Raw genomic sequence first — 44,937 nt, 5'->3', positions numbered from 1 at the left:
ACCATCCCGCGCTTATGTTGCACGGAAGGAGCAAATGGCACAGAAACGGGTATTGCAGTTTTCTGAGCATAAAACTATACTCCCTGCATAGAGCAACAGCTTCTATGCAGTTTATGAAGGCCCCGGTAATCTTCTCAGTCGCCAAACTTAGCGAAGATTATCGGGGTTTTGTCTTTTCCGGCTCCGGGTAGACACCTCATCAGAACCAGTTCCCTGCCACCTTACGGCGTGGCCAGCCATAAAATACCAAACGATCAGTAATCTAGCACCTACCGTCGAAACTCACAAGAACGTCAATCCTTAACAAGGCAACCATGCTGGTTAACTGCCTCTTTTATGAGCTTTTCAATCATCTCTGATTGGGTCACGCCTTTGGTTTCACACATCAGTCGAAATTCATCTTTAATTTCGCTTGTGACGTACACCCGCATTTCCTTATGCGTTTCTTTCTTTCTGGCAAGATGACTCTGCTGACGTTCTACAGCACTCCTCGGACTGCCTTTTCGGTAACTGCGTTTTGCTTTCGTTGAGGAAGTAACCGCGCTTACGACCTGTGACATCTCTGCCTCCTCAAAGATCTAAAAAAGGATCGTTTGCAGAGAATACTACAGATATCAGAATTCAGCGACTTACTTTATGGACGTAACCCGCGTTGGCGCACGGTTTACGTCCGGGGATCGTTTATGGCGATGTCAGTATGTCTGTTTCCAGTCCGTTCCCTGTGACCAGCGAGACGACCAGTGCTGCAGGTAGCGCCGGGCAACAGCCGAGTCATCCCATACAACCAGCACATTCTCTGAATTCGAACGGTCAGCGGCACGGCTGAAATTGAACGAGCCGGCCTCTGTATTGCGCCTGTCCGCGACGATCACTTTGTCGTGCAAAATCTTGTAGGCGCTGACCGTACGAACCGGAATGCCCGCGCTGGCCAGCAGGTTCAGGGCGGCTACGCTGGCTTTTCCGCTATTCGCCTTCTGGTCCAGCACCACGCGGACATCCACCCCACGTTGTTTCGCCGCGATGAGTGAGCGAACCACCTCCGGGGAGGTGAAGGAATACCCCATCAGCCGGATTTCCTGCTGCGCGGAATCGAGGGTCTTCAGGACCAACTGCAGGGCTGTGCCTTCCGGAGAAAAACCTGTCTCGATGGTCGCGGCGTCGACTGCCGGCGCCAGCGCTAACAGGCTCAGGCTGAGGACTCCGGCCACAAATCCTGTGCGGACACGGGTTCTGTTTATTACTGCTATTTTCCTTTTCATCCTTTGTATTCTCCCCTGACCACCGTCAATGGTGTGGTGATAGTTTCAGTTTCCCGACGTATTAAAAATTCCCTGATCTGTCTGACCAGCTTTTCAGCATCCCGGTCTCTCAGCAGCGGAATGCCCGCCTGCCTGAGTACTTCTTCCAGCAGGATATCCCGGCGAACCCGGTGTTTTTTCAGATGCGACGCATCATCCAGCTCGATGGCGGCCACAATGGCAAAGGTCCTGATATCCACCACCACCACATCGCAGTGCCACTGTGACACCATCCGGAACAGCTGCCACCAGGTCCGGGAGCGGGGCCTGATATGGGGTGCCAGGCTGGCGATATCCGCCACTCGCACCTGCGGGCACAGCAGCCAGTGTTTCCGGTCGGTATGTTTCAGCAATGCCCGGAAAAAATGTTGTTCCCGGGGCGTCATCAGCGTGTCATTACCCATCCAGACCCGCTGGCGACACAGTCTCTGTTCAGCCTCTCCGGTACGAATACCCGCCGCTTTCAGCGCTTGTAGGACCGGGGATGTCTTCCCTGTTGCACGTTCCTTCAGAAACAGCACCAGGAACCCCAGCAGACTCAGCACAACAACGGCACTGCCTGTCATCATTAATATCTTTGCCATGTTGCTTCTTCCTTTGTGGACATATTTTTTCCGATGTGTTTACTGCGCAGTCTCCTCATCGTTCTGTCCCTCTGGGGATACGCCAGGCCTCTGCCGGCAACCGATCCAGCAACGCGCGCCGGAAGGCATTTGGCAGACCCTGACCGGCCACAATGTCTGCTATCAGGACCGATATGGCAGAAATCATCAGCACATAGCGAATGATGAAGCCGGTCTGATGCATAAGCTCTCCGGGGGACATATTCCGAAGGGCGGTCACCAGCCGGACACCGGCCTGCGGAACCCCCCAGACAAGCACGCCAGCGCCCGCCAGTATCACTGCCGGCGCATACAGAAATCCCCGACTGATAACCCGTTGCATCAGGTTTAAAAGAGCGTGCATCTGACGGCGGTACACCTCATCATCCTGCAGAATCTTCCATTCAAGCCGCGCTTTCTCATGCCGCGGAAGCATGGCCACCACCTGGATGCCGTCACGGATACTGACGAGCGGCGAGACATCAGGCTTCCTCATCTGGTCGATGTGCCGCGTATACAGGGCCAGCCCGGCCCAGAATAGTGCAACGGGCAGTGATACCAGGATAAATCCATTTCCCGGAAAAGAGGGAGAAAATAAGAGTTGCAGAGACAGTGCCAGCGCGCCCCCGTATAAATAACAAAATAACTGCTGCTCAGTGCGCAGCATGAAATAGCTGAACATACTCATTCCTTTTTAGACAAGAATACTTTTTAGACAAGAAAGATAATCACAACCTGCTTATTTATTTCATTAGCGCCAGACCACCGTTTTTTCATAAACGGCAATCACGCCTCGCCTGATTAATTCGTCCCTGACCTGATTTAAAATCGCTGTATTTCTGATGTTACCGGAATGACATTTAATATAATTCATCAGTGACGAGGTGCTTACAGGTCGGTTTACCGCAGACTTTTTACTCAATGACTGTATTTTATCGGTCAGGCGTAGCACCTCATCGTTGCTGATGAGCGCAGACACCGTTTTCGCCTTCTCTGCTGAACGTGGTGAGGGTATACGACAACATCGTCGCCCTGTCCTGCAGAGCAATGCAATCACGCTGTCATACCCTTTATCATTCGATATAACATGAAACATCGTATCTTCCGGAGCGGTGACGCTGAGTCGTCCCAGCTCAAGTACCAGGTGGAAATCGACATTATTTTTCGACACGCAGGGCGCCTGAAACACACTGACCGATATATTACCGGCATGTGTTACGGACGGAAAACGAATAAACTCCTGCTGAGACCCGGTAAACAAAATAAGACGTTCATAACGCGACAACATTACATTTTCAAGCGTTCCGATATTTTCATAATCAACCAGCGCAATGATATTCTCAGACATAACTCTCCAGACTCCACCGGGACCGACTGCCAGAATACCAGTCCGTTAGTACGACGAACAACATACAGCAGTGTGCCTTTTTGTTTTAAGAGACATCCTCTTCCATTCAGAAGAGACAACAGTAACTTGTTATTGTCGGGATTTATTTATAGCCGCCTGAACATTCTGTGCTTCAGTCATTCCGGAAAAGACCGTGACGTTTTCTTCCGTCGCGCCCTTCACCGGCATCACAATAATACCTGGCGTTCCGGTTAATCCCGTCGCCGTGGCGATATCATTAATATTTTTCAGTGTGGTATTTATCTCATCAATCGTATTCTGCTTAAATTTAATATGACCAGAAACCTTTTCGATAATCTCCTGCGTCAGTTTCCCTTCATTCAGTCCTGTACCATAAACCGCATTGTGATAGCTCCTGTAAGCCTCCGAGCCCTTTTCTTTCCAGACCTGCAGGCCGGTTTTCGCCGCCAGCAATGATGCAGGCCACCGGCTACCAAACACCGGCCACTCCATAAAGAAGTAACGCACGTCCGTGTTGCTCCCGATGACCTTCTCCAGTTCGGGTGCGAACCGGCTGCACCAGATGCACTGGTAGTCAAAGAATTCAACCACCATCACCTTTCCGTCCCCGGGACCCCAGGAGGGGATATTTTTATTACCCAGAATGTTAGCCTGCTGTTCCAGTGCAGTGGATTTAAGACCGCGGGTCTGTTTCGCCTCCTGCTCCTGCTGAAGTTTCTCACTCATCTGAATCAGTATTTCAGGATGAGCACGCAGATAATCCGCTGCGATTTCCCCGATTCTTTTTTCCTGGGCGGCGGAAAACGTTTTATCTGGTTCATTATTCTGAGCAAAACTGGTATTAAAAGCGACAGCCGAAATAAACGGGAGCAGAAAATACAATCCGAATTTGAATTTCATTTTTATTCCTTTAACAGGTTAAGCATGGATATAATAAGGGTTTTCATATTATTGACTCTCTTATTTGTGACGAATACCATTCAGCTAATGGATGTGATACCCATTAGCTGTGGACGTACTGATATTTAATCTGAGCGAACTGAAAAGAATTAAACGGTCTGACTCATCTTTCGTTCAGCGCGTAACAGCTCTTTCATCATGCGCTCACTGGCGTAGTGCGCTTCATCAGCAGTGACCGTAGCCACCACATTCCCCTGCAGGTCATAGCGGGAGGCACCTTCCCGCATCCGGGACAGATAACCTGCCGACCGGGTCAGGCTTTTCAGGCACTTAATCACCTGTTTATGCGACAGCGGCAGGTCGCGCCCCGCGATATCGGCAAACAGCTGTTCACGCATCCCCGTCGCCAGCAGACGGGGTGAGTCACCGTCGAACAACTGTGGCCAGAATGCCTTCAGAGTCATGATGGCCTGTTCCGGAGGCAGTAAGCGGAGATACCGGACCGGAGGCGGTACCTTTAAGGCTTTGGCCATGACCGGCACAGTTTTTCGCGCTGCGGCTTCAGCGGCCTTTTTCTCAAGCTTCTCTTTTTTGACCTTCCAGGCGGGCGGGGTCGACACCACCACCACTTTTTTGCGGCGCACCACAACATCAGGGGTGCCCGTGTTGTTGTTCGCTCCTGCATTATCTGTGGCTGGTTTGCGTTTCAGGCTCAGTACCGGACGTTTTTCTTCACTCATAAGGGGCCATATCAATTAAAGCTTCAGGTCTGGGGTATACGATACGCTAACGGCATCATCGTTTCATCTCAGGCTGCACTGGTCACAGCGATGATGTTCCCTTTGTCACACTTACGGATACTGTTCCCGCTCCCCGGACCTCTGTCCGGTTTTTTTTTACATCGTCGCCACTATCCCCAGCACCGCCAGATGCACGGCATAAAACATCACAAAAAAGTGCCGCGGCCAGAAGCGCGGAACAGAACGACCGAGGTCAGAACAGACCGCCAGGGCCAGCAAAGCGACCATCAGGCTGGCAATGGCCTGGGTAATATCATGGGCATTCATCAGTAGTACCATGACAGCCCACAGCACGGCATACCCGATCCGTTCTACAGGCTCTTTCGCCCGACAAAGCCGCCAGCTGTTGATCAGCATGAAGACCCCGGCCAGACCGTAGCTGTCGGCAGATAAGGGGAGCCAGGCCACTACAATGGCGATCGCCAGCAGAATATCATTGCGGGTCTGCAGACTGAACCAGCGCAGCGCCTGGCCGGTGACCGCAAAGCTAAACAGGATATTCCCCATGTACCACGGGTACCCGATGAGAATAAAGGAGCCCTGGGCGATCAGCGCCCAGCACCACAGGCTGTTCAGCTGTGTCTGGCGGATGGCCCCGTGGCGCGCCAGGTTCATTCCCCAGACCAGACCAAACAGGGGAAAGCAGCCTCTCCCCAGAAGACGCATGAGTTCATTATTCCCGGCCAGCAGCAAACCGGTGTGATCGACAATCATCAGCACCAGCGCCACCGTTTTGATGATATCCGTCTGTCCAGGCGTCCAGGTCAGCAGCCCCTGCAGCCAGCGATCGACGGCATTGAGGCGGGTTTCGTACATTGTCATATTCCTTTCCTTTTATCAGCGCCCCGGCAGGGTACCCGATTTTAATCGGGGAGAATGCCGGGGCAGACAAGCCGCCGGCGCGTCAGTCGCCCCCGAGCGTTTTCTCACGATTGAGATCACGAACCATATCCCGCTCCATCTGCTGCAGACGGTCCCGCTGCAGGCTCTCTGATACCACCTGCTGAACGGCCGCTTCCTGACGCCGGGTCTGCGGATCGTCCGGCAGCACCGTTTTCTCCTCTCCTGGCCGGTCACGTTCGAGACCCCGAATGACGTCCCCGATAACCTCTTTTATCCGCTCGCCCGGCTCGCCCGCTTTCTTCTCCTCTCCGGACACTTCCCGGGTCGCCTGCTCCGTCTGTCTTTCCATCTCCCGGCGCTGTGCCTCTTCTGCGGCCCGCTGTGCCAGAACCTCTGGCGGGAGCGGGATGTCAGTACCGGTATCATTGATCGGAGGATTCGGCAGGGGATCAGCCCAGATGCGACCGCCGGTGATGGCCTCCGGGTTCCAGGGGCGGTCATCTCCGGCAAGCCGGACCACCACCCCGCTGTCGGGGTTATCGCGTGCGATCCTGACGCCTTCGCCCATATTCCCGGCCAGCAGACTTTCGCCGTTGCGACTGTTCTGCAGCGCCACAAAGCGGGCATCTTCATTGCCCATGATGCGCCCCTCACCGCCGATCACCTGCAGACGTCCGTCGTTATCCGTCAGCGGGCTGAGCCAGATGCCGGCGTCTTTCCCGTTTTTGTCGAACGCCGGCAGCGCCACGTGCGGCTGCGGGTACTTTTTGCCCGGTGAAATGAATTTTCCCGGGGACTGCCCGCGCGCCAGACCGGACTGCTGCAGGGCGGCCCGGCCTGCAGCCGCCTCATCCAGCGCTCGTGCCCGGCTGAACAGCTGGCCGGCCGTTTTCACGGCCCGGTCGTTACGCGGCTCCAGAATATCGTGGGCTGTCGCTTTCTCTGGTGAATTATTTATGGCCTTTATCCAGCCCTCACGGTTGTCGGTATACACCTGGACATGTTGTTTCATACGTGATAACCCGACATAGGCGGATTCAAAGCTGGCCATCCGTTCCCGGCCACCGGCCACGCCCTCCAGTGCGATGGCAAACGGTTCACTGGCCCCCTGCGCACCATGCGCGGTGATGGCGTAGGCAAGGTCGATATGTTGCTGCGCTTGATCAGCCTTCGGGTTCAGCGTGCGGGTGCTTTTGCCGTCAGACAGCGTGACACTGTCACCTGAAACGGATTTCACCTCCCACACACTGTTGGCCACATAGCCGCGTTCCGTGTCACTCTTGCTGAAGCGCATTTTGTCCCCCTGAGACACTGTAATCTCTTGCTCACGGTAGAGCGTGACACCTTCAGCCAACGCCTCCCGGGGTGAAATAAGCCGTTCTTTCCCTTCACCATCCATCAGCGTGATAAGCTGGTTCTCCTTATCCACGCTCCCGATACGGTGGTAGACATTATCGACCAGGGCAACGGCTCCCTTATGAGCCGTCCAGGTCGACAGTCTGCGCAGCTCTCCGTCACGGATGTTGCTCGTCACCAGTACCGGCAGAGTGACTTCCTCTCTGCCCACTTCACCATTGTCCCGCCTCGCGTCATGAATCAGACTGTTCAGCACCCGCCGGTCATCATTCAGATGGGTGATAATCAGCGTCTGTGACTGCGCCTCCGGGGTACGGTCGGCATAGTCCTTCACCAGTGCCTCATACAGCGTGGTGGGCTGACCTGCCGGCACACTTTCACCCTTGTTCAGCGCTTTCTGTATCGCCTCCTCCTGTGCGGGGGTGAATTCCACCACGGAGTTTTCGGGCACCCAGGCCCCGTCTTTTCGCGGCACCTGTTCCGGTGTAACCTGCTCAATCGTCGCCAGCGCGCGGTTCACGTCCCGGTCAATCAGGCTGTAGACCGCCGGTCGCAACTCAGGTACCTGGCGCACAATCTCTTTCATAATGGCGACGTCGGCGGCGCTGCGCTGCTGCATCAGCCGGAACGGCTGGCCCGGTGCAATGGACTGCAGCTGGTCGGTATCGCCGCTGAGCACCGCCCGTCCTCCCCCGGCCGCAATCAGGGAGAGCGCCTTCGCGGTATCGGCCAGCCCCACCATTGAGCTCTCGTCGAGCAGGAACAACGTGTTGCTGAAATCCGGTGTCTGGCCATTACGCTGCAGGAGCTGCGTGTCATGCAGGAACGAGGCGGTAGTCTGCGCATCCACGCCGGCGCTCTGCATTTCCCCGACCGCACGGTGTGTCGGACCGAGACCGATGACCCGAGGCCGGGTCGCTTCCGGCAGCAGACTGATGGCCCCCGTCACGGCCCGGAACTGGGTGGTTTTCCCCACCCCGGCATAGCCCTGAACCACCGTGAACCGGTCCGTGGTCTCCAGTATCATCCGGGTGGAAGCACGCTGCCCTGACGTCAGGTCCGTCATCAGGCTTCCCGGTACATTGTCCATCAGGGGTGCAACGGCCTCTTTTCCTTCCAGCACCTTTGTCAGAATGCTTTTCTCGGCATCCCAGGTCTGGCGGGAAATCAGCAGGTCATTGCCGTGGCCTGGGGCCACCGGCACATTCAGCAGACTGCCGGCCTGAATCTGCGACTGAATGGTCGCGTCTATCTCCGTCATCGGAACCTTACCTCCGCCGGTTTCCAGCGCGGTGGCCAACAGTTGCGGGCGCGTGAAGGTCAGCTCCTCACTTTCCAGTAAAGGAATGGAAAGGTGAATGACCTGCTCTGCGGGGGTGTGCAGCCCGGCTTTCTGTGATGCGATGGCTGCATCCAGGTCTGTCTCGCCTGAACGGGCCTTCAGCTGCTCAGACACCACACTGAAGGCGGTATGCCGGGCCAGCTTCTCTGTCGTGCGGGCAGTACCCTGCGCCGAGTACAGCCGGATGTGGCTCCCGCTCTGCGCCAGCTGGTTCAGCGTGGCGTTATCCAGCTCACGTTGCGTCACCGAGGCAAAGACCGTCGCCGTTTCGCTGACCGAGCGGCCAGGACTTTCCACCCATCCGTGCCCGACCTTGATACCGTCGAACGGGCTGCTGCCTACAGAAAGCGACTGGGTGGTTTTCTGTCCGGGACGCTGCACCGTCAGCTGCCCTTCCTCCGCCTTCAGCACCGTGACGCTCTCGCCGCCTTTCAGGCGCGTGTCGGGTATCTTCCCCAGCACGGCCAGACGTTCACCTTCAGCCACCGTCAGTTTGTCGGCCCGGAATAACGTCCACTGGCTGTCGACGGCAGAAACCTTCATGTCCAGACGTTCCCCCTCTTTGTCCCTGAGGGTCAGCATATTGCTGCTGGCGGTCACCCGATCGATCACAAAGCGGTCATGCTGTCGGGTTTCCGGGTCCCAGCGCTCCATCACCATCCCTTCCCGGTAGTAGTCCCGGACACCGCGACTTTTGCTGTCCAGCCAGACCGGCGTCAGCGCGGTGACCGTCATATCCTTCTCACCCAGTACGCCCTCACTTTTGAGCGTTTCCCGGATGAGCCCGTTCAGTATGCCCTGTTCACGGCTCCCGCTGATTTGCGCCACGCTTTCCTGCCCTTCGCGTACGCTGGCGGCAAACTCCTGCGCCAGGCGGCTGTAACGCGCGCCCTTTTCCGGCTCACTGATGATGTCCGCAGTCGCCTGCTTTCCGCCCTGCCAGCGATAAGTATTTACCCCGCTCTCTTTCAGTACTGTCAGCGCGCTGCCGGTACCGCTGCGCTTCCCACTGTCGGAGAGCAGGACCTGAACGTTATGACGCATGGCGCCATCCAGCATGGACAACGTTTCCTTCAGGCTCATCTTCTCCGCCTGGTCAACGATAAGTGTCCCGCCCGGGATGAAGGCGGTTCCGTCCTGCAGGGCAGATTTCCCGGTCACCGTTTCCCCTGCCAGCCGCGCATCCGCAGACAGAAACTCCCGCGATCGGTTGTCAGCCGCAATGATGTGCACATCTCGCCCTTGCTCCCGGGCCATCAGGGTTAACTCAGCCACCCGCTCACGCTGGCCAGCCGCGCCGCCCTGGCCGGAGACAATCCCCATTGTTGGCCGGTCCTGGGCCAGCACACTGACGGCATCGCTGAACGGTGACTGGCGCACAACAGCGGTATCTGGCGTAACGGAAACATGATTCTGGCGCTGGATCTCCTGGCTCAGCGCTTTAACGGATAATTCGTCCAGGACATGGATGTTTGAGGTAAAGAGGCCTTTCTCGCGGTCGAGCGGGATCAACTGCTCGCGTTCGATCGCCGCATCGATACCGGTCCTCGCCTGCTCGAACACACCGGGTTTGGCTTCCAGCTGGCTGACCGTGCGGGCCAGCAGGTCGGCATACGTGAACTGCACCTTGCGGTCGCTGAGACCGGCAATCGCCTTCGTCACCACATCGCTGATATCGGGGACGTCCGTTTTCACCGGCGCAGCAGGCGCGCTGGCCAGTTCCTTTGCCCGAGTATCGGCGGCTTCACGATAGCCCCGGATGTCGAACCCGGTCTCCTTCAGCGTGTTCATCCACTCCACCATCTTCTCTGCCGGGTCGATAGCTTCCTTCGACTTGCGGGTATCGAGCGCGGCCACATCCCGGGACTTCAGGGAGGCATCAGGTCCGGCTGCCTCCCTGAGCTCCTGACTGCGCGTGGAAAAAGACTCAACCGGCACGCCCTCCATCTCCCACATGCCATGCTTACCCGCATCCACTGTCTTGTAACCCATCGACTCAACATCGGCCCGGAGAGTGCTCTGGTATATCTTTCCGAAAGCGATGCGGTTGGCCAGTATGTTTTCGGAAAACCCGGTTTTACCGACGGTATCGCTGCCCAGCGTCTGCCATTTATCTCCGTTCTGCGTCGCATTGATAACCACGCTGTGCGTGTGTATCTGTGGCTCCTGCGCGCGCGACGTATCGTGGTTAAACCGGGCGATAATCAGATTGTTGGTCAGGACTGTTTCCGACACGCCGTCTTTCTGTACCCGTGTTGATGCCAGGGATTCAACCTGATTCAGTGCCACGGTGACTGCCCGGTTATGGGCGTCGATAAGACGCTTATCTCCACCCAGCATGGCCAGCATCGATACACTCTTCGGTGCCGAGAACGTCAGGTCGTAACCGGGTCGGTGCTTATTGACGCCATCCTGCATCCGGGTCAGGTCGCTGCCGTCAGGGAGTTTTCCCTGCAGCAGCTCTGTAAAGACCTGCTTATCTACCTTCCCCTCCAGCCCCAGAGCTTCCGCGCCTTTTCCCTGCCAGCGCTCCTCCATGCTGCCGATGACGTAGTAATTGTCTTTCTCTGTGTAGTAGTTACCGGCACTGCCCGCCGATTTAACCTGGCTGAAACTCAGCATCAGAAGTTCCCTCCAATCTCGATATCATCCTGCTCATCGCGGCGGTGGCTGTGATTGATATTGACCTCTTCACGTCGCTGCATGTCACGCTGTGTCTGCTCTCCCGACTGCCACTCGTCCCAGGCGTGCATATCATCGATTTCGCCGTATTCGTTCACACCAGGAGGCAGCATGTCCTGTCCCTGCTCTGCAGGCTGCGTCTCGAGCGCCTGCTCTGTCCCTCCTGCAGGTGTAGCACGAACATCGGTAGCGGATGCCACTGCAGCCGTGCCCGTCGCTGCAGCAGGCCTGGGGCGGGTTAACGGAACAGTCACCACTTTCGTGAGCAGTGCAGCAGGATTAGAAACTTCAGGTGATTGACCGGATTCATCGGCTTCCGGCGTTTTCGCCGTTGACGGTACTTTTACCGTCGCAGGCGTTCCGCTGCTTTCCGCAGGCTGACTCTGCTCAGGCGGATTCCCGACTTTTTCGTCTTTCTCCGCCAGCTCAGGCGCCGGTGCATCTGGCGTAAACAGCGTCCGGGCATGACTGCTTTCCGCTTCGCGGGCTTCCAGCAGGGTATCCAGTCTGGCGTCCGTCCGCGTATCGAGGTTACGGAGAATAAATCCCTCGGCAATTTTCGGCCGGGATTTGTATTTCAGAGCCAGCTTCACCGCCGGATACGGGCCCGGCAAGGTGACATAGCAGGACAGGTCAGGCAGCGTCTGGATGTCGGAGTAACTGACCAGCGTTTCCCGCTCTTTTTCCTTGCCGGTCGACACGCCGTCACGCACCGGGTCTGCACCGTAAGAGTACTGCTCGCTGGCCTTGAGGATTTCTTTCTCACCGATTTCGCCGGCGGCAAACTCAGCAATCTCTTTACTCGGGGAGCGGAAAAAGGCACGGGTGTTCATCACGTCGAACAGCGTCGCCGCGGGCTTCACGCCGTAAATATCTTCCAGCTGGGCATAAGACTGGATACCAAACACATAACAGCCGCCGAACTTACGCGCTTCCGGCAGGATCTCGACCAGGTCCGGCAGCTTGTGCAACGTGGGGAGCTCATCCGCAAAAATCCACACGCGCCGGTTACGGTTCTCACCCATCCCCAGCAGGCCGCGGATGGCGATAGACAACCACATCGAGATAACCGGCTTCAGTGACGCATGCGTGTCAGCGTTGGAGGAGATAAACAACCAGCCGTTGGGCTGGTCCTCACGTACGCCCCGCATCCAGTCGCGGATAGTGAACGGCTCACCGTTTTTCTCGATCCCCTGCAGATAGCGAATGGCTTTAACGTAGTTGGTCAGTACGGCACGAATGGAGATGGCCGTTTTCTCAATTTTCTCCTCAACCAGGTTGGCGGCCGGCGTGTTTTTCAGGTACGCGCGCAGCTTGTCGATTTTGATGGACAGCATGGTATCAACCAGCTTTTCGTAGCTACGGTCTTTATCCTCGCGCATCAGGTACGCACCTTCGGAAAATATGGTGCGGCCGGAGCCCTGCCAGAACGGGTCCTCTTTAGTGCCCATCGGAATCAGCGTATTAGAGACGTTATCAAAATCCGGTAGTGTCAGGCATTCGCGCCATATATCCCAGGCTGCACAGCGGGAATCCAGTGGGTTAAGGATTTTATCCAGTGACGGGTCGTAATAGCTTTTGACGAACTCACAGGAGCGGTCGTAAATAATGGCCATATCACCGCGTGCACGCACGTAATTCAGCAGCCGGCGGATGACTTCGGATTTACCTGAGCCAACCGTACCGTGAAGACAGAAGTTCTGGATTTCAGAGTGTTTAAGAATAGGCAGATCGCCAATTTTAATATCGGAGGCCACCCCATCGCGTTTCATCTGGCGGGCCACTTCTTTTGGTTTATCGGATAGCTGGCGGCCCCCGGTATTCTCATCTTCGCTTTGCTGTTTCCCCTGGCGCCCCAGCACCCAACTGGCGACAAAGAACGTCACAATACAGACGGTCAACGACACTATGGCGGCAAAAACGAAGCTGGTCCAGAGCTGCTCACCGCACCAGATGGTATATTTATCGGCAAGGATTTGCTCCGAATTATATTCCAGCGATTTCCCATAATAGTTAATCGTATAGACCGGCTGGGAGCGAATAATATCGCGCATGGGCGCCAGTGTCGTACACCACCAGTAGACGCAGCCGTTAACGAAAGTTTGCCAGCTGAGCCGGTACATCAGTATCAACCCGCACAACACCCAGAAAATAATAAAAAGCACATAGAATATAATATTGGCAATCTGGCCAAACATGCGAAAGCGCATATTGGCAATCTGACCGCCTTGCGTCATATCTTTGGCATTAAAACTCATGGCAATAATCCGTCATTAAATTAATACAGCCGGGGGGGAACAGATGAATCAAAGGAAATACATCACTACAGAAAATGTCATCACAGCATTGTTGCGGGTCCTCATCCGCTGCAATCATTCAGAAGCTACGTATGCAGAAGGTATAGCCCTCAGAGCCGTGACAATGTCCGCCTTTGAGGTACGATTTCGCTACCTGCCGTCCGGCCTCATCAACAAGGGAATGGAGTGCGGATGGCGATGTTTCAGCCGTATATTGCAGGCAGACGCAGAGCCATTTCACGGGACGTTCAATGATATCCGGACGTTCAAACCAGCCTGTCCCCGGAGAAAGCCAGGAGCCGCACAGCTTGTCAGAAGGAAATTTAGTCTGCACAGACCAGGCAAACTCACCGTCAGAGCTGTCGCGGCGATTGACGCCGGGGATATACAGATTTTCAGCTTCGCGGACAACACGAGAGGCGAGAGAAGAAAAGACGGAATCATCAGCGTCTGCCGGCCCTTCCACACATAAGGAGAGCTGGAAATATTCTGGCTGGCTCCATCCTTCAGGCTTTTTATCGGGATTGACAGGCAAAGCATCACGCTTACTTTTCGTGTGTAAAGAAGTATTTTTTCGGGACAAGAATAATATTATCAAAACAAAGAACACAATAACAAATGCACCGCCGAAATACACAACATAGTCATCAACGAAAGTCGGGACACTCTGTTGCGATGAGGAATAAGCGCCACCCTCTGAGGGGTGCGGATAAAAATCACTCGGCATCAATTCATGCGTATCAACAGATCTGGCAGATTCAGATGTTGCCATATATAACCTCTAAATTAAAAAAGATGAAATAACTCCGCCGATGGCGGCAACGCCTCACAGATGCACAAATAAATTGTGCAACTGCTCACCGTTCTGAGGAGGAATAAGCTGATTAAATGTCGAATTAACCTGACAGGCCAGGGAGGCGATGTCAGTCTGGCCCGGTATACCCGGGCCGTGAGGTGGCAAACTTACAGAATATTCGCGATAGATTTAGCCAGCTGGTCTTCCAGAACAGGCTGTGCTTCCGGGAACTTGAGATTAACTTTGTTCGCACTGGAGACAACGCGCGTCTGGTATTTATGCTGATTACCGGTTTCGGTGCTGGTTTGCACTTTCGCACCGGAGGTACCCTGGCGTAATACCGCGACATTATCCGTCTGTACCTGGGTTTTGGCCCGTTCGGAGATCTGAACATCGGTGATCATCGTGTAGTTCACGTCTTCCACCATCGCATCAGCCGCCATGCCTACCAGTCCAGCTGCCAGACCGACACCGAGGGTCGCGCCGGCTGAACTGGAATTATAGGCGGTGATCCCTGCACCCAGCGCAGCCGCTGTTGCCGCACCTTCATAACCCCGGCTTAGCCAGCCCTGGGTTTCACGCAGGTCCATTTTATCGGCCTTCAGGACATTTGCCTGAATCCAGTAACCCGCGGTATCGGGATTAGTGACGACCTGGTAGCCTTTTGCTGTGACGGTACTGGTGATTTTCGACTGGAGCCCGCTCATATCTTTATCAGAGGTATTTTTGATTTGCAGATAAACGGTCTTATTATTTGACGGCTCCAGCCAGATTGTTTCGCTCATCTGTGTTTTTACATCCAGATTACGCTTTTTAATTGCTGTACCCATTGCGCTACAACCGGAAAGCACCAGTGCTGAACTGATGACCATTACAGCCATGATTTTATTTAGTTTCATCCTGAATCCTTGAGACATAATCAATATAAGTGAATACACATTCTCTTATTTCTTCGGAATGCGCATTCACTATAAAGGAATTTTAAGGGAAAGGTATAAATTTATTACGGTTTGAACAATCAATAATAACCCAAAGAAACTCTTAGCCTATTAATAAACTACCATAATTAATAGGCCTGAGAGTTTTCATTTTACATCTAGGATAAGCATGCGAGTGCTGTGAACTAATGACAATTAATGCAACACCCACATAAAACACAAATACAAATACAAATACAAATACAAATACAAATACAAATGACAGCTTAATTTATAAGCAGCCGAGTAAACCACATTTACTTAAACTACAACTCAAAGCTTACTCATGTCTACTGTAACCATATGGATTCCCCGCAACATCAACACCACCATTCATTGGAAGACCTGTTGCTGGATTATGCTCATCTATTTTTATGCCATCAAAACTACTACTGGTTGATATTATACTTTCGCCAACACGTTTACATGGTGTTAAAATATATGCCAACTCATTTATTTTATATCGATTAAAATCTATATTCATGTACACAGAGAAACCAATCACTGAAGCAATGATTGCAGACAAAAAACATATCGTACTTAGATTAAATAAAGCACAAAAGACAACAAGCACAGCATACCAAAAAGAAAACACGGCAGCGTATCTTTTTATTTTCTTGGAGAGAAAAAAATACATTTTCGAGTTAATTCTAAAGCTGTACGGAGCAGACAAATATAAAGAACGAGCGCTACCAATAAAAATTAAAGATAACAATCCTAAAACAAAAGAAGTTCCTATAGACACGACGACTCCGAGTCGCTCCTCACTAATATTAAAAGGTGAATATAATAGACCACTAAAAAACATTAGCGGCCAAAAAACAAACCAACTGCAAAGCATAAGCCCTGGCCATACACTTTTCCAAAACGATACCGACTTCAAACCACTATAACTTAGCACTTTAACTAAAACGCCCAATTCTTTTTGAATAATTTTCTCAGTTATCATCTTCTATCCCCAAATCCTAAGGGAGCTTATCTTCAAGATCTTTTGATCTCTTTAAGGCATTCTCCCTGAGTTTTTCCGTTGTATCACTTATCAACGTGTCTCGTTGAGAACTTATCTCTTTATTATATTGCTCACTAAAATTATTTCCTTCTTTTTTGTGGTGGTTTTCCAGACCGGTCTGCTGTGTTTTCACATCATCCCCCTGCTGCTGAATTCCCTGACGGCTTTCCTCGTGTGCCTGTTTGTTTTGAGACACCATCGATCCCACTGTCTGACCCACATTACCCTTGATTCCAGCATTATGCGTCATTCCATCAATACTGCCACTGTGCTGGTTATAATCGGCTTCTACGGTACCAGCCCCTCCACCTCCTGACACAGTAGGCATTCCCTGACCGATTGTGCCTCTCGCATCCTGATAGGCGCCATCAACCTTAGGCTCTACCTGTGCCTTAACAAATTCACGGGCCAGCGATTCTCGTTGTGCTGCCACTTCCGGCGAACTGGTATTTGTCAGGATAGCTTCTGCATTCTGTGGAGACCGTTGTTGGACAAAGTTTGCAAACTGCTGCGTCAGATTCTCACTCATCTGGCCGCTCATACTCTCTGTTCGAGAAGCCATTTCGCTAAATTCATGGCTGCGAGTACGGCTGTTTGTATATTGGTCGTAGCTGTTTTTCGCACTGGAAAGTGACGCAGAGAACTGGTCCACGCGGGAGCTTGCATTATTATCTGTCGTGTTACCTGATGTACTGGTTTTATGGCTGGTGATGTAGTCAGCCCCCTCTTTAAAATCTTTCGCCGCCTGGCTACTGGTATCATGTCTGGTATCTACTGAGTGGCGGCCGGATTGCCCTACAGTATCAGTTGAACCCGTGCCCGCAGTACCACTTGCTGCAACTTTCAGACCTCCATCGATACTGGCTCCTGTAGCCAATTTACCCAGTTTACCGGCAAGCTGATCTCCCGAGCTCCATTTCACCCCACCGTAAGCTTCACCCGTGATTGAGCCCCTTGTCGATTCATCCATCAAGTTCTGGAACGACTGTTCGTTACTTATGTTGTTGGCTTTTGCATTTGAAACAACCGCGTTCCACATTTTGCTTTTCGCCATTGAATCCTGCGACGACTCGGTATTATCTGCCCCCGTGGTGGTTGACGCGCTGGTCCCCATATTTGTGCCAAATTGCTTCAGGCTGTTCCAGGCACTGGTCACGCTGCTGTTATAGCCCTGCAGAGAGCTCTCTGCCTGGACGTCAGATTCACGTGCCATCTGCTGCTGTGCACTGGCTATCTGACGGCCAACATTAATATCCACCGGCAGTTTTGACATCGCACCGCTGCTGTCCCAGACCATCGAACCATCCCGGGTCTGTGTACCCATGCCTCCGTTCCCCAGTTGCCGGGACATCTGTCCAAATGCCGTTGAACTGTTGGTGTTCCAGCTGTTTCCGCTGACATTGTCCGTTTGCATATTCGAAAACGAGTAATTCCCGTCCACGACGCTGGAAGAGGCCTGCGACGTCGAGCTGAGGCCCGACGAGGCAAAATGACTGTACGCGCTGGAAAACCCTGCCCCCATACTTTTAATCATGGCCCAGGTTAAGGGGGGGATCATCATCGAGATGTAGCCCGCAGTTGTCGCAATATCGGAGTTCTTGAGCTGAACCTGAGAGAGTTCAGACAGGACCACCGGTACTCCATTTTGCTTCGCATAATACGCCATCGCGCTGTTCAGAATGGCGTACAGCAGAGGCCAGGACTGCAGCCACATCAGCGCATAAAAGTAACCCTTGATGACCTGCATTGTCATCATGTTGAACATGGCGGCCATCACCATGATCGGAAACAGGCCAATCATGATCCCCATCACCACCGTCTGCATCAACGGCAGGGAGCGTAATGCCTGGTGGCCCATTGTCGCCTGTGCCAGGCGTTGTTTCTCCAGCGAAGAGGTGTTGGCGATGTTCACCAGGCTGGCCGTATCACCACTGCGGGCCGCGTAGCTCTGAATACCGCTGCGCAGTGCATTCATGGTGACATTCTGGCGGATTATCTGTCCCGCGCTCTGCCCCGAGCTGTAGAAGAAGTTATAGCTGTCACCGATCATCTGGCTGAACAGCAGGTCCGGGTTGGGTTTGCCGCCAAAGAGCTGGCGCACATAGTAGTTCCAGGTTTTCCCGCCCGTCTGGGTATCCAGAGCCAGCCGTTGCTTCAGCTCCGTTGCCGCCACCTGACAGCTGATAAACGTGGTGCCAATATAGTCTTTCTCCAGAAACTTATAGCTGTTATTAGGAACCTGACGAAGTGGACTCGGCTGAGAAAATATCAGCGAGTACGGGTCAGCAGATTCCATCAGCTCCTCAAAGGAATACTTATGGTTGAGAAAAATATCGCCCATGACGCAGTTCTGCACATAGTCAGAGAACAACGTGGTGATCTCCGGGTTCTGCGATAAAAAGTCGGTGCTTTTAGCGATTAAATTACTGCCAAACAGCATCCCTGTCTTGCTGTACGTCACGCTGTCGGGCAGGGAGAAAATCATCTCATAGCTCTGTACCAGCGCATTCCCGACGCGTGTTGTCAGTGAGGCAGGAATCGCCAGGCCTATCGGGACATTGTCGACCTGATAGACCTGAGAGACATTACTGTAGTCGATAATCTGCACCGGTTTGCGAATGACGACCAGCATCGAGACCAGCGTCAGGGCAAACACCCAGCCGACCAGATCCATGACGTTGTGCTTTTTCACCCAGCTGCTGGCGACAATCAGTACGGAAAAGGCGATACACATTTTCTCAATGGAGGACCAGGTACCGGTACTCATGAAAGCGGCAATGGCATTCAGGTTGCCCCGAAACCAGTCGCCGCCGGCTATCGTGTAGATTTCCAGCATCAGAGGCTCCCTCCGAAGTGATAGTTGTTCTGGTAGCGGGTCATCATGCGGGCGGATACCTGCTGACGCATGTAGCTCATCTGCCGGTCAACGACCAGCAGCGCGTCCTGCTGCACCTGTATCCGGGACTGAAAAGCGGCAATCTGCACACTCGCCTGGTTCAGGTTCTCGAGGATCATGTCCATCGTCGACTGCGGGTAGTTACCGGTCGAGACCATTGCACGGGCCTGCTGGATCAGCTCCTGGATGTACTGCAGCAGTATGTCGTAGCCGATATAGTCCGTCAGCTGGTACAGCAGCGAGTTAGAGACCCCGAGCATCTGCGGGTCAACCAGGTATTTAAAGACCGGGATGGTGGTGCTGGAGATAAACCCTTTCTCCTGCTCTGTCAGCGCGGTATCCGTTACTGCTTTGTTCTGGATACTGCTCAGCAGAGCGGAGATCTGGTTCTTCAGCGCCTTTTTGTCTGAAATCGTCACGCTGGCATCGGCCACCACCTTGAGACATTTTTCTGAATCATTGCAGTGGTAGATTTTAGCCGTCCCTCCCTCCATCATCGCCTTAATCAGGTCCTGATCCGTGGTCCGTGCCGGCAGCGGTGTGATTTCACTGTTCTCGCCAAAAATCAGGGTACCGGTCAGCGTCATCACAAACTCTTTCAGCTCTTTGTTATCGTCGAAGAGGCGGTTTTTGGACAGGGCATTCCACATGACATTGATGTTCTTCATGACCCGTTCCTTGTCCTTGTCGCTGGCTTTGTCCTGCACCTTGTCCATCTGCCCGCCCACCGAACAGCCCTGTCGGGACGCGGCCCAGTCCGAAAAGATATTGCTCTCGCCGGCGATATCCTGGCATACCTTCTGCTGAGCGACCTGGGTTCGAGGAAACAGCCCGCCGACAATTCCCTGCGCGGCCTGGCAGCTGCTGAGGTTCATGCTGTTGATGTCGCTGGCCATCTTCTGCAGGAAGTCCTTTGCGGTCTTGATTTCGGGTACAGTGGTCTGCAGTGCCAGGTCAAAGAAGTAGCCCGCGGCGTTGGACATGATTTGTTTGCCGAAGCGCTGCAGCTGTTCGCTGTTGATAAAAGAGAACGAACCCAGATATGCATCGATGCCGCCGCAACCGGCATTAATATCCGGCAGGGTCATGCTGACCAGCTGGATCGTTTTCACCTGCGTCCGGGCATACAGCGAACCACCGGAGGCGTAACCCGCCGCCTGCCCCTGCCAGACCTGAGGCTGGCTGGTATTGGACGCGAACCCCAGCTTGTTGAAAAAGTTGTTCATATCGCCGTTCACATCGGCGGCGGCCGGGAGAGAGATACCCAGCAAAAAACCTCCGGCCAGCGCGGCCCTTTTAATGTTGCTCATTCCCTGTCGCCCCCATCATCTGAAATACGGTATCCATTCTGGCCATAAACCCCTGCGCATCCGTGGCTCCCTGCAATATCGGGTATGCCGCCAGGGTGTTCACGTTGACCAGAAACGTGGTCGGCGTGGCCACCGGGATATTCGGGAAAAAGGTCTGCATCACGTCAGGCGGTGCCGGCAGCGCTTCGGGAAACGCTTCATCCCCCTGCCCGTCAATGGTGTAAGAGAACACGGAGAAACCATACTGGCCTGATAACTGCTTCAGGACCGGGTCAAACTTGTGGCAGTACGGGCAGTGCCCCTGCATAAACAACACCACTTTCCAGTCGCTGAGGTTGACCTGTCTGCCGTTGCTGAGCCGGTACAAGCGGACCTGAGAGACCGGCTTCTCAGACGCAGGTACGCCAGTGGATGCCGCCGGAGCGGCGCCAGTTATGCCCTGCGGATCCCAGAGGGATTTCACTTCATCGAGTGTACCGGCGTAAATCACGGGAGAAAGTGCCAGCAGCAGAGCGCCCGTACTAATTATCTTCAGATGGCTTTTCACGGGCTTTCTCCTGTTTTTCTGCCTCAGCAATCAGGGCGTTGATAATTTTGTACCCGCCGAAAATAACCATCCCTAACCCCAGAATTTCTCCGGCCTGAATGGCCATCTCAGGCTGCTTCCTTACCAGCCGGGCGATAAGATGGAAAAATACGCCCACGGCCAGCACCCACATCCCGGTAATGTCTAAATCGGGAAAACGAATCTTTCGCATGACACTCTCCTTAAAAATTGGGTTTAAAGTCGCTGGAGACATAGAGAAACTGTTTTGCCAGGTCGTCCTGACTGATAAAGCCGTAACTGAGGGGTTTCACCTGCCCGCTTTTCGGGTTGACCAGCATCATCGCCGGGAAGTACTTCACGCCGAGCTGCTGTGACTGGCCCTGGTCCATCCGGCTGTCAGGGAGCAGGGGATTCACCACGCCGTCCACAGAGACCGGTATCACGCTCAGGCCGTAAGTCTCGCGAAAGTTCTGAATCACCTGGACCAGCTGTCCATCGATGGCCTCACGCCCCCGGTAGAAGAACATCACACCGTAGTGCTGTGCGAGAGTGGCGATAGCCTTTCGCTGTTCGGCATAGTCGGCAGCCAGCTGGTTTTTCACAGTGCCGTTGTAGTGGCTGTACTGCAGGTTGTAATCGAGCTCCGGGTTTTCCAGCATGGCTTTCTTTGCGCTCATCGAGAACAGGCCAGCCTGCTGCGTCCAGTAGTTCTGGAGACGGAAGAACTTCACAAAAGCCGGCACTGAGGGGTACAAGATGGCTTCCGCTAATGCTTTTTTCGTTGCATGTTGCAGAGCTGCCTGTTTCTCCAGAATATCCATTTGCGGCGGTGAGGCCGCTGGTGCCGGCAGTTGCTCTTCTTCCCGGGACTTCAGTTTCTCGTTGTACCACTGCCAGCCCGCGTCTTTTGCGTAAGCCGGCATCAGGGTGCAGCAAAGGCACCCCGCCAGCATGGCGGCATGTATTGTTCGCATGGTAAATACCCTTTTATGAATTAACGCGGCTGGCGTGACAGATGCTGATAGACGCTGTACTTATCAAGAAGACGCCGTGTTTTTCCTGCGTCATTGCGGGCTTCAAAGCGATACCCGCTGCAGTACAGGGGAAGCGAATTCATTTCCAGGTTCACCCGCTCCCCTCCTTTAACCACCCACGCGGCCTGAGAAACCCGGTCACACTGAATACCCCAGGCCCGGTTGGTGGTCATAAACGCATTAATCTGCTTATCGCGCCACAGGCTGTACGACATGACACAGACCAGGAAGACGACAAACACGCCGACAAACAGCATCACCACCCCGTATGATTTTTTCTCTTCCATGCCCCCCTCCTGGTCACATCGTGAAAAATAGTGGCATAGGCTGAGTCATCTTTTTTTCTCCTTACGACTGGTTTTTATCAGTCCCGCCAGAGCAGAAAAAAACAGGTAACTCACCAGCCAGAAAAAACCGACCATGAGAATAAAAACCACACTCTCAATATAATCACTACCTGACGTCCCTTTGACGGCATCCCATGAGAAATACAGCACAGGGGAGATAATGATTATTGTCAGCAGTAATCTCACCAGAAAATCGACGGCAGGATATTTATGAAAGTTAATTTTCATGGTTGTGTTCCTTATTACTGTTATCCTCCTTCACCTTCAGCCCGGCTTTCCCCGCGGGAAAACTGTCAGCAAAGCGAGTGGTACATTCCTCTGCGCCTTTTGATGTAAAGAATCCGGGGTCATCCTCCCCGATAATATAATCGGGGTAGGTAGTAAATCGAATATCAGAGTGATCGTCATAGTTTAACCTGCTATTATCCCTGAAAAAATCAACCCCTCCCTTATTTTTAAAGCGTTTTGCATCCTCACCTGATACTTTCATAACCAGCGAGTCGGGGTCGACCTCCCACATATCACGAGTATCCAGCATTGTCCGGGTAGCTTTAAATTCAGCTTCAAATCGTAACGTTTTCAGACCGGTGGCGTACATGGCAACCCGCCCATCCATTTTTGTTTTATTTTCACTTTGCTCCGTAACCGTATACCGGGAAATCATTCTTATTTTTGTAAAAAACGTTTCATCTGTTCTCTTACACTGAATGACAGTGCCGGGCATCTGCATTGAATACAGCTTCTCGAGTTCCTCTCTGCTTGCGGCATTTGAAAATGGCATTATTAGAATAAAAAACAAAACCGTGGCGGACCTGACCAGTCTATTCATTTAAACCATCCTTATTATTTTCAATACGGGACAACGTGATGACATAAAAAACAAGCGACAGTGCCCCCATCCCCATACACTCAGCCCCGTCCCGACTGGAGAGCAGAGAAAACGCGACAGCAACTGTTGCCTGTGATGTCAGAGCACCGAAAAATATCAGGATCAGGCTGCGGCCTGACATGAACACAGCAAGGATGAATGGAATTAAAAACAAGGTCAGCAGCTGAAATATCATCATAAATGACGCTGTCATTTTATCACCTTTAAATTTAATTATTCAGAAATCATTTTGCTGAAGACTGCGTGAGAAGTTCTTTTATGCGTTGTTTTGTTTTATCAGTCAGCTCACTGTTATCCGGTATTTTCTGGTTATTTATCAGGTCCTCCATGAAGTTCGTGAAGTCCAGCTGATTAAAGTTAATGCCCTGCAGTTCTGCTACCGTGATCCCCCGGCAGTCCGGACTGCTGGCACCACCGAACCCAATATGCAGCTGTCCGTTACGGCCTTGCTCCTGGACTATCTGAGCCAGTTTTGAGTCAAACTGGCAGTAACTGCGTTTTTTCTCCAGACAGATCCCCAGTACCTTCTTCGAGCAGAACTCACCAATACTGACTGTCAGCTTGTTGGTTTTCGCTTTGGCCAGCGCCTTCTCTTCGCTGCTGCAGCGTGCCAGGCCCACATCCTGGCCCCATCCGCTGTCCTTGCAGCAGTTGCTGAAGCCTGCAGCGAACTTCTTACAGAATTTTGCCTTGCCGGTGAATGCCCTGACGTCCACCCCGTTCAGCGCCGCAACATCTTTACCCGCAGCGGCCAGCGCCGCGAGCTCTGAAACTGCCTGTCCAAAGCCGTTGTTCGTGCCGCTGACCGCTTTATCGCATTCACCATCAAGGCAGAATACATCCCCGCCGCAGATCATCTGCTTACCGCTGGTCCGGGTTTCGCAGGAGTACGTGGCATACTCATGCAGACAGGTCCCGTCTTCACCGGTGAAGGCACACTGACGTGAAGAGAGCGTGCAGGCTGTATTGTTCATCAGGCTCTCACAGGAGCCATGATCCGCAGGCTGTGTGAGCCAGGTGTCCTTGTATTTCCAGCATGCTTCTGTGAAGGAATACGCCTTCCCGCCCAGGTTGAGGTTTTTTGTCCCGCCCGGGCTGATACATTCTTCACCTGTTTTCGTGCCTTCGTCCTTGCTGAACGGACAGCTTTCAACCCAGACCACCTCTGGTGCAAATACGGTTTCCGTCTCCTCCATGACCAGTATGACCGTCACCTGAATGGATTTAACATTCACTGATGGCTGGGTTTTCGACGTTTTCGTTACCGGAAAGCTCTGCCCGGCGACAACGTTCCGGTCCATGCTGAAAGACTGATGAATTTTCCCGGTGCCATCGTAGTAATGACTTGTACAGTGTGTGTTCTGGCCCCCGGAGCACGTCGTCACCGTATTCGGCCAGGTCATCACATCGACAGGGAATGTTTTATCAAAGAGGCTGATGTTTTCACTGACTGCAAGCTTGCAACTGTCTCTGACCTTTCCTTCGTTGTCACATTCATAAATCCAGGGAACCGGCAGAGGTTCACCGTCAACAGACACGCTGAGCAGCCGCCCTGTCGACGGGATGGTCAGCGTCCCGCTCCATCGGGTGCTGTTTCGGGTGAAATTCATCGGGACAGCCTGCTGGTAGGTACGACTGACCTTTTGCGTCGTGGCGTTGTCTTTCAGCGTCGCCTCCCGCGTGCAGAAGTTCTCCACCTGCAAATCCCGCTCGCACGTATGGTTCGTGAACTCGCTACGATTAACCACCTGTGCCTTACAGGCCTGACCGGTATCGCCGACAATGCTGTCCGCCCGGGATTCGGTGTCCTGTGCCGCCTGAATAAAGGGGGCATCCGCTGAAATACTGTCAGGGGGCCGGTTGGTGAACGACTCCGTGATACTTTGTCCGGCCTCGTTCTGGCTGAACTCCGAGGCAGAGTCTCTTTTCAGGGAACTGTCACCGCTGGCTGTCACGCCACCGTAGTATTTCGTCTGGTCGGGTCGGGAGGTATAACCGGGTAAGGTCTGCTCACCATTAAAGTTTTTCAGGGCATCGAGCCCCCCTCCCTGAACCTGTTTTGCGAAATCCGAACCGGCTTTGTAATCCGTACTGCTGTCGGCACAGACCGGCGTCGTAAACCAGATAAATGTCCCGAGCACAGCAGCGTGCAGAGTAATAATGAGGGGAACCTCTTTCATGAGAACTCTCCTTGTTTTTTCACATAGCACGCAATGACATTGAAATCGCCTCGCAGAGAGCCCCGACGCCAGCGGCTTAAGTGGTTATGTGGCTTCGTCGGGCTTAGCCGAAAACAGAGGGAATACGTTGAATCAAAACTGCCGGTGATATCCCATCCCCAGTTCAGTACAGGATCTCCTGATTCAGCATCTTCACGCAGACACTGGCTGAGCCGTGAGGCCTTCGCAACAGACGAGGTGAAAGCGATATAAGGCATAATGGAATCAACCGGTAACCCGTACCCCTGACAGGATGCGTAGGTCCTGAACTCATGGGCGTTCATACAGGCCACCAGGTACCGGATATCCTTGTCGATATAATGGTACGGTTTTCCATTCATGGCTGGCTCCTGATGGCACCTGAGGACAGGTCGAGCATCTGTCGGGCCGTCTGCGCGCAGTCCCCTTTCTCTGCGACCTTCTCCAGCGCCTGCTTCAGCCTGATATTGCCATGCACCACGTCGAAGCCGGCCTGACAGCGCACCACCAGGGCCGGCACGCTACGGATGTTGTACTGCGTATACAGCGTCGGGTCGATTTGCACACCGTCAGTCACCCCGTCGTTCACCAGGTTCATCACCGCATCGGTCGTCGCTTTCATATCGTTGTTAACCAGCCCTCGCAACGTGGCAGGAATGCTGTACTGCTTTGTTTCGTGAAGCATTCGCTTCAGACCTTCTTCCGGTATCGAGAAGGAGACAAAGTACAGCGCCCCTTCAGTCGGTTTTTCCTGGTTAGCCTCCTTTTGTTGACTGGCCAGGTTGTCAATAAACTGACGATCGGACTGTGCCAGGGGATTGCGGTTAATCTGCGCTTCCAGTTCCTGCTGCAGCTGTTTGTCCGGATGCTGACGTAACTGTTCACTGAGGTTTTCCTGCTGTTTCAGCCACTCCCTGTCTGCCGTAGTCGGACTGCCTGGGCTACCGGCAGCGACGACTGGGCCTGACAATACAACCAGCGTCATTAATACATTCTTTAACTTCATCAGGGACTCCATTCAGAGGTAGACACAGTTACGTTTACGCCACATCAGGTAGCCGTAGTTTTTCCGCGTGTTGGGTGGATTTCTGCCCGCCTCCCAGCGCATCACACTGCGCCCGAGAGGGTGGCACTGACCGCTGTCCGGATACATATTCACCATCTGATAGCGCCACCGCTCTTTTGGGATGATCGGAGACGGGTATTCGTAGCAGACCGCCACATCTGCGCCGACGGTCTCCATGATTTGTCCCTGCCGGTGAAGCTTGTAGGCCATTCGCTCACTGAGTAACAGCGATGACTGCAGGGGACTGGACTCGTTGCTGGCCCAGCCAGAAAACGGGTACATCGAACCCTGAGAGCCGGCGCACCAGAACAAAATATCGAGTGGTTTGTTGAATGCACTGGCAATCGCATCTGCCGCACAGGCGCCCTGGGCGATCGGGTTAGCAAACAAAATCGCTTCCGGATTCAGAATGGTGGTCAGGCTGCTGTCCACCCAGGTCGGGTCGATTTCGGATAAATAGGCAATATCCATATCGCCTCCTTCCAGGCACCCGGCTGAGGTCATGATGTTCAGCCAGTAGGTCAGCGGATACTTGTACCAGTGGACGTGATAGAAGGCCCCGTTCACCTGCCTGTCATCCTTCTTAGCCGTACCCATCCCGGTCTTGCCGAGATTGATACTGAATCCCCCGAGGTTCACCATGCAGCCAGGTGAACGGCTGACATCCGTCATGGCCATCGGCTCCCAGTAGCCAATCGCCAGACCGATACGAACAAATATCGGGGGCGGTGCGGGACAGTACTGAACCGGACTGGCCGGATTCACGGTATCCGGGCCACCTCCGGCCGCAACCGACACACTCCCGATGGACATCGGAAAAATGCATTGCCAGCAGACATCGGTGATCGGGTTAACAAAACGTCCCTCGCAGGAGGGGTCCGCAGCCGCACTGAGGCTGTATCCCCACATCATCAGGGCACTCAGAAACAGGGTCAGGGATTTCACTGAAACGTCCTTATTTAACAGGAAAGGTTTCGATATTCAGCCGCTCACCGGAGGGCGCCGGCGTAATACGCGCCGGCACACTGGTCAGGCCGAACCGTTTTGAAAGCACACCGTTCTGGTCAAAATAAATCCGGCTGTCCAGCGCAGCCGAGGTGTCAGGGACGCTGCCCCGGACCAGGATAATCTTGCTCATCAGCGTTTCCGGCACCTGGCGTTTCATCCAGGCTATCTGGTCAGGATCGTCGCCGTTGATAAAGTACAGGGTCTGCATAAAGGGCACGGTTTTCAGGGGATTGATGAGCTCGCCCTGGTGAGCAAACACCCGCCCTTCGTTATCCTTCAGGTCTTCCGTCAGGCGAATGCTGGGGTCAAACCAGCGTTGCGCATATTTCTCCGCTCTGTGCAGCCCCTCCACCGGGGCCGGGCGCTGGCTGTTCTCGATCACCCGCTGCTTAAACTCGCCCATTGTCTTATCCCACTGGCCGGATTGTTGCAGTCCCTGCAGCCGCTGCGTGATAAGTTCCAGCATGTCCTGCTCACGGACGGGCCATAAATCCCCCCAGGTTCCGAGGTCGGCGGCATAGGTCAATGGCGACAACAGACAACTGGCTAGGAGGTAACGACGAAGACGTATCATTCGCGGCCTCCTTTCATCCGGCGGGCGATGTCCGTCTGGATTGTCCGGGTCACATCGGGAGCGCCCTGAACCACCGCCGGCGAGACCAGGATGAGGACATGATGTTGTAGCTGGTAATCCGCCAGGCTCTGCTCCAGCGCACTGTTAAACCGCTCCGACAGCGCTTTGGACTGCGCCTCTGACAGCTGTTTCTGACTGACACTGTCCATAAAACTGTCGAGCGTTTTCTTCATATCAAAGGCCACCACCCGCGGCGTGGTGTACTCCAGTACCACCCGCGTGAGGAAGACGTTGGTCGCCAGCGTGAAGAGCACCAGGGCAACGATGACGGAAACCCGGCGGAAGGTTGAGGACGTCGTGCTTGTCTGTTTTTCTGTACTGTTTTCCATCAGGCTGTATTCCTTACGTTATCGCGTGCGATGCGGGCTTCCAGCTCAGCCATTTCCGCCGGGAAGTTAAGGCAGGCCAGCTCATACACCGCGTCATGAATATCGACACCCTCCTTCCGACGCGCCTGGATAAATTCAAAGTCCGCGCCTTTGGAGGAATACATGGCCCGGCTGAGCGGGTCGACGAACAGACGATGCCAGGAGCAGTTCGCTTCCACCTGCAGCATGAAAGAACTGAACCACTGCTCTTTTGCAGAGCCGAAACTGTTAATCATGTCCTGCTCCATCTTTGAGAACTGATCCGGATACAGCTGGTTATATTTGGCGAACTCTTTGGCTGACTGTTTGAGGATCGACTTGTACGAGGAGTTACCCCAGGCCGCCCGGGCTGCGGTGGATGCGGTGGGAGAATCGAAGTCGACTATATTCTGGGTGATGGTGATGTAGGCACCGGTATGCCGGCGCGCGGTCCGGTACCCTTTCTCAATAAACTGCCCCACTTTTTCGTTTTTGAAATCGAGCAGTTTCCAGCCTTCGTCAATGACGTTGAGCTTTTTCAGGCTCCGGGGGGACTGGTACATCCGGTTCTCGATATAGATAATCAGCGAGAACATGACGGCAATCAGCAGAGACGGGCGCGATTCAAGTCCCCCCAGTTCCAGCACCACCATCCGGGCGTCATCGCGCAGGGTGGGTTTGTCCGAGTTAAAGTACTCCCCGTAAATCCCGTTCACCGTGTACTGATCGAGGAGAATAATCATCTCGTCCAGGCGGCTGCGGATGGTCGGAGAGTCGGCATATTCCTCACTGTCTTTGGCGCTCTGCAGGAACGCCACCACATCATCGATGCGGGCATGCGTCCCTTTGCTCAGCCAGGCCGCCTGCACAGCCTGCAACAGCAGGCCTTCGTGGACCTCATCCAGGTTACCGTTCGGACTGGCCATCACTGACATCTGGTCACGGATACGTTCCGCGGAGAGGTCAAAGTGGGCATCATCGAGAATATTGGCGAACGGGTTAAACTTCAGCGAATCACCATCGAGGTAGACCCCGCCCATGTTTTCGCACAGGGACTTATAGCCATCCCCCATATCGAACACCCAGGCAAAACCGCCGGAGTCCAGCACGCTGCGGATCAGCGGCTGTATCAGCCCCGTTTTACCTGCCCCGGAGGTGCCGCAGACCGCCATATTGAAGTTGGTGTTATCCATGCCTTCATAAAAAAGGTCGATATACGCCAGCTGGTTGCGGTAGGTCGGCGCCAGCAGACCGGCCGGGGCCAGCGGGCTGTCGGCCACCACGGGCAGAAGATTGGCGACCTGGAACGTTTCGGCCCGTTTGACCACCCCGGCCGCCTGCAGCTCTCTGAACAGTCCCTCACCGGATTTGAAGGGCAACATGGCCAGAAAGTTACGCAGGTGATGGTAGCGGGCAGGGATCAGCTGGAAACCGCCTTTACGAAAACTGTTCAGCACCTGCTGTTCGGTGGTGAGTGAGGCTTCAACATTGTCCTGGGTATAGGTGGTGATATTGAAAAAATATGACACAAGGCTGGTCTGGTTGGTCGCCAGACGCTGGCGGATATCACCCCATTCTTTGACTTCTTTCTCCACTGACGGGAAGTATTTGGCGTAAGAGGTTTTGCTTTTCTTCTCCAGGTCCATGAACTTCAGGTTGGCTTCATTCTGGGTCTTCACCTGGTCTTCCACCATCAGTGTCAGTGTGATCACAAACGGACAGGAGATGGAGAGCTCAGGGCTCAGTAAATTGGCGTAGTTATCCGCACTGGTCCAGAGGAAGGCAATTTCCGGGTCACGTTCAAGGTGATAGCTGGTCACCCTGGTGACTGTCTCTTTCCCGTTGTGACCAAGACGACCGATCTTCAGGTGCCCGGCCGTGACCTTCATGTCAAAACTGTCTTCCACACACTGATAGTTGAGGTCCTGATACGGGTCCAGTTTATAGGGTTTGTGATACATCTCCCCCGGATCAGGATTAATCACTTCACGCATCAGTTCGACCAGCGCGGCACCGTCCATAACACGCGTGGGAATATAGGCGCCACCCAGTGAGGCGCGGATAATTTTGACCTGGTTCTCAAGCTCGACTATCTGTGCTTTGCTTTTCTTTTTTCTCGGGATACAGCAGGAAATAAAGACCCGATAGTTCCGCAGGGTCAGGGGTAAATCCATGCTTTCCGGCAAAGGGAAGCGGGTTTCTGCCGCGCGGAGATAATAGGCACGGGTAATGGCGTTGAACTTCTCCGCCTCCTTACCGCTCCAGCTAAATTCACGCAGCCCGTACTCAATGTCGTTCCCGACGAGCTTACTGGACACCAGATTAATAGTGAACGGCACGCCACGAGGGATTTTTGTCCGCAACAAATGCTCCAGTGTGCCGACAATATCCTTGTTTGCCCCCGGCAGGGGTCGGGCTTCCAGCATAAAGCCGATCGTTTTCGTGTTAATAAAAAGCCCTGTTTCAGAATCATAATCCTGATAGGGTAAAATCCGGCTGAACTGGGGGAAATTCATGCTGCCCAGCGTGTCATTCGCTTTCGCAGATTCATCAGGTAACTGTAGTGCCGACACAAGCGAGTTCACGGCCTGAGCGACGGTATCCATCAGGTTATTACGCATGTGAGCGTTCCTTAATGAGCGTTTAAATAATAAAAAAAGAGATGAAGCAGCAAACAACAGACATGTCAGACGCTGTATTTTTTATGGGATAACTAAGCATATCTAAAAGTGAGTACAGGGATGAACACTAACATCATCATCGAGGTGCCCAGTTGCCAGATAAAAATAACATCCGACAACAGTGCCCCCTGCCATAAACAGATAAGAAGCGAGATAATTAATGCAGCAACATGAAAAAGAATAACAGCCAAAAAGAGCACCCCTGAAAGCTCTCCGTCACTGACATCAACTCTTAAACAGGCAATATAAAACACCAGTAAGCTGCAGATAATAAACACACCGTCATGGCGTATACTCTGAATGAAATCTGGTGTGTACTCTCCAGCCAGTCCGTTGTAAGTCAATCTGACACCCAGATAGATGAGCCAGTACAACGCAGGAATAAGCAAAAAACCATACTTTTTAATCAAAGCCATAATTAAAAAACCTCATTAATAATTATTATGCCAACCGGGTAAATTCATTTATCGCCAGCCTTATGTAATTGCCACTGACGGATATATTCACCCCTCATCGGAGCGGGTTTTACTTAATACCTGAAGTTGCTTATTCCTCTCGTTACACTCTGAGGCTATTTTATTCGCTGAGCGAAGGGTTAACGGCTTCAGGTTATTACGAAGCACCATCCAAAAAGCCTCTCCCGCACAGGGTATTTCATGAGAAATATCCAGCAACTGTTCTTCGGTCGCTATTTTGTCACCTCTGTATTCCGAGTCATAAAGATAAAACAAAAAACCTGCAAAAATGATTATTACAGACAAACTAAGAACATGTTTAAACCAGCTCATCTCATCTGATTTCATTTATTTTTAGCCTTATACAATTGCCATTCAGAGATATAACGATAATATTTTTCGGACGGTACATTGATGATAACCCCGGCGCAATCCAGTCTATTCACAGGCTCTGAAAAGGCACCATCCCGAATGTTGACTTCCATCAGTTTGCATTCTGTGTGCCAGTGTTTACCTGCTTCCAGGTCATCCATTGATACCGTCATAATCAGGATGGGGAGTATCCCAGCCAGTCCCACCACGGCGGCCAGTGAGCTCCAGATAAAGGTGTTCCCAGCGTTAAAACGGCTTTGATACTTCTGTGGGATTGCACACATTGATGCTGCCAGGATGCCCCCCACAATAAAGAGCGCCAGAAATATTCCCGCTATCCATCCCAGATTGATACCATAGTAAAATGCGTTCATTTCAAGTTTCTCCTGGTATCGTTCGGTGGCTCACTGGCTTTGATTTCAATATTTTCATCTTTATGATGTTCAGCACCACGTCCTCAACGTTCCTCTTTGTACCAGAGCCTGACACAAACAAATCGATATTCTTTCACTATCGTTTCAATCGACATTATTGAAACCGTATTGTTTTCAATCCATTCATTCATATCAATAGTCGCTTGCTTTTCATCCTGAGAGATAAAGAATGTACTCTCTTTAAGACCAGTGAAATCTTTAAAGTTAATCATCCTGCATCACCTCTGATTTTTAGATTTGTTATACGCAGATACTGCCTGGTCGTATTTTCCCTTCACCACATTAACAACGACCCCGGAACAATCCAGTCGATTAATGTTACCAGTTAAAAAACCGGTAGGAATATCAACCTCCTTCAGAATGCAGTCAGCTGACCAGTATTTACCGTCCTTAATTAAATCGTCATTGCTGGGTTGTGTTAATTTAAAAAAAAACATTACACCCACCAACACAACCATAACCAAACAAAAGCAATTTATAATCCTGTCATCCCACATGTTTTTTATCACCTCTGCCTAATCATTTAACTGTCTAACCATTTAAATACCATAACCACGCCTGTAAACACCATAATTAAACAGACCCATATAATCGCCGTAAAATCAGATGTCTGACTTCCTTCTTTCACAGCACCGAGCACTGATAAAAAAATCAATCCACCAGGGACCATCAAAATAAGTGCTATAACCAGACAGATGGGTTTCAATTTACCTTTCAGCATAAAATATTTATGTACGCTACCGCCCATCCCTTTCAACGCACAGGGCACTCGTTTAAAGCCAGTAATAAAAAGAGATATACAGCGCCATTAACGGCGCTGTTGATTAGTTAATGCGGGGCTGGCCCCATGCCGATGGCTTAACCACAAATACAACCGTTGTGGGCTGGTGATAAACATCATCTGAATCTACATACGGCGCTATCCACAAAGACGTTGTCTCCTCCCCTTTTCTCAATGGCCGGGGATAATTACCTGGCAGCGTTGACGGTGACGAAAACGTTGACGCGACCACCGGTAAAGACATTTTTACTACCGGCAAAGACTGGCTCCGTTTCTCGGTTTCGAAATATGCTGCTTCATTCTTTGCCGTTGGATTATTTAGGTACACTGCACGTGCTCGATCTTTTTCCACGGCCACTCTGGCCCGGGTCAGGTTGGGCTGTGGCGGCAACGGGTACGAATTAACTGACGTTGTTCTGAAATTACCCTCAGCCAGTTGTGGCAACCCTGCCGCAGCCGGCTTTGCCGAAGCACTTTCCTCTTTTGCTTTCGCCTTTTCATTGGCCTGCTCCATCGTCATACAGGTATCCGATGTCGTGGCATTACATTCAAATTCCGTCTCTGTGCCCGCGCACCCGGTTAAAAGCAAAGCGCTGCCCAGAGGAATTAACAGTATTAATTCCTTCATATATTCACCTGTCCTCTGTTTATTTATTAAAAATTAATATCCCGTCACTCCGGTCCGGGGAGTACTCCCGATAACTATCGAGCCCCCCGTAAATACCATCGCCATCAGCAGCCAGAGCCAGAGAATATTTTTTGTGTAACCCTGGTCGATATGTGCTGCGTACCCTGTCGCATCCGTACTGACAGTCGTGCAGGCTTCCTGTAAAACCGGAGACAGCAGTGGCTTCACCGCATCACCATTAAGTGCTTCACGCGAAGCTGGCCCCGTGCAGTCGTGAATGACATATCCTTCGCGTTGCACCGATTCAATGGTCTTCACCAGCATCTGCCCGGGCGTGTTATGCCCAGTCCAGAACACAACGACAACCAGCAACATCATCATACCGAGCGGATACACCACCGCATACTGAACCAGCCAGTGAGTCCAGCGCAGCGTTGACAGAACGAGAGTGATGAGAGACTTAACCATTGTTTTCTCCCTGAGATGCAGCCCCTGGCGAGAACTCGCGCGGGTCAAGCTTGCCCAGTTTCTTCAGCATCTCATCGGTATTAAAACCATTGAGGTTCCCGCCGGATTGCTGTGACCTGCTCTCGGGTTGTTCAGGTTGTGCCTGGTTCTGCGCCTGTTGTTGCCCGTTCTTTTCCGCTTCCAGCTCTTCAATGGTTTTCAGCTGGAAACCGTCCTGGAACACCACCGTGACTTCGTTACCGGCACCAATCGGGATGACCGGGTGATACTGTTCAGCGCGTTTGATGTAATACTCACTCAGGGTCTGTGCGGCTTTGGATGCCCCGCCGCCAATCCCCATCTTAAGCACATCCCCGGCGCCAACGGATGCCGTTGCACCCAGGCCAACAGCAGGTTGCGAAGCCCGCTCCATGCCCTGACCAATCCCGTCAACAAAGCCTGCGCCCCAGGCCCAGCCGAGGATTTTGCCGTTACGCATCACCACCTCGCCTTTCACACCGTTCTTGCCCATAAATGAGACGTGACCGTTAATCGGCTGGTCGATGGTTTTATCCCCTTTGATGCAGCTGATATTGCGGGTCCGGACAATGGCGCGCTCACTGGAGACATCCCCCCAGGCTTCCAGGCCGACAAAGCAGCCGGTCAGGTCATAGGTTTTACTGTTCGGCATTTCCACCCGACCGATGATGCGTAACTGCATCGGTACGGTTGATTCATTCCCGGTCACGGAAGCATTCGCATCGGCGCCTTCGATCAGACTGCTTTTCGCAAAACTGCCTGACGGGATATACGGCAGCTCCCTGCCCTTTTTCCCTTTGTTGTAGATGAACGTTTTACGGTTGATCTGGTTCGGTACCGGTACAGACTGATAACTGACCTGCGGGGGTTGCACAGCACCGTTACCCGGATAGAAAGCGGTCGGCGGCGGTACCGCACCACCAGGCTGTGGCGGATAATTTGCCGGTTGCGGTTCACCTTCCGGCCCGGGTGCCGGAGAGGGAGGGGTCGGCGCCGGCTCTCCACCGGGAACGGATGGCCTGACGCCCAGCGTCCTCAGTTGCTCCTGCATCGCGGCATTCTCATTGCTGAGTTGCTCGATACGAACCTGATCGGCAGCACGGCCCTTACTCAGTATGTCCACTTCGCCCTGCAGTGCGCCAAAGCGCTTGTTCAGGTCCGCAGCAGTGGCCTGCATCTCCGTTGTCGCATGCTGCTCCACTTTGCTGTTGAAATTACTGTCAACCACGCCTGTCATATCCGGGGCAGGCTCTCCCTGCACGGGGGCCTCTTCTTCCGAACTCAGGTTCAGGTCAGAAAGATACATTCCCCCCCCGATGGCGCCCGCGCCACCGACCAGAATGAGGCCCAGCCACAGGTACTGCTTACGTTTGATGATCGTATTGAAGTTGGCCATCAGCGCCCCCCTTCAGAGGTGGTGATCCAGACCTGCATCCGGCCACCACCGGTCAGCTGACCAGCAGGACTGCTGAGCATGATGGCGCGGGTGCCGGGTTGCCAGAAATCGCTTTCGCGGATCATTCGGGGCGAAAAACTGATATTTTCGAGGCTGTAACGCACCACTTTCAGGTGATGCCCGGTCCAGACTTTTTCCGCTGTCGCACGAAGACCAGCGGGCACCTGCAGTGATTCCGATGTGACAGGAACAGCCTGGTATTCATCAGGGATCTGGCCCTGGCGAACAGCACGGTTCAGGGAAACCAGAATGCCTTCATACGGACTGGATTCTTCCCATGATTTAGCGGGACCCGGTGTCCCCACGAGCTCGGAGACCAGCTGGATAGTCCGGCCAACCCCGGCGCGTGGTACCGCCCGGATGGAAAAGTTCAGTCCGCGCTCGGTTTCCACAATAAACGTGAACGGTTTTTTGCTGACCGTGGCCAGAATGGCGCCACCGCTGTCGGTCTGCTCCTGGTTTGTCAGACCGCCGTCCAGACTGTTAATCGCGGTGATACGGTCACCGGGAACGGTGAAGAGGTTGGGGTCCGTGTTACTCACGGCGATGTTTGCCTGTCCGCCGTTCGCCAGGGGAACAACGGTCGGCGCCAGCGTACCGCTGAGGGTGGCCGATATCGCAGGTAGCGAAAAGAACAGGCAACCGGAGAGAAATAACGGGTTAATTTTTTTCATTATTTATTTCTCCAAAACGCGCCAGCCAGCTGACACCATCCACACGATTAAACTGCAGGACGTAACTTTTAATTTCACTGTAGGGGGCAGAATCCCCTATCCACGTTTTCAGTTCTCCGCGGATATCCACCCGATTTTCAGCCGGGTACGTACGGACAGACGTCATATAAAAAGAGGCATTCACATTGTTGTCTTTTATCCGCTTAGCATCTTCTGCCAGCTGGATTTTGAGGCTGTTCTGCGCCCCGGGAAAAACATACCGGAGCAGCTGGGCATGCTGGGCGTCGACCGTTTCCGGGGTGACATTCAGACGCAGCGCAATAAAACTCAGTCCTAACTGTTCAAGATAGGATGCGTCCGCCTGATTCTGAGAAACAGCGAAAGGTGCATTGAACAGCATGGGAGTCACAGCCACTTTCTGTTCGGTCTGCAGGCGGTAATTATTAATACCCTGAATAATATTCGTGGTCAGACTGAGGCCCAGGACTGTCCCCAGACAGATATAACCCAGCGCAATAACGCGCGTGGTATTGAGCCTGGCTCCATGTTCCATATGTTAATTCCCCGATTATTTAATCCACTGCCGGAAACAGGAGTCCGGAACATCATGAAAGAAGCCTTTAAGAAGGGAGGTTGGCAGATACCAGTAAATCAGGTCGCGTAGCCAGGAACTGCCCCGCCCTTTTTTCAGTTTCTTGATACCCCAGAAAACCAGTGCCGCTGCGGCCATACCAAATAAGAACTTACTGGTCCAGAAACCCCAGCCGAGACAAATCACGGCCGGGATAAGTTCATCAAGATATAAGCCAAACCAGCGGCTCTGGTTTGTCAGTGTTTCCGGGAAACGGTATTTCTTTAATTCGTCTCCCGTCATCACCTTTATCCTGTTAGTAACCTGCGACCGACATACCGACGGTAATAAAGGTCGAAATGATGGCGAAGCCAAACAGGAACTTCACGTTTTTGGTCATCATATACATGATGCCGCCCGCGATAACTTCAGCCAGAACAACCCATTTGACCACGCTGGAAGACTTGCCGAAGGTGCCTTTCACGGTGGTATCACCGGATTTCATCAGGTCTGTTGCGGTGGTGGTGGCCATAGCAACGTCCGGGAAGAACGATGCCAGAACAGCCAACGGCAGCGCAGCCTTGGTCACTTTCAGCGCTGTCTTTTTATTGAAAACGCGTGACATAAAAGACGGTTTGGTTTCTTCAGAGAAAGCATTTCCCTGAACACTTAATACAGCATTCATATTTATTTCCTTTAAAAAGAATGATTATTTAAAACAGCTAGAAAACTTTAAACTACATAATTTATTATGTCTTTTTACCTCCTGGCTCAGTGATTTCTGAATTATAAAAATCCGGGAAACGTTCAAGGTGATCTTTCAATCGCAAATATGCCTCAGACGTTTTACTTCTTCTGCTTCTGTCTTTAGCTTTGATTAGCCGACGATTAGTCTCTTCATCCAGCTTCAGAAGCACATTTTTTCCTGGCGCAGATCGTGCGTTACTCCTAACCGCTCTTTCCAATCGTCCTCCAAAAAAACAGTTAATAAACTTTAATAAAGTTTACATTGACAAGAACAAAAGTAAACAAATAAAGGTGGGATTTTGAGTAAATCCCACTTACATTCATTTACCGGAAATGTCCTTTGATTATAGAAAACCCTTTTCGGGCAAGAGGCTTTGATATATTAGAAATGAGTATATGGTAAAGTGATGATGAGATTTGAAGTAAAATTAATTCATCCTGGTTACTAACCTTTAATACCCTTCGTATTTCCAAGGAATAATTTCTCGATGTTTTCTCACTAATACCAATAAGATTTGAGATCTGACCATGAGTAAAGCCGAAGGAGTGTAAATGTAGCACATACCATTTATTAACGTTCTCCTTAGCCAAAGAAGATATAAGATCGAGAAAAGAATTTTTAAAGGAAACCAACTTATCGGAAAAATCAAAATCCAGAGTTTTAATGTTAACAAAAGTCCACTTCGTATAAACCCTGTCACATACAAAAAAACCTTCAATTAAAATGCTACAATTATATTTACCGATCGTAACACCATCAACGATTTTCCCCCCTCCATATGTAATTACACGGACATCTTCCTCGTTAAGAGATCTTAAATCAGAGTGTGAGAATAGAGAAAAAACCTTACTTATATTAATATCTTCTAAAATTTTTGAAGTTAACAATAGATTGCTATGGACGATGATACCCGATGAATCCCGAATGAGACATGGACAAGACGAAACATCAGCCAGATGGAATAAAGAATTCACCAATTCCGTTTGACTGCATACTGAGTTTTGACTACGATCCTTCGCACACATAGGTTGCCTCCTTAGAAGGTTCTATGGATAGTTAGCGTCAGAGGGTGCATCCTCTGACGCTAATGTTTCTCAATTTTTAAACTACACCTGAATTATAAAACTCACTTTCAATAAAGTCACCAAATAAGCATAGATCTTTATTCTGAATAATCATCAATGAATAGAACAATTATTCATCCTTGAATAAAAAAGCACTCTATTTATACAATCAATCACCTTTCTACGAAAAGTCTTATTCTACTCTTCGTCTTCGCTCTCCTCGTCAGGGAAAAATCGGAGCATAACCTCCTGAACATCATCCCGGATATTTTCAATAAGTCCCGGCCACTCCCATCTCGGATTTCCACTGACATGAGGACTCAGGCATTCAATGCCGAGAACTTTATTAACTGTAAATTGCGTTTTAATCACACTTTCCAGTAAGGCCTTGTTGAAGGCCATCTGATTGAAACCAGATTCTTTGCGTTCCATCTGAGCTTCATAAACACGCAAGCCTAGTTCCAGCAACATTGTTGATATGCTTGAAAAGCTGATGTCCTTATCTTTTGCCCCTTCAACACGTCTTTTCTCAACAATCGCATTAATTTTATCAGCAACCTCATCACTGACATAAGCCTGAACTTTAGCCACGTCATACTCCTTATAAAAATCCAGATTTCATATTTTATAAACTCCAGCCATTACGCATGAATCGTCCACGATTCGAATCGTGAATCGAATCTAGATTCATACTGTTTTTTTGCAATTCACCAGGCGAATCACATCACGAATTGAATCTAGAGTCAATTCACCTTAACCACCTGAATTTAATATTATGAATCGTAAGCGATTCATTAGCGATTCGTTAATGAATCGTCGGTAATTCATTGACGATTCGCTATCGTATAATCTTATATTAAATAAATTAATTTAACTCACACTAAACCACTGTTCTTAAATGCAAATCTGCAAAATTTTAATTTTGCGTAGTGTGTGGTGATTTTGTGGTGAGGAGTGCATATATGTTGAGTCTCGGTCTTGGATGGGTTAAGGTTATTCCGGGATTTGGCACGGAGGGGAATTCATGAAGGGAGTAGCGTTTGGTATCATCCTGTCTTTAATACCATTGTCATCAATGGCAGCAGACTGCTTTGATATGGCTGGCAGGGATTACAAAATTGATCCGGATCTCCTGCGTGCTATATCATGGCAAGAATCACGATTTAAAATTGATGCGATTGGGCGTAATCCTGTTACGGGTTATGGATCAGGCTTGATGCAAATTGACTCGCAGCATTTCAACGAACTGTCGCGATATGGAATAAAACCGGATCATCTTCTTAGCGATGCTTGTCTTAACATCTACACCGGAGCCTATTATTTGGCTCAGGCGTTTAAAAAGTGGGGCGTTTCGTGGGATGCAGTCGGGGCATACAATGCAGGCTTCAAAAAGACCCCGCGCCAGGCAGCAAGACGTTACGAGTATGCGAAGAAGATCCATTACTACTACACGGCTATCAAAGCAAGCAAACGAACTTCTTCTAAAGATCAGAAAATCGCCATGAACTAAAAAACCTTCTGATATAAGAAGGCTTGAATTTCTTAAAAATCTACGGCATCTATACCTGGATAATAATCGGCATCACTATCAAAATGAAAAAGCAGATACCCGCCCTCCCGGTGCATTAGTATGAGATTTTTGCGTAAAAATTTTGACACCCCACCTCTTTTTAGCGCCAGAAGATGGCGTTTGAAATCATACATCCTTATAACACAACCATAAGGTGTATCATGTATCCACTCTAAGTAACTATCGCAAGTTAGATAATTGGTTCTTGATGAAAGCACCTGAAGAACTCTGATATCACCTTCTTCCATATGTGAAATACTGATACAGACAGCTTTAAATTCAAACATAAGTATTCCCACCATCAAAACGCCGGACAGCTGCCCGGCGCTTATAATTAGCCTTTAAGAGTGCGGAATTTCTCCGCAATTAACCACAATGCCTTATTGAGTTTAACATCACCATCGATTGCTTTTACTGGCCGGGTTGTTGTTCTTTTCCCTTTTTCAGTTCGGCCAGGCAAACCGCCTTTAATCAGATTTTCCTGGACCCTTTGATATGTAGTCCAGATGTCATCTTTTTTATCTTCATAACGGCGCGGATGAATTATCTGTTCAATACTGACCGGAGATTTATTTTCATCTTCATATCGGTAGGTTAATGCAGCTTGTCCAAACAGACGCTGTTCTTCCTTGGTTAAGGCAATAGACTTCATGACATCAACGCCTTCAGTTATTTTATCGAAAATTCCCAGAACTTCGTAAGCACCTTCGATAACCCTTCCCACAATATCACCTTTATGAGGTACACGAATCTCACCAAACGACGTACCGCACACAAGGCCATTTGTGCATACAAAACGGAACATACCCGGGATCATTTGATAACTGGACGATCCATCATGCGAGTTAAGAAGAATGATTTCGGGTACTTCTGTTCCTTTATTGGCCCCTTCACGGCGAAGTCTTACCATATGCTTAGTATGCCCCCGTTTATCCTCATCCCTTACTCGTGACTGACAGGCAAAAAATGGCTGGAAACCTTCTTCACGTAATTTATCCAGCAGTGTAATGGTTGGAATATAGGTATAGCGATCACTACGTGAATTATGCTTTTCTTCTGAAAACACAGAAGGTACAACCTTGACTAATTCATCGTTAGTCAGTGGGCGTTCCTGACGAATGGAATGAGTAAGTCCAAATCGGGATGCTAAACGCATATTATTCTCCTTCACCTGTTTAATTTTTTAACCATCACCCGTTGAGTTGCCGGGGCCGCGGTTTTGACTTTGTGCGGGGACCTGCTGAACCTGCCCCCTGGATATAACCTTCACCCGTTTGAGAGCCGTTCGCCGCAAGGGCGTAAACGAGCACGGCCCGGTGCAGATGTCCGGGGGTGAGCGGGAAATTTTTTTCGGTCCAATGAAGCGGCAGCGGAATGGCCGGGAAAAATTTATTGCGAAAGGCCCTGCCGTCCCCTGGACAGCAAGACGGGTTGTGCTTGTCTCAGCCCCGGCGAATGGACTCAAACGGGTGATACGGGTACCAGGGGAAAGGAGCAGGCACCCGCCGCAACGACGAAGAGCGCGGGCGCGAAACGGCGTTGCCCCGCAGAGTGCCGGCAGTCCTTCGCCGGCACGGTGAAAGCGGCGCGGCCGGAACGGTCGCAGCAAGCGCTGCCGTTGACCTTGACGTCAGACATCAGACACTAGCCGTCAGGCCCGAAACCGCTTGCGGGTTCGGCGGAGCTTACCGCGTCTTTTCGCGGTTAGCGGAGTGTGGCTCGACGACCGGACAGCGCAGCTGGCCGGGAGCCGAAGGTGTCCAGTATGGGTGTGCTTTTAAAGCCTTTAAGGGTTAAAAAGAGACATCACAGCAGGGAGGAGAAGAGGAAGCAGACAGACAGCAGGCAGCAAACAGGGAAGACGCGGAAAGGAAATGCGGGCGGCGCGTCAGCGCGGCCCGGTTTTCCCGGCGCCGCAGGCGCGCGGTCTTTCGAGGCGCGGCCAGACGGGGACCGATGCCCCCTTCGCCTGCTCTGTTCCCGAATCAGTCAACAAACATCGAGACCGGGATTTGAAATCGATTTGCCAGCGCCCGCATGTGATCGAGGGTCAGACTGCGTTCACCACTGAGGATCCGGCTGACGAGTGATTTGTTGCCTATCTCGTTTTCAAAATCGGACTGTGAAAAACCGCGTTGCTGCATAAGAACCCGCAGCAACGATACACCGTTTTTACCAGCTTCGATGCGCGTATTAAATTCTTCAAATTCCACCGCGTTATCTTCCCAGGCATCGATGCGGGCAGTCAGCATATCAACCAGCGGGCTGTCCGGATCATGTTCCAGAAGATATTCAACGAGTTTACGTGCCTCTTCGTAATCTTTGCGGGACGAACTGCCACCCAGCAGAGGGACAATACTCGCCAGGTCATTCACCGCTTTATTGGCATCGCTAATCATTCAAACCTGCTGAATTTTAAAGTTAACACCGCAGGCTCTGGCGTACCGAACCAGCGTCTGAATACTCATTCGCGAAGCGTTCTTCTCCATACGTGAGATAGTAGGCGCTTTGATGCCCATACGTTCTGCAACCTGTGCCGACGTCAAACCCGCTTCTTTTCTCCATGTTGCTAAGGTTTCCCGAAGTAGCTCCGAGGCTTCTTCTGCCTCGAATGCCGCGCTGTACTCATGATCGTTCATTGCTTCGGTATGAACCTGGCTAAGGGTTTTATATTTCATTCTGCATTTCCTCCAGTCTGCGAAGTGCCTGATCTATTTCTGCCGGGGGCGTTTTTGGCGATTTTTTGATAAAGATCCGAAGTAGAAAAATACGTTCACCACTCTGATATACCCAGATTCCGCGGGCGATATCTGCCCCCATTGTACGTATTTCGAAAAGGCCGTTTCCAAGCGGCTTGGTATCTGGCTCGCGTAGCTGGCGAGGGTTTGCTTCCAGCTTCATGAGTAGCCTGGCCATTTTTGCACGAATGGCAGCAGGCAGAGCCGTAAACTCTTTTTCAGCCTCATCATGAAAGATGACTGTGAACATGAATGTAATCTCTAGTCCGTATGTGTATACGTTAGCTTAAAAGCTAACTTAGCTCAAGAGCTAAGTTAGCTGACTTCTCACTACCCGATCTTTACAATCTCAATACCCAGCATAAGAGCTATGAATTCCGCTTTGTTCTGAAGCAACCAGGTGCGTGCTTCGGGTGCCTGAGCTTTGCTGATATCGATATCAAACTGATTAAGCGCTGCAGCATCGGCGTGTCCGAGTGTAATACCGCGCCACTGCATCCCCGCATAATAGGCGTTCCCTGCCCCCTGCTGGATTTGTCTTTTCACGTGTTCCATTGCCCAGACCTCATTCCACACCCAGACGGCGGAACATATCGGCGATGATATTCCGGCGCGTATATGAAGCACCTGCGGCTTTCAGATCGGCCAGCACGTTATAGGCGTAACTGGCATCCTTTCCATGAAAAGCGATCACCTTTTCCGCTTTTGGTTCAAAACAGGATGGGGAAGTTTCCCGGGAGAAAACCTCTGATGAGTGTTGATGGCCGTATACTTTCATTTTGCGTTACCTCTGGTCTTTAAGGGATGGCAGCGATATGCCGCCATCCGTGTTTATTTCTCAGCAGTCGTTTGCCGCCAGTTCACTCATCAGTACATCCCGTGCTTCCAGCGCGCGTTCCTCTTCGGCTAGCGTCAGCAGATAGCCGCGCTTTGCCGCAGCGCCCATTAACACCGGACGGTCTTTCAACGGAAGCGCATCCAGATAATCCAGCGCACCACCCAGCAGATGGGCCTGATACAGCTCGTAATGCATCCCGCAGCACCGACCAGCCTTTTTCTCGATACGTTCCAGCACTACATCGGCGCGGATAACATCGAACGGGTTTCGGGAATGAATGTTGCGCACAAAACCGTCAGTCCGGAGGGTTGTGCTTTCTTTGGTGGAGGGTTTTACGTTGACGTTTTGTGTGCTCATCCAGTTTTCTCCTCTTTCTGGTTTTCTGTCTGTTAAAACCATCACCCGTTGAGTTGCCGGGGCCGCGGTTTTGACTTTGTGCGGGGACCTGCTGAACCTGCCCCCTGGATATAACCTTCACCCGTTTGAGAGCCGTTCGCCGCAAGGGCGTAAACGAGCACGGCCCGGTGCAGATGTCCGGGGGTGAGCGGGAAATTTTTTTCGGTCCAATGAAGCGGCAGCGGAATGGCCGGGAAAAATTTATTGCGAAAGGCCCTGCCGTCCCCTGGACAGCAAGACGGGTTGTGCTTGTCTCAGCCCCGGCGAATGGACTCAAACGGGTGATACGGGTACCAGGGGAAAGGAGCAGGCACCCGCCGCAACGACGAAGAGCGCGGGCGCGAAACGGCGTTGCCCCGCAGAGTGCCGGCAGTCCTTCGCCGGCACGGTGAAAGCGGCGCGGCCGGAACGGTCGCAGCAAGCGCTGCCGTTGACCTTGACTTCAGACATCAGACACTAGCCGTCAGGCCCGAAACCGCTTGCGGGTTCGGCGGAGCT

Annotated in this window: 52 protein-coding genes; 1 reads left to right on the top strand and 51 read right to left on the bottom strand. The window is 51.9% G+C overall.

Annotated features, from left to right (window positions below; translation table 11 throughout):
• Positions 1-293 precede the first annotated feature (293 nt).
• The 43 genes from repA to traM all read right to left on the bottom strand — a co-directional run bounded on the left by repA (position 294) and on the right by traM (position 39,488).
• On the bottom strand, positions 294-560 hold the full coding sequence (repA, locus tag OHJ17_RS26370) for a replication regulatory protein RepA (RefSeq protein WP_042927547.1): 267 nt from the start codon (positions 558-560) through the stop codon (positions 294-296).
• Positions 561-692: 132 nt separating this feature from the next.
• The gene (locus tag OHJ17_RS26365) at positions 693-1,259 is read right to left on the bottom strand and encodes a phospholipase D family nuclease (RefSeq protein WP_052544827.1); all 567 of its coding nucleotides are present in this window, start codon (positions 1,257-1,259) and stop codon (positions 693-695) included.
• The gene (locus OHJ17_RS26360) at positions 1,256-1,882 is read right to left on the bottom strand and encodes a DUF2726 domain-containing protein (protein ID WP_009652809.1); all 627 of its coding nucleotides are present in this window, start codon (positions 1,880-1,882) and stop codon (positions 1,256-1,258) included. Before OHJ17_RS26360 ends, OHJ17_RS26365 begins: the two co-directional genes overlap by 4 nt.
• A 55-nt stretch (positions 1,883-1,937) precedes the next feature.
• A complete protein-coding gene (locus tag OHJ17_RS26355) occupies positions 1,938-2,582 on the bottom strand; it encodes a hypothetical protein (RefSeq protein ID WP_042927545.1) in 645 nt (214 codons plus the stop codon).
• A 69-nt stretch (positions 2,583-2,651) separates the two neighbouring features.
• Positions 2,652-3,248 carry a PIN domain-containing protein gene (locus OHJ17_RS26350; protein ID WP_042927543.1) on the bottom strand — a complete coding sequence of 199 codons (597 nt, stop codon included), beginning with the start codon at positions 3,246-3,248 and terminating at the stop codon, positions 2,652-2,654.
• Between the two features lie 129 nt (positions 3,249-3,377).
• Entirely contained in the window at positions 3,378-4,169 is a 792-nt protein-coding gene (locus OHJ17_RS26345; RefSeq protein ID WP_075606913.1) for a DsbA family protein, read from the bottom strand.
• Positions 4,170-4,318: 149 nt separating this feature from the next.
• A complete protein-coding gene (locus OHJ17_RS26340; protein ID WP_009651737.1) occupies positions 4,319-4,909 on the bottom strand; it encodes a fertility inhibition protein FinO in 591 nt (196 codons plus the stop codon).
• Between the two features lie 156 nt (positions 4,910-5,065).
• Positions 5,066-5,791, bottom strand: a complete 726-nt coding sequence (gene traX / locus OHJ17_RS26335) for a type-F conjugative transfer system pilin acetylase TraX (protein ID WP_064386205.1) — start codon at positions 5,789-5,791, stop codon at positions 5,066-5,068.
• Between the two features lie 82 nt (positions 5,792-5,873).
• Positions 5,874-11,132 (bottom strand): conjugative transfer relaxase/helicase TraI, encoded by a 5,259-nt coding sequence (gene traI, locus OHJ17_RS26330; RefSeq protein WP_075606914.1) that lies wholly within the window; start codon positions 11,130-11,132, stop codon positions 5,874-5,876.
• Complete coding sequence (traD, locus tag OHJ17_RS26325) at positions 11,132-13,450, bottom strand: type IV conjugative transfer system coupling protein TraD (protein WP_075606915.1); 2,319 nt, start codon at positions 13,448-13,450, stop codon at positions 11,132-11,134. Before traD ends, traI begins: the two co-directional genes overlap by 1 nt.
• A 118-nt stretch (positions 13,451-13,568) precedes the next feature.
• Positions 13,569-14,261, bottom strand: coding sequence for a hypothetical protein (locus OHJ17_RS26320; protein WP_202395549.1), 693 nt, complete (start codon positions 14,259-14,261; stop codon positions 13,569-13,571).
• Between the two features lie 191 nt (positions 14,262-14,452).
• The gene (gene traT / locus OHJ17_RS26315; RefSeq protein ID WP_064386198.1) at positions 14,453-15,184 is read right to left on the bottom strand and encodes a conjugal transfer complement resistance protein TraT; all 732 of its coding nucleotides are present in this window, start codon (positions 15,182-15,184) and stop codon (positions 14,453-14,455) included.
• Between the two features lie 358 nt (positions 15,185-15,542).
• Entirely contained in the window at positions 15,543-16,211 is a 669-nt protein-coding gene (locus OHJ17_RS26310; protein ID WP_267303553.1) for a hypothetical protein, read from the bottom strand.
• Between the two features lie 16 nt (positions 16,212-16,227).
• Complete coding sequence (traG, locus tag OHJ17_RS26305; protein ID WP_064386194.1) at positions 16,228-19,107, bottom strand: conjugal transfer mating-pair stabilization protein TraG; 2,880 nt, start codon at positions 19,105-19,107, stop codon at positions 16,228-16,230.
• Entirely contained in the window at positions 19,107-20,477 is a 1,371-nt protein-coding gene (gene traH, locus OHJ17_RS26300; RefSeq protein ID WP_075606918.1) for a conjugal transfer pilus assembly protein TraH, read from the bottom strand. Before traH ends, traG begins: the two co-directional genes overlap by 1 nt.
• Entirely contained in the window at positions 20,464-21,024 is a 561-nt protein-coding gene (gene trbB, locus OHJ17_RS26295; protein WP_039698500.1) for a type-F conjugative transfer system pilin assembly thiol-disulfide isomerase TrbB, read from the bottom strand. Before trbB ends, traH begins: the two co-directional genes overlap by 14 nt.
• Positions 20,999-21,235 (bottom strand): type-F conjugative transfer system pilin chaperone TraQ, encoded by a 237-nt coding sequence (gene traQ / locus OHJ17_RS26290; RefSeq protein WP_053390221.1) that lies wholly within the window; start codon positions 21,233-21,235, stop codon positions 20,999-21,001. The genes trbB and traQ overlap by 26 nt, the downstream gene beginning before the upstream one ends.
• A 10-nt stretch (positions 21,236-21,245) precedes the next feature.
• Positions 21,246-21,998, bottom strand: a complete 753-nt coding sequence (gene traF, locus OHJ17_RS26285) for a type-F conjugative transfer system pilin assembly protein TraF (RefSeq protein WP_053390220.1) — start codon at positions 21,996-21,998, stop codon at positions 21,246-21,248.
• Positions 21,999-22,018: 20 nt separating this feature from the next.
• Positions 22,019-22,345 (bottom strand): hypothetical protein, encoded by a 327-nt coding sequence (locus tag OHJ17_RS26280; protein ID WP_053390219.1) that lies wholly within the window; start codon positions 22,343-22,345, stop codon positions 22,019-22,021.
• A 45-nt stretch (positions 22,346-22,390) separates the two neighbouring features.
• Positions 22,391-22,633, bottom strand: coding sequence for a conjugal transfer protein TrbE (gene trbE, locus OHJ17_RS26275; protein ID WP_053390218.1), 243 nt, complete (start codon positions 22,631-22,633; stop codon positions 22,391-22,393).
• Positions 22,623-23,234, bottom strand: coding sequence for a hypothetical protein (locus tag OHJ17_RS26270; RefSeq protein WP_053390217.1), 612 nt, complete (start codon positions 23,232-23,234; stop codon positions 22,623-22,625). Before OHJ17_RS26270 ends, trbE begins: the two co-directional genes overlap by 11 nt.
• Entirely contained in the window at positions 23,227-23,487 is a 261-nt protein-coding gene (locus OHJ17_RS26265; protein ID WP_053390216.1) for a hypothetical protein, read from the bottom strand. The genes OHJ17_RS26270 and OHJ17_RS26265 overlap by 8 nt, the downstream gene beginning before the upstream one ends.
• Positions 23,488-23,518: 31 nt before the next feature.
• Entirely contained in the window at positions 23,519-25,474 is a 1,956-nt protein-coding gene (traN, locus tag OHJ17_RS26260; protein WP_064343537.1) for a type-F conjugative transfer system mating-pair stabilization protein TraN, read from the bottom strand.
• On the bottom strand, positions 25,471-25,854 hold the full coding sequence (locus OHJ17_RS26255; RefSeq protein WP_053390297.1) for a hypothetical protein: 384 nt from the start codon (positions 25,852-25,854) through the stop codon (positions 25,471-25,473). The genes traN and OHJ17_RS26255 overlap by 4 nt, the downstream gene beginning before the upstream one ends.
• On the bottom strand, positions 25,851-26,498 hold the full coding sequence (gene trbC, locus OHJ17_RS26250) for a type-F conjugative transfer system pilin assembly protein TrbC (protein WP_064343536.1): 648 nt from the start codon (positions 26,496-26,498) through the stop codon (positions 25,851-25,853). The genes OHJ17_RS26255 and trbC overlap by 4 nt, the downstream gene beginning before the upstream one ends.
• 12 nt (positions 26,499-26,510) lie before the next feature.
• On the bottom strand, positions 26,511-27,470 hold the full coding sequence (gene traU / locus OHJ17_RS26245) for a conjugal transfer pilus assembly protein TraU (RefSeq protein ID WP_229295972.1): 960 nt from the start codon (positions 27,468-27,470) through the stop codon (positions 26,511-26,513).
• Between the two features lie 43 nt (positions 27,471-27,513).
• Positions 27,514-28,140 (bottom strand): type-F conjugative transfer system protein TraW, encoded by a 627-nt coding sequence (gene traW, locus OHJ17_RS26240; RefSeq protein WP_064343535.1) that lies wholly within the window; start codon positions 28,138-28,140, stop codon positions 27,514-27,516.
• Positions 28,137-28,529 carry a type-F conjugative transfer system protein TrbI gene (gene trbI / locus OHJ17_RS26235; RefSeq protein ID WP_064343534.1) on the bottom strand — a complete coding sequence of 131 codons (393 nt, stop codon included), beginning with the start codon at positions 28,527-28,529 and terminating at the stop codon, positions 28,137-28,139. Before trbI ends, traW begins: the two co-directional genes overlap by 4 nt.
• The gene (gene traC, locus OHJ17_RS26230) at positions 28,529-31,168 is read right to left on the bottom strand and encodes a type IV secretion system protein TraC (protein WP_064343533.1); all 2,640 of its coding nucleotides are present in this window, start codon (positions 31,166-31,168) and stop codon (positions 28,529-28,531) included. The genes trbI and traC overlap by 1 nt, the downstream gene beginning before the upstream one ends.
• Positions 31,169-31,260: 92 nt before the next feature.
• Positions 31,261-31,644: a hypothetical protein gene (locus tag OHJ17_RS26225; RefSeq protein ID WP_042946290.1), complete on the bottom strand. Its 384-nt coding sequence runs from the start codon at positions 31,642-31,644 to the stop codon at positions 31,261-31,263.
• Between the two features lie 87 nt (positions 31,645-31,731).
• The gene (locus tag OHJ17_RS26220) at positions 31,732-32,031 is read right to left on the bottom strand and encodes a hypothetical protein (protein ID WP_181726264.1); all 300 of its coding nucleotides are present in this window, start codon (positions 32,029-32,031) and stop codon (positions 31,732-31,734) included.
• Positions 32,028-32,429, bottom strand: a complete 402-nt coding sequence (locus OHJ17_RS26215) for a hypothetical protein (protein WP_064343532.1) — start codon at positions 32,427-32,429, stop codon at positions 32,028-32,030. The genes OHJ17_RS26220 and OHJ17_RS26215 overlap by 4 nt, the downstream gene beginning before the upstream one ends.
• A gap of 83 nt (positions 32,430-32,512) precedes the next feature.
• Positions 32,513-32,701 carry a hypothetical protein gene (locus tag OHJ17_RS26210; RefSeq protein ID WP_053390286.1) on the bottom strand — a complete coding sequence of 63 codons (189 nt, stop codon included), beginning with the start codon at positions 32,699-32,701 and terminating at the stop codon, positions 32,513-32,515.
• 612 nt (positions 32,702-33,313) lie between these two features.
• A complete protein-coding gene (traV, locus tag OHJ17_RS26205) occupies positions 33,314-33,898 on the bottom strand; it encodes a type IV conjugative transfer system lipoprotein TraV (RefSeq protein WP_064343530.1) in 585 nt (194 codons plus the stop codon).
• 33 nt (positions 33,899-33,931) lie between these two features.
• The gene (locus tag OHJ17_RS26200; RefSeq protein WP_020322358.1) at positions 33,932-34,366 is read right to left on the bottom strand and encodes a conjugal transfer protein TraP; all 435 of its coding nucleotides are present in this window, start codon (positions 34,364-34,366) and stop codon (positions 33,932-33,934) included.
• Complete coding sequence (traB, locus tag OHJ17_RS26195; RefSeq protein ID WP_053390199.1) at positions 34,359-35,780, bottom strand: F-type conjugal transfer pilus assembly protein TraB; 1,422 nt, start codon at positions 35,778-35,780, stop codon at positions 34,359-34,361. The genes OHJ17_RS26200 and traB overlap by 8 nt, the downstream gene beginning before the upstream one ends.
• Entirely contained in the window at positions 35,780-36,514 is a 735-nt protein-coding gene (traK, locus tag OHJ17_RS26190) for a type-F conjugative transfer system secretin TraK (protein WP_064343528.1), read from the bottom strand. Before traK ends, traB begins: the two co-directional genes overlap by 1 nt.
• Positions 36,501-37,067: a type IV conjugative transfer system protein TraE gene (gene traE, locus OHJ17_RS26185; RefSeq protein WP_064359954.1), complete on the bottom strand. Its 567-nt coding sequence runs from the start codon at positions 37,065-37,067 to the stop codon at positions 36,501-36,503. The genes traK and traE overlap by 14 nt, the downstream gene beginning before the upstream one ends.
• 15 nt (positions 37,068-37,082) lie before the next feature.
• Positions 37,083-37,388 carry a type IV conjugative transfer system protein TraL gene (gene traL, locus OHJ17_RS26180; RefSeq protein WP_064343526.1) on the bottom strand — a complete coding sequence of 102 codons (306 nt, stop codon included), beginning with the start codon at positions 37,386-37,388 and terminating at the stop codon, positions 37,083-37,085.
• 13 nt (positions 37,389-37,401) lie between these two features.
• Positions 37,402-37,770: a type IV conjugative transfer system pilin TraA gene (gene traA / locus OHJ17_RS26175; RefSeq protein WP_064386081.1), complete on the bottom strand. Its 369-nt coding sequence runs from the start codon at positions 37,768-37,770 to the stop codon at positions 37,402-37,404.
• Between the two features lie 64 nt (positions 37,771-37,834).
• Positions 37,835-37,996, bottom strand: a complete 162-nt coding sequence (locus OHJ17_RS26170) for a TraY domain-containing protein (RefSeq protein WP_172686697.1) — start codon at positions 37,994-37,996, stop codon at positions 37,835-37,837.
• A 160-nt stretch (positions 37,997-38,156) separates the two neighbouring features.
• On the bottom strand, positions 38,157-38,858 hold the full coding sequence (locus OHJ17_RS26165; RefSeq protein WP_094898581.1) for a hypothetical protein: 702 nt from the start codon (positions 38,856-38,858) through the stop codon (positions 38,157-38,159).
• Between the two features lie 237 nt (positions 38,859-39,095).
• The gene (traM, locus tag OHJ17_RS26160) at positions 39,096-39,488 is read right to left on the bottom strand and encodes a conjugal transfer relaxosome DNA-binding protein TraM (RefSeq protein WP_053390193.1); all 393 of its coding nucleotides are present in this window, start codon (positions 39,486-39,488) and stop codon (positions 39,096-39,098) included.
• Between the two features lie 433 nt (positions 39,489-39,921).
• Between traM and OHJ17_RS26155 the strand changes: the two genes are divergently transcribed.
• On the top strand, positions 39,922-40,407 hold the full coding sequence (locus OHJ17_RS26155; protein WP_001568108.1) for a transglycosylase SLT domain-containing protein: 486 nt from the start codon (positions 39,922-39,924) through the stop codon (positions 40,405-40,407).
• Positions 40,408-40,439: 32 nt separating this feature from the next.
• Here OHJ17_RS26155 and OHJ17_RS26150 read toward each other — a convergent pair whose 3' ends face one another.
• The 8 genes from OHJ17_RS26150 to OHJ17_RS26115 all read right to left on the bottom strand — a co-directional run bounded on the left by OHJ17_RS26150 (position 40,440) and on the right by OHJ17_RS26115 (position 44,400).
• Complete coding sequence (locus OHJ17_RS26150; RefSeq protein WP_053390269.1) at positions 40,440-40,769, bottom strand: DUF5983 family protein; 330 nt, start codon at positions 40,767-40,769, stop codon at positions 40,440-40,442.
• Positions 40,770-40,801: 32 nt separating this feature from the next.
• A complete protein-coding gene (locus OHJ17_RS26145) occupies positions 40,802-41,623 on the bottom strand; it encodes a DUF932 domain-containing protein (RefSeq protein WP_004152492.1) in 822 nt (273 codons plus the stop codon).
• Between the two features lie 829 nt (positions 41,624-42,452).
• Positions 42,453-42,866 (bottom strand): helix-turn-helix domain-containing protein, encoded by a 414-nt coding sequence (locus tag OHJ17_RS26140; protein ID WP_023287139.1) that lies wholly within the window; start codon positions 42,864-42,866, stop codon positions 42,453-42,455.
• Positions 42,867-43,145: a helix-turn-helix domain-containing protein gene (locus OHJ17_RS26135; protein ID WP_004152721.1), complete on the bottom strand. Its 279-nt coding sequence runs from the start codon at positions 43,143-43,145 to the stop codon at positions 42,867-42,869.
• The gene (locus OHJ17_RS26130; RefSeq protein WP_004152720.1) at positions 43,135-43,455 is read right to left on the bottom strand and encodes a type II toxin-antitoxin system RelE/ParE family toxin; all 321 of its coding nucleotides are present in this window, start codon (positions 43,453-43,455) and stop codon (positions 43,135-43,137) included. The genes OHJ17_RS26135 and OHJ17_RS26130 overlap by 11 nt, the downstream gene beginning before the upstream one ends.
• Positions 43,456-43,535: 80 nt before the next feature.
• Positions 43,536-43,760 (bottom strand): hypothetical protein, encoded by a 225-nt coding sequence (locus OHJ17_RS26125; RefSeq protein ID WP_014343499.1) that lies wholly within the window; start codon positions 43,758-43,760, stop codon positions 43,536-43,538.
• Between the two features lie 10 nt (positions 43,761-43,770).
• Entirely contained in the window at positions 43,771-43,983 is a 213-nt protein-coding gene (locus OHJ17_RS26120) for a hypothetical protein (RefSeq protein ID WP_019706020.1), read from the bottom strand.
• A gap of 60 nt (positions 43,984-44,043) precedes the next feature.
• On the bottom strand, positions 44,044-44,400 hold the full coding sequence (locus OHJ17_RS26115) for a hypothetical protein (RefSeq protein WP_019706019.1): 357 nt from the start codon (positions 44,398-44,400) through the stop codon (positions 44,044-44,046).
• Positions 44,401-44,937 lie beyond the last annotated feature (537 nt).

Source organism: Klebsiella sp. KP20-425-1 (assembly GCF_025813515.1).
In the GTDB taxonomy this organism is placed as follows: Bacteria; Pseudomonadota; Gammaproteobacteria; order Enterobacterales; family Enterobacteriaceae; genus Klebsiella; species Klebsiella pneumoniae.
Note: the sequence above shows the minus strand (reverse complement) of the source record. Positions and strands in the feature narration are given on the sequence as shown.

Bases quoted from the DNA above. Each gene is read 5' to 3' on its own strand.
- repA (WP_042927547.1), bottom strand. From the start codon at position 560: ATGTCACAGGTCGTAAGCGCGGTTACTTCCTCAACGAAAGCAAAACGC.
- OHJ17_RS26365 (WP_052544827.1), bottom strand. From the start codon at position 1,259: ATGAAAAGGAAAATAGCAGTAATAAACAGAACCCGTGTCCGCACAGGA.
- OHJ17_RS26360 (WP_009652809.1), bottom strand. From the start codon at position 1,882: ATGGCAAAGATATTAATGATGACAGGCAGTGCCGTTGTTGTGCTGAGT.
- OHJ17_RS26355 (WP_042927545.1), bottom strand. From the start codon at position 2,582: ATGTTCAGCTATTTCATGCTGCGCACTGAGCAGCAGTTATTTTGTTAT.
- OHJ17_RS26350 (WP_042927543.1), bottom strand. From the start codon at position 3,248: ATGTCTGAGAATATCATTGCGCTGGTTGATTATGAAAATATCGGAACG.
- OHJ17_RS26345 (WP_075606913.1), bottom strand. From the start codon at position 4,169: ATGAAATTCAAATTCGGATTGTATTTTCTGCTCCCGTTTATTTCGGCT.
- OHJ17_RS26340 (WP_009651737.1), bottom strand. From the start codon at position 4,909: ATGAGTGAAGAAAAACGTCCGGTACTGAGCCTGAAACGCAAACCAGCC.
- traX (WP_064386205.1), bottom strand. From the start codon at position 5,791: ATGACAATGTACGAAACCCGCCTCAATGCCGTCGATCGCTGGCTGCAG.
- traI (WP_075606914.1), bottom strand. From the start codon at position 11,132: ATGCTGAGTTTCAGCCAGGTTAAATCGGCGGGCAGTGCCGGTAACTAC.
- traD (WP_075606915.1), bottom strand. From the start codon at position 13,450: ATGAGTTTTAATGCCAAAGATATGACGCAAGGCGGTCAGATTGCCAAT.
- OHJ17_RS26320 (WP_202395549.1), bottom strand. From the start codon at position 14,261: ATGGCAACATCTGAATCTGCCAGATCTGTTGATACGCATGAATTGATG.
- traT (WP_064386198.1), bottom strand. From the start codon at position 15,184: ATGAAACTAAATAAAATCATGGCTGTAATGGTCATCAGTTCAGCACTG.
- OHJ17_RS26310 (WP_267303553.1), bottom strand. From the start codon at position 16,211: ATGATAACTGAGAAAATTATTCAAAAAGAATTGGGCGTTTTAGTTAAA.
- traG (WP_064386194.1), bottom strand. From the start codon at position 19,107: ATGCTGGAAATCTACACGATAGCCGGCGGCGACTGGTTTCGGGGCAAC.
- traH (WP_075606918.1), bottom strand. From the start codon at position 20,477: ATGAGCAACATTAAAAGGGCCGCGCTGGCCGGAGGTTTTTTGCTGGGT.
- traQ (WP_053390221.1), bottom strand. From the start codon at position 21,235: ATGCGAAAGATTCGTTTTCCCGATTTAGACATTACCGGGATGTGGGTG.
- traF (WP_053390220.1), bottom strand. From the start codon at position 21,998: ATGCGAACAATACATGCCGCCATGCTGGCGGGGTGCCTTTGCTGCACC.
- OHJ17_RS26280 (WP_053390219.1), bottom strand. From the start codon at position 22,345: ATGGAAGAGAAAAAATCATACGGGGTGGTGATGCTGTTTGTCGGCGTG.
- trbE (WP_053390218.1), bottom strand. From the start codon at position 22,633: ATGAAAATTAACTTTCATAAATATCCTGCCGTCGATTTTCTGGTGAGA.
- OHJ17_RS26270 (WP_053390217.1), bottom strand. From the start codon at position 23,234: ATGAATAGACTGGTCAGGTCCGCCACGGTTTTGTTTTTTATTCTAATA.
- OHJ17_RS26265 (WP_053390216.1), bottom strand. From the start codon at position 23,487: ATGACAGCGTCATTTATGATGATATTTCAGCTGCTGACCTTGTTTTTA.
- traN (WP_064343537.1), bottom strand. From the start codon at position 25,474: ATGAAAGAGGTTCCCCTCATTATTACTCTGCACGCTGCTGTGCTCGGG.
- OHJ17_RS26255 (WP_053390297.1), bottom strand. From the start codon at position 25,854: ATGAATGGAAAACCGTACCATTATATCGACAAGGATATCCGGTACCTG.
- trbC (WP_064343536.1), bottom strand. From the start codon at position 26,498: ATGAAGTTAAAGAATGTATTAATGACGCTGGTTGTATTGTCAGGCCCA.
- traU (WP_229295972.1), bottom strand. From the start codon at position 27,470: ATGATGTGGGGATACAGCCTCAGTGCGGCTGCGGACCCCTCCTGCGAG.
- traW (WP_064343535.1), bottom strand. From the start codon at position 28,140: ATGATACGTCTTCGTCGTTACCTCCTAGCCAGTTGTCTGTTGTCGCCA.
- trbI (WP_064343534.1), bottom strand. From the start codon at position 28,529: ATGGAAAACAGTACAGAAAAACAGACAAGCACGACGTCCTCAACCTTC.
- traC (WP_064343533.1), bottom strand. From the start codon at position 31,168: ATGCGTAATAACCTGATGGATACCGTCGCTCAGGCCGTGAACTCGCTT.
- OHJ17_RS26225 (WP_042946290.1), bottom strand. From the start codon at position 31,644: ATGGCTTTGATTAAAAAGTATGGTTTTTTGCTTATTCCTGCGTTGTAC.
- OHJ17_RS26220 (WP_181726264.1), bottom strand. From the start codon at position 32,031: ATGAAATCAGATGAGATGAGCTGGTTTAAACATGTTCTTAGTTTGTCT.
- OHJ17_RS26215 (WP_064343532.1), bottom strand. From the start codon at position 32,429: ATGAACGCATTTTACTATGGTATCAATCTGGGATGGATAGCGGGAATA.
- OHJ17_RS26210 (WP_053390286.1), bottom strand. From the start codon at position 32,701: ATGATTAACTTTAAAGATTTCACTGGTCTTAAAGAGAGTACATTCTTT.
- traV (WP_064343530.1), bottom strand. From the start codon at position 33,898: ATGAAGGAATTAATACTGTTAATTCCTCTGGGCAGCGCTTTGCTTTTA.
- OHJ17_RS26200 (WP_020322358.1), bottom strand. From the start codon at position 34,366: ATGGTTAAGTCTCTCATCACTCTCGTTCTGTCAACGCTGCGCTGGACT.
- traB (WP_053390199.1), bottom strand. From the start codon at position 35,780: ATGGCCAACTTCAATACGATCATCAAACGTAAGCAGTACCTGTGGCTG.
- traK (WP_064343528.1), bottom strand. From the start codon at position 36,514: ATGAAAAAAATTAACCCGTTATTTCTCTCCGGTTGCCTGTTCTTTTCG.
- traE (WP_064359954.1), bottom strand. From the start codon at position 37,067: ATGGAACATGGAGCCAGGCTCAATACCACGCGCGTTATTGCGCTGGGT.
- traL (WP_064343526.1), bottom strand. From the start codon at position 37,388: ATGACGGGAGACGAATTAAAGAAATACCGTTTCCCGGAAACACTGACA.
- traA (WP_064386081.1), bottom strand. From the start codon at position 37,770: ATGAATGCTGTATTAAGTGTTCAGGGAAATGCTTTCTCTGAAGAAACC.
- OHJ17_RS26165 (WP_094898581.1), bottom strand. From the start codon at position 38,858: ATGTGTGCGAAGGATCGTAGTCAAAACTCAGTATGCAGTCAAACGGAA.
- OHJ17_RS26155 (WP_001568108.1), top strand. From the start codon at position 39,922: ATGAAGGGAGTAGCGTTTGGTATCATCCTGTCTTTAATACCATTGTCA.
- OHJ17_RS26150 (WP_053390269.1), bottom strand. From the start codon at position 40,769: ATGGTGGGAATACTTATGTTTGAATTTAAAGCTGTCTGTATCAGTATT.
- OHJ17_RS26145 (WP_004152492.1), bottom strand. From the start codon at position 41,623: ATGCGTTTAGCATCCCGATTTGGACTTACTCATTCCATTCGTCAGGAA.
- OHJ17_RS26140 (WP_023287139.1), bottom strand. From the start codon at position 42,866: ATGATTAGCGATGCCAATAAAGCGGTGAATGACCTGGCGAGTATTGTC.
- OHJ17_RS26135 (WP_004152721.1), bottom strand. From the start codon at position 43,145: ATGAAATATAAAACCCTTAGCCAGGTTCATACCGAAGCAATGAACGAT.
- OHJ17_RS26130 (WP_004152720.1), bottom strand. From the start codon at position 43,455: ATGTTCACAGTCATCTTTCATGATGAGGCTGAAAAAGAGTTTACGGCT.
- OHJ17_RS26125 (WP_014343499.1), bottom strand. From the start codon at position 43,760: ATGGAACACGTGAAAAGACAAATCCAGCAGGGGGCAGGGAACGCCTAT.
- OHJ17_RS26120 (WP_019706020.1), bottom strand. From the start codon at position 43,983: ATGAAAGTATACGGCCATCAACACTCATCAGAGGTTTTCTCCCGGGAA.
- OHJ17_RS26115 (WP_019706019.1), bottom strand. From the start codon at position 44,400: ATGAGCACACAAAACGTCAACGTAAAACCCTCCACCAAAGAAAGCACA.